Annotated in this window: 56 protein-coding genes (1 of these 56 only partly in view); 33 read left to right on the forward strand and 23 right to left on the reverse strand. The window is 64.7% G+C overall.

Annotated features, from left to right (window positions below):
• Positions 1–987, forward strand: a 987-nt coding sequence (locus VNW74_RS05700; protein WP_325675628.1) for a CoA transferase, incomplete at its 5' end; no start/stop codon positions are given.
• Here the strand turns inward: VNW74_RS05700 and VNW74_RS05705 are convergent.
• Positions 954–1,883 (reverse strand): LysR family transcriptional regulator, encoded by a 930-nt coding sequence (locus VNW74_RS05705; RefSeq protein WP_325675629.1) that lies wholly within the window; start codon positions 1,881–1,883, stop codon positions 954–956. The genes VNW74_RS05700 and VNW74_RS05705 overlap by 34 nt on opposite strands.
• A gap of 165 nt (positions 1,884–2,048) precedes the next feature.
• Between VNW74_RS05705 and VNW74_RS05710 the strand changes: the two genes are divergently transcribed.
• Positions 2,049–2,948 (forward strand): SDR family oxidoreductase, encoded by a 900-nt coding sequence (locus tag VNW74_RS05710; RefSeq protein ID WP_325675630.1) that lies wholly within the window; start codon positions 2,049–2,051, stop codon positions 2,946–2,948.
• An 82-nt stretch (positions 2,949–3,030) separates the two neighbouring features.
• Here VNW74_RS05710 and VNW74_RS05715 read toward each other — a convergent pair whose 3' ends face one another.
• The 3 genes from VNW74_RS05715 to VNW74_RS05725 form a co-directional block, all read right to left on the reverse strand.
• Positions 3,031–4,428 carry a DUF2252 domain-containing protein gene (locus VNW74_RS05715; RefSeq protein WP_325675631.1) on the reverse strand — a complete coding sequence of 466 codons (1,398 nt, stop codon included), beginning with the start codon at positions 4,426–4,428 and terminating at the stop codon, positions 3,031–3,033.
• A gap of 102 nt (positions 4,429–4,530) precedes the next feature.
• Positions 4,531–4,983: a TIGR03618 family F420-dependent PPOX class oxidoreductase gene (locus VNW74_RS05720; protein WP_325675632.1), complete on the reverse strand. Its 453-nt coding sequence runs from the start codon at positions 4,981–4,983 to the stop codon at positions 4,531–4,533.
• A 52-nt stretch (positions 4,984–5,035) separates the two neighbouring features.
• On the reverse strand, positions 5,036–6,046 hold the full coding sequence (locus tag VNW74_RS05725) for a ferredoxin--NADP reductase (protein WP_325675633.1): 1,011 nt from the start codon (positions 6,044–6,046) through the stop codon (positions 5,036–5,038).
• Between the two features lie 72 nt (positions 6,047–6,118).
• On the opposite strand from VNW74_RS05725, the gene VNW74_RS05730 reads away from it, so the two are divergent.
• The 7 genes from VNW74_RS05730 to VNW74_RS05760 all read left to right on the forward strand — a co-directional run bounded on the left by VNW74_RS05730 (position 6,119) and on the right by VNW74_RS05760 (position 12,807).
• Entirely contained in the window at positions 6,119–7,555 is a 1,437-nt protein-coding gene (locus tag VNW74_RS05730) for a class I adenylate-forming enzyme family protein (protein WP_414686605.1), read from the forward strand.
• Entirely contained in the window at positions 7,533–8,438 is a 906-nt protein-coding gene (locus tag VNW74_RS05735) for an acyl-CoA dehydrogenase family protein (RefSeq protein ID WP_325675634.1), read from the forward strand. Before VNW74_RS05730 ends, VNW74_RS05735 begins: the two co-directional genes overlap by 23 nt.
• A complete protein-coding gene (locus VNW74_RS05740; RefSeq protein ID WP_325675635.1) occupies positions 8,425–9,513 on the forward strand; it encodes an acyl-CoA dehydrogenase family protein in 1,089 nt (362 codons plus the stop codon). Before VNW74_RS05735 ends, VNW74_RS05740 begins: the two co-directional genes overlap by 14 nt.
• Position 9,514: 1 nt before the next feature.
• Positions 9,515–10,282, forward strand: a complete 768-nt coding sequence (locus VNW74_RS05745; protein ID WP_325675636.1) for an enoyl-CoA hydratase/isomerase family protein — start codon at positions 9,515–9,517, stop codon at positions 10,280–10,282.
• A gap of 331 nt (positions 10,283–10,613) precedes the next feature.
• Entirely contained in the window at positions 10,614–11,531 is a 918-nt protein-coding gene (gene meaB / locus VNW74_RS05750; RefSeq protein ID WP_325675637.1) for a methylmalonyl Co-A mutase-associated GTPase MeaB, read from the forward strand.
• The gene (locus VNW74_RS05755) at positions 11,509–12,366 is read left to right on the forward strand and encodes an SDR family oxidoreductase (protein WP_325675638.1); all 858 of its coding nucleotides are present in this window, start codon (positions 11,509–11,511) and stop codon (positions 12,364–12,366) included. The genes meaB and VNW74_RS05755 overlap by 23 nt, the downstream gene beginning before the upstream one ends.
• A gap of 66 nt (positions 12,367–12,432) precedes the next feature.
• The gene (locus VNW74_RS05760) at positions 12,433–12,807 is read left to right on the forward strand and encodes a nuclear transport factor 2 family protein (protein WP_325675639.1); all 375 of its coding nucleotides are present in this window, start codon (positions 12,433–12,435) and stop codon (positions 12,805–12,807) included.
• A gap of 8 nt (positions 12,808–12,815) precedes the next feature.
• Here the strand turns inward: VNW74_RS05760 and VNW74_RS05765 are convergent, their stop codons facing one another.
• Complete coding sequence (locus tag VNW74_RS05765) at positions 12,816–14,429, reverse strand: FAD-dependent oxidoreductase (protein WP_325675640.1); 1,614 nt, start codon at positions 14,427–14,429, stop codon at positions 12,816–12,818.
• 24 nt (positions 14,430–14,453) lie between these two features.
• Entirely contained in the window at positions 14,454–15,143 is a 690-nt protein-coding gene (locus VNW74_RS05770) for an IclR family transcriptional regulator (protein ID WP_325675641.1), read from the reverse strand.
• A 178-nt stretch (positions 15,144–15,321) separates the two neighbouring features.
• Between VNW74_RS05770 and VNW74_RS05775 the strand changes: the two genes are divergently transcribed.
• The 8 genes from VNW74_RS05775 to VNW74_RS05810 all read left to right on the forward strand — a co-directional run bounded on the left by VNW74_RS05775 (position 15,322) and on the right by VNW74_RS05810 (position 24,547).
• Positions 15,322–16,185, forward strand: a complete 864-nt coding sequence (locus VNW74_RS05775; RefSeq protein ID WP_325675642.1) for an alpha/beta hydrolase — start codon at positions 15,322–15,324, stop codon at positions 16,183–16,185.
• Complete coding sequence (locus VNW74_RS05780) at positions 16,182–17,882, forward strand: bifunctional 3-(3-hydroxy-phenyl)propionate/3-hydroxycinnamic acid hydroxylase (protein WP_414686606.1); 1,701 nt, start codon at positions 16,182–16,184, stop codon at positions 17,880–17,882. The genes VNW74_RS05775 and VNW74_RS05780 overlap by 4 nt, the downstream gene beginning before the upstream one ends.
• Positions 17,830–18,750: a 3-carboxyethylcatechol 2,3-dioxygenase gene (locus tag VNW74_RS05785; RefSeq protein ID WP_325675644.1), complete on the forward strand. Its 921-nt coding sequence runs from the start codon at positions 17,830–17,832 to the stop codon at positions 18,748–18,750. The genes VNW74_RS05780 and VNW74_RS05785 overlap by 53 nt, the downstream gene beginning before the upstream one ends.
• A gap of 99 nt (positions 18,751–18,849) precedes the next feature.
• Positions 18,850–20,571: an FAD-binding protein gene (locus VNW74_RS05790; RefSeq protein ID WP_325675645.1), complete on the forward strand. Its 1,722-nt coding sequence runs from the start codon at positions 18,850–18,852 to the stop codon at positions 20,569–20,571.
• A complete protein-coding gene (locus VNW74_RS05795) occupies positions 20,568–21,878 on the forward strand; it encodes an LLM class flavin-dependent oxidoreductase (protein ID WP_325675646.1) in 1,311 nt (436 codons plus the stop codon). The genes VNW74_RS05790 and VNW74_RS05795 overlap by 4 nt, the downstream gene beginning before the upstream one ends.
• 20 nt (positions 21,879–21,898) lie before the next feature.
• The gene (locus tag VNW74_RS05800; protein WP_325675647.1) at positions 21,899–22,729 is read left to right on the forward strand and encodes a coniferyl-alcohol dehydrogenase; all 831 of its coding nucleotides are present in this window, start codon (positions 21,899–21,901) and stop codon (positions 22,727–22,729) included.
• On the forward strand, positions 22,717–23,706 hold the full coding sequence (locus tag VNW74_RS05805; RefSeq protein ID WP_325675648.1) for a cyclase family protein: 990 nt from the start codon (positions 22,717–22,719) through the stop codon (positions 23,704–23,706). The genes VNW74_RS05800 and VNW74_RS05805 overlap by 13 nt, the downstream gene beginning before the upstream one ends.
• A gap of 7 nt (positions 23,707–23,713) precedes the next feature.
• Positions 23,714–24,547 carry an alpha/beta fold hydrolase gene (locus VNW74_RS05810; RefSeq protein ID WP_325675649.1) on the forward strand — a complete coding sequence of 278 codons (834 nt, stop codon included), beginning with the start codon at positions 23,714–23,716 and terminating at the stop codon, positions 24,545–24,547.
• A 10-nt stretch (positions 24,548–24,557) separates the two neighbouring features.
• Here the strand turns inward: VNW74_RS05810 and pstA are convergent, their stop codons facing one another.
• From pstA to pstS, 3 genes are read right to left on the reverse strand one after another with little or no spacing between them, the layout of a single operon-like run.
• Positions 24,558–25,463 (reverse strand): phosphate ABC transporter permease PstA, encoded by a 906-nt coding sequence (gene pstA, locus VNW74_RS05815; protein WP_325675650.1) that lies wholly within the window; start codon positions 25,461–25,463, stop codon positions 24,558–24,560.
• Positions 25,460–26,440, reverse strand: coding sequence for a phosphate ABC transporter permease subunit PstC (gene pstC, locus VNW74_RS05820; RefSeq protein WP_325675679.1), 981 nt, complete (start codon positions 26,438–26,440; stop codon positions 25,460–25,462). The genes pstA and pstC overlap by 4 nt, the downstream gene beginning before the upstream one ends.
• A complete protein-coding gene (pstS, locus tag VNW74_RS05825; protein WP_325675651.1) occupies positions 26,440–27,561 on the reverse strand; it encodes a phosphate ABC transporter substrate-binding protein PstS in 1,122 nt (373 codons plus the stop codon). The genes pstC and pstS overlap by 1 nt, the downstream gene beginning before the upstream one ends.
• 241 nt (positions 27,562–27,802) lie before the next feature.
• Between pstS and VNW74_RS05830 the strand changes: the two genes are divergently transcribed.
• From VNW74_RS05830 to VNW74_RS05865, 8 genes are all read left to right on the forward strand, one after another.
• Entirely contained in the window at positions 27,803–28,618 is an 816-nt protein-coding gene (locus VNW74_RS05830) for a glucose 1-dehydrogenase (protein WP_325675652.1), read from the forward strand.
• A 44-nt stretch (positions 28,619–28,662) separates the two neighbouring features.
• Positions 28,663–29,325, forward strand: a complete 663-nt coding sequence (locus VNW74_RS05835) for a TetR/AcrR family transcriptional regulator (protein WP_325675653.1) — start codon at positions 28,663–28,665, stop codon at positions 29,323–29,325.
• 22 nt (positions 29,326–29,347) lie between these two features.
• Positions 29,348–29,542 carry a ferredoxin gene (locus tag VNW74_RS05840; protein ID WP_325675654.1) on the forward strand — a complete coding sequence of 65 codons (195 nt, stop codon included), beginning with the start codon at positions 29,348–29,350 and terminating at the stop codon, positions 29,540–29,542.
• A gap of 3 nt (positions 29,543–29,545) precedes the next feature.
• Positions 29,546–30,799 carry a cytochrome P450 gene (locus tag VNW74_RS05845; protein WP_325675655.1) on the forward strand — a complete coding sequence of 418 codons (1,254 nt, stop codon included), beginning with the start codon at positions 29,546–29,548 and terminating at the stop codon, positions 30,797–30,799.
• 178 nt (positions 30,800–30,977) lie between these two features.
• The gene (locus tag VNW74_RS05850; protein ID WP_325675680.1) at positions 30,978–32,039 is read left to right on the forward strand and encodes an amidohydrolase family protein; all 1,062 of its coding nucleotides are present in this window, start codon (positions 30,978–30,980) and stop codon (positions 32,037–32,039) included.
• A 9-nt stretch (positions 32,040–32,048) separates the two neighbouring features.
• A complete protein-coding gene (locus tag VNW74_RS05855) occupies positions 32,049–33,293 on the forward strand; it encodes a Xaa-Pro peptidase family protein (RefSeq protein ID WP_325675656.1) in 1,245 nt (414 codons plus the stop codon).
• On the forward strand, positions 33,283–34,413 hold the full coding sequence (locus VNW74_RS05860; protein ID WP_325675657.1) for a M24 family metallopeptidase: 1,131 nt from the start codon (positions 33,283–33,285) through the stop codon (positions 34,411–34,413). Before VNW74_RS05855 ends, VNW74_RS05860 begins: the two co-directional genes overlap by 11 nt.
• Positions 34,414–34,415: 2 nt before the next feature.
• Positions 34,416–36,875 carry a CoA transferase gene (locus VNW74_RS05865; protein ID WP_325675658.1) on the forward strand — a complete coding sequence of 820 codons (2,460 nt, stop codon included), beginning with the start codon at positions 34,416–34,418 and terminating at the stop codon, positions 36,873–36,875.
• Between the two features lie 68 nt (positions 36,876–36,943).
• On the opposite strand, the gene VNW74_RS05870 is transcribed toward VNW74_RS05865, so the two are convergent.
• From VNW74_RS05870 to VNW74_RS05890, 5 genes are all read right to left on the reverse strand, one after another.
• The gene (locus VNW74_RS05870) at positions 36,944–37,792 is read right to left on the reverse strand and encodes an SDR family NAD(P)-dependent oxidoreductase (RefSeq protein WP_325675659.1); all 849 of its coding nucleotides are present in this window, start codon (positions 37,790–37,792) and stop codon (positions 36,944–36,946) included.
• 53 nt (positions 37,793–37,845) lie between these two features.
• Positions 37,846–38,694 (reverse strand): mycofactocin-coupled SDR family oxidoreductase, encoded by an 849-nt coding sequence (locus VNW74_RS05875; protein ID WP_325675660.1) that lies wholly within the window; start codon positions 38,692–38,694, stop codon positions 37,846–37,848.
• 30 nt (positions 38,695–38,724) lie between these two features.
• Complete coding sequence (locus VNW74_RS05880) at positions 38,725–39,927, reverse strand: cytochrome P450 (protein ID WP_325675661.1); 1,203 nt, start codon at positions 39,925–39,927, stop codon at positions 38,725–38,727.
• Positions 39,928–40,048: 121 nt separating this feature from the next.
• Complete coding sequence (locus VNW74_RS05885; protein ID WP_325675662.1) at positions 40,049–40,453, reverse strand: hypothetical protein; 405 nt, start codon at positions 40,451–40,453, stop codon at positions 40,049–40,051.
• Entirely contained in the window at positions 40,338–40,751 is a 414-nt protein-coding gene (locus VNW74_RS05890; protein WP_325675681.1) for an acyl-CoA thioesterase domain-containing protein, read from the reverse strand. The genes VNW74_RS05885 and VNW74_RS05890 overlap by 116 nt, the downstream gene beginning before the upstream one ends.
• Here VNW74_RS05890 and VNW74_RS05895 point away from each other — a divergent pair.
• The gene (locus VNW74_RS05895; RefSeq protein ID WP_325675684.1) at positions 40,638–40,871 is read left to right on the forward strand and encodes a hypothetical protein; all 234 of its coding nucleotides are present in this window, start codon (positions 40,638–40,640) and stop codon (positions 40,869–40,871) included. The genes VNW74_RS05890 and VNW74_RS05895 overlap by 114 nt on opposite strands.
• A gap of 76 nt (positions 40,872–40,947) precedes the next feature.
• Here VNW74_RS05895 and VNW74_RS05900 read toward each other — a convergent pair whose 3' ends face one another.
• From VNW74_RS05900 to VNW74_RS05935, 8 genes are all read right to left on the reverse strand, one after another.
• On the reverse strand, positions 40,948–41,601 hold the full coding sequence (locus tag VNW74_RS05900; RefSeq protein WP_325675663.1) for a TetR/AcrR family transcriptional regulator: 654 nt from the start codon (positions 41,599–41,601) through the stop codon (positions 40,948–40,950).
• Between the two features lie 310 nt (positions 41,602–41,911).
• Positions 41,912–42,655: an acyl-CoA dehydrogenase family protein gene (locus VNW74_RS05905; RefSeq protein ID WP_325675682.1), complete on the reverse strand. Its 744-nt coding sequence runs from the start codon at positions 42,653–42,655 to the stop codon at positions 41,912–41,914.
• 50 nt (positions 42,656–42,705) lie between these two features.
• Entirely contained in the window at positions 42,706–43,806 is a 1,101-nt protein-coding gene (locus tag VNW74_RS05910) for an acyl-CoA dehydrogenase family protein (RefSeq protein ID WP_325675664.1), read from the reverse strand.
• Positions 43,803–44,297, reverse strand: a complete 495-nt coding sequence (locus VNW74_RS05915) for a nuclear transport factor 2 family protein (RefSeq protein ID WP_325675665.1) — start codon at positions 44,295–44,297, stop codon at positions 43,803–43,805. The genes VNW74_RS05910 and VNW74_RS05915 overlap by 4 nt, the downstream gene beginning before the upstream one ends.
• Positions 44,281–45,495, reverse strand: coding sequence for an amidohydrolase family protein (locus VNW74_RS05920; RefSeq protein WP_325675666.1), 1,215 nt, complete (start codon positions 45,493–45,495; stop codon positions 44,281–44,283). Before VNW74_RS05920 ends, VNW74_RS05915 begins: the two co-directional genes overlap by 17 nt.
• 3 nt (positions 45,496–45,498) lie before the next feature.
• Positions 45,499–45,846: a hypothetical protein gene (locus VNW74_RS05925; protein WP_325675667.1), complete on the reverse strand. Its 348-nt coding sequence runs from the start codon at positions 45,844–45,846 to the stop codon at positions 45,499–45,501.
• On the reverse strand, positions 45,836–47,110 hold the full coding sequence (locus VNW74_RS05930) for an aromatic ring-hydroxylating dioxygenase subunit alpha (RefSeq protein ID WP_325675668.1): 1,275 nt from the start codon (positions 47,108–47,110) through the stop codon (positions 45,836–45,838). The genes VNW74_RS05925 and VNW74_RS05930 overlap by 11 nt, the downstream gene beginning before the upstream one ends.
• 4 nt (positions 47,111–47,114) lie before the next feature.
• Positions 47,115–47,663, reverse strand: a complete 549-nt coding sequence (locus tag VNW74_RS05935) for a carboxymuconolactone decarboxylase family protein (protein WP_325675669.1) — start codon at positions 47,661–47,663, stop codon at positions 47,115–47,117.
• A 251-nt stretch (positions 47,664–47,914) separates the two neighbouring features.
• On the opposite strand from VNW74_RS05935, the gene VNW74_RS05940 reads away from it, so the two are divergent.
• From VNW74_RS05940 to VNW74_RS05955, 4 genes are all read left to right on the forward strand, one after another.
• On the forward strand, positions 47,915–49,216 hold the full coding sequence (locus tag VNW74_RS05940) for an amidohydrolase family protein (RefSeq protein WP_325675670.1): 1,302 nt from the start codon (positions 47,915–47,917) through the stop codon (positions 49,214–49,216).
• A 72-nt stretch (positions 49,217–49,288) separates the two neighbouring features.
• Positions 49,289–50,455, forward strand: coding sequence for an acyl-CoA dehydrogenase family protein (locus VNW74_RS05945; protein WP_325675683.1), 1,167 nt, complete (start codon positions 49,289–49,291; stop codon positions 50,453–50,455).
• Positions 50,455–51,669, forward strand: coding sequence for a CaiB/BaiF CoA-transferase family protein (locus tag VNW74_RS05950; RefSeq protein WP_325675671.1), 1,215 nt, complete (start codon positions 50,455–50,457; stop codon positions 51,667–51,669). Before VNW74_RS05945 ends, VNW74_RS05950 begins: the two co-directional genes overlap by 1 nt.
• Positions 51,666–52,472 (forward strand): enoyl-CoA hydratase/isomerase family protein, encoded by an 807-nt coding sequence (locus tag VNW74_RS05955; protein ID WP_325675672.1) that lies wholly within the window; start codon positions 51,666–51,668, stop codon positions 52,470–52,472. Before VNW74_RS05950 ends, VNW74_RS05955 begins: the two co-directional genes overlap by 4 nt.
• A 39-nt stretch (positions 52,473–52,511) precedes the next feature.
• Here the strand turns inward: VNW74_RS05955 and VNW74_RS05960 are convergent, their stop codons facing one another.
• Complete coding sequence (locus VNW74_RS05960; protein WP_325675673.1) at positions 52,512–53,930, reverse strand: PE-PPE domain-containing protein; 1,419 nt, start codon at positions 53,928–53,930, stop codon at positions 52,512–52,514.
• Positions 53,931–54,119: 189 nt separating this feature from the next.
• Here VNW74_RS05960 and VNW74_RS05965 point away from each other — a divergent pair, with 189 nt between their 5' ends.
• The 3 genes from VNW74_RS05965 to VNW74_RS05975 form a co-directional block, all read left to right on the forward strand.
• Complete coding sequence (locus VNW74_RS05965) at positions 54,120–55,265, forward strand: thiolase family protein (protein ID WP_325675674.1); 1,146 nt, start codon at positions 54,120–54,122, stop codon at positions 55,263–55,265.
• Positions 55,266–55,276: 11 nt separating this feature from the next.
• Positions 55,277–56,425: an acyl-CoA dehydrogenase family protein gene (locus tag VNW74_RS05970; RefSeq protein ID WP_325675675.1), complete on the forward strand. Its 1,149-nt coding sequence runs from the start codon at positions 55,277–55,279 to the stop codon at positions 56,423–56,425.
• Between the two features lie 100 nt (positions 56,426–56,525).
• Positions 56,526–57,054, forward strand: partial view of a TetR/AcrR family transcriptional regulator gene (locus VNW74_RS05975; RefSeq protein ID WP_325675676.1) — the 5' portion only. Its footprint extends 77 nt past the window's final position; 529 of the gene's 606 nt are visible here — the first part of the coding sequence; the start codon lies at positions 56,526–56,528; its stop codon lies off the right edge, out of view.

Here is a 57,054-nt window from a genome sequence, read left to right on the forward strand (position 1 = left end):
ACCATGCTGGCCGGGCCATACGCCACCATGCTGCTTGCCGACCTCGGCGCCCAGGTCACCAAGATCGAGCCGCCCGGCGGCGAGATCTCGCGGCGGGTCTCCGACAGCTACTTCGCCAGCCTCAACCGCAACAAGGACAGCGTCTGCCTGGACCTGAACGCGGGCGAGGGTCAACGAGAGCTGGGGCGGCTTGTCGCGGAATCCCATGCGCTGCTGGTGAATTTGAAGCCGTCGGCGATCATCCGGCTGGGGCTGACCTACCAGTCGCTGCGACGGTGGAACGAGCGCATCGTCTGCGTGGCGATCACCGGCTTCGGGTTGGATAACGGCGATGACCCGGCCTTCGACTACGTCATCCAGGCCGCCACCGGGATAGCCGCCCTCACCGGCGAGCCGGACGGGCCGCCGACGCTGCCCGGCTATTCGTCGGCGGACAACTCCACCGGAATGGCGGCTGCACTCGGGCTGCTGGCCCAAATCACCTCGGGGCGCGGCGGGCAAGTCGATGTGTCGCTGCGGGACGTGATGCTGTCCCAGTTGAACTACCACGCATCCGCCTATCTCAACAGCGGCATCGAGCCCCGGCGCCGACCGTTCGGCGCCCACTCGTATTACGTCCCAGCGCAGATGTTCCCGACGAAATCTGGCTACCTGGCGTTGTTCATCACCCATGACGGCTTCTGGAAGTCCTTTGCCAATGAAGCGAACATCAACGGGTTCGAGACGATGGCCGAACGGGTGTCGCGTCGCGACGAGGTTCTCACCTCGGTGACGGCCGTGCTCGCGACCGACACCGCGGCCAATTGGGAAGCGCGCCTACGTCCGCTGGGGGTGCCCGCGGCGGCGGTTCGCACGCTCCCCGAGGCGTTGGCGGCCACACCGGAAATCGTGGTCACCGCAGGTGATTTCCGCCTGGTGGGCAACCCGATCCGGGTTGCCGGCTACCAGCCGGACTACCGCCCGCCGCCGAAGCTGACTGACGCCTGACGAGGGCCGGTGAGGTGGGCTTCGGCGAGTTTGCGGAACGCCGCCACCAATCGGCTGCGATCCGCGGTGCGGGTCGCCAAGACGACGTGGCTGGGCTCGACGCCTTCCAAAGGGACCGTGGTGATGTCGGGGCGCACGCTGTTGCCGTGGAAGCCGGCTGTGATGGCCACCGCCTGCCCGGAAGCTATGAGTTCGAACTTGTCCTCGAGCGCGTCGATGAGCGGACCGTCGGGTGCCCTGCGTCCGTCGGGACGAGGATCGATGCGCCAGAACGCACTCCACGCCGGATCGGAGTGCCGCACCCGCGGCATGGGCTCGTCGGCGATGTCGTCGAGGGTGACGGATTCCCTGCCCGCGAGGCGATGGTCGATGGGCACGGCCAGCACCCGGGGCTCGTCGTAGAGGACCGTCACGCGTAGCTGGTCGGTCGGGAACGGCAGGCGGGTCACCACCGCGTCCACTCGATGGCCGAGGAGCGCATCGCGCGCCTCGTCCCAGTCCAGGTGCGAGACTTGGACGTCGGCGTCCGGGTGCTCGCGGCGCAACTCGCGCACCGCCGGGGTGACGATCATGCCCGTCGTGTAGCCGATGATGACGCGGCTGGGCTGGGCCGCGGCCCGGGCCTGCGCCGCGGCTTGGGCCGCCGAACGCAACAGCGCCTTGGCCCGCGGCAGGAACACCTCGCCCGCCTCGGTCAGCCGGGTGCCTTGCGGTGTGCGGTCCAAAAGTCGGACGCCCAGCTGATGTTCCAGGCGGCGAATCTGCCGACTCAGCGACGGCTGCGCAACGCGCAATGCGCTGGCCGCGCGGCCGAAGTGCCGGTGCTCGGCCACCACAACGAAGTACCCGACCAGTCGCAGGTCGAGGTCCACCACCGGCGATGTCGAGTCAGTCATGCACCGATTGTAGTGGGCTGCTAAATACCAGATCCGTATATAGCCCTTATGAGCTGTGGTGATGCCTAAACTGCATCGCGTCATATGGAATAGATCTTGGACACTCGGCCAAGCCGCTCGTTGACTTGACGGCATCGAACGCCAATCAGAAGGGATCTGAAACCCATGCACGTTTTTGTTACCGGCGCGAGCGGACACATCGGTTCGGCCGTCGTCGACGAACTCCTCGAGGCCGGCCACCGGGTCACCGGCCTGGCCCGTTCGGACAGCTCCGCCGCGGCGCTGACGGCCAAGGGCGTTGAGGTGCACCGGGGCGACCTCGGCGATCTCGACGGCCTCCGGGCGGCCGCCGCGGCAGCCGACGGCGTCATTCACCTCGCCTATCGAGACGACTTCGACAACGACTTCGTGGGTGCCGCCGAGACTGACCTGCATGTCGTCAACGCAATGGGCGAGGTGCTCGCGGGTTCCGGCCGACCACTGGTGAACACCTCCGGCACCCTATTGCTCGCGGGAGTCGCGCAAGGACGGACCGCGACGGAAAACGATGTCGCCGAGGGCGGTCCGCGGATCGACTCGGAGAATGCGACCATCGCGATGGCCGAACGCGGCGTGCGATCGTCCGTCGTCCGGCTGTCGCCGCTGGTGCACAGCACACTCGATCACCACGGCTTCGCCCACCGGCTGATCGGCATCGCCCGTGAGAAAGGCGTCTCCGCCTACGTCGGCGACGGTTCCAACCGGTGGCCCGCCGTCCACACGCTCGATGCAGCGCGCCTGTACCGGCTTGCGGTCGAGGCGGCTCCCGCGGGGACCAGGTTGCATGGTGTCGCCGACGAAGGCGTGCCGTTCCGTGAGATCGCGGCCCTCATCGGCCGTCACCTGGATCTGCCGGTGGCGAGCATCTCCGCCGAAGAAGCCTATGAGCACTTCGGATTCCTTTCGGTCTTCGGATCCCTGGACAATCCGACATCAAGCGCCCTGACGCAGAAAGTGCTCGACTGGCATCCCGACGGTCCAGGCCTCATCGAGGATCTCGACGCGGGCCACTACTTCCAACAGTGACGGCTTGCCAATCGCTGGGGCCGGTGGGCGTTTGCCTGCCGGCCCCGTTCACCGCCGCGGCGGACGCATCGAGACCCAGCCGTTATTGAACGGGATCGTCGGCGACCTCGATGTCGCCGGCGGCGGCAGCGGCGCGCAGTTGATGAAAATCGTCAAGGGACTTGTCGGCGTACGTGTTGGACCACTCGGCGACGGCCTCGCATACCGTGTCGCTGGTGCCGACGTATCCGCGCAGTGTCGATGCATTTGCGCTCTGTGAGTGCGCCCGCGCCAGCAGAACCGCACAAGCGGTGACGTACTCAGTGAAGGTGGAAGGCGACATGCCTTCTGTTTCGATGGTGCCCTTCATGTCGTGGAATTGACGGACGTAGTAGTCGCGGCCGTCGTTGCATGTTGTCCCGAGGAACACATCCGACATTGCCTGCAGTATCAGCTGGCCGTCGACAACACGTACGCCCTGCCCCTTCATCGCGACAGCAGTTTTCAGCGTATCCGGCTGGCGCCAGCCACCGTACTCCTCGAGGACGGATCGATTGGCTTCCTTGATCTGTAGGACCAGCGGCGTGCCATTGGGGCCGACCAAGATGACCAAGTAACACCGGGTACCGACGCTGCCGACGCCAACCACCCGCAGCGCGGCATCGGTGACCCGAAAGTGCGACAGCAGCACCGCGATGTCGGTCGGGACTGCGGCCAGATACTCGCCGACTGAGTGGAGCAATCGGTCTTCGGTTTCGCCGGCAACGTGTTGGAGAATCGGCGGCGCTTCCCGCAGGCGCGGGGTCCCGTCCGGCCCGGTCTCCACGGTTTGTTTGAAGACACGCGCCGACGTTCGGGTGCGGGCCCGCGACGTCGTCCGCTTGAACGCCGCTTGCAAGCCCTTGGATACCTTTGCGGTGTAGTTCTCGGGTTCCGCGCGCAGGTAGTACCGGTCCAGAACGTCCATGTCGAGCATGGCGTGCAGACCCGAACGGTAACCCTCCAGCGACTCTCGCACACAGCGCCGGATGGCCTTGGCGGGATAACCCGCATGTCTGCCTCCGATGATCGCGCTGGTGATCAGGCGCTTGACGTCCCACTCGGCGGGCGCCACCGCAGCTTCGTCAAAATCGTTGAGGTCGAAGACAATTTCGCGATGCGGTGCGGCGTACAACCCGAAATTCGAGATGTGAGCGTCGCCGCAGCACATGACTTCGATCCCGCTCGACGGGCCTGACGCCAGATCGGCGGCCATCACCGCCGCCGAACCGCGATAGAAAGAAAAGGGATCGACAAGCATGCGCGCGAACCGCAGTGGGACAAGTTCGGGCAGCCGGTCGGTGTTTTGGGCGACCAAGATTTCGGTTGCCGATCGCCTGGCGGGATTCAACTGGGCAAGGGCCCGCCGTGGAACATTCTTCCGGAGTGCTCGACCGCGTGCCATGTCCTCGGGCGGGACTTCGAGCTCGATCAGACGTTCACGCAACACTTGTTGCGGCATCCGCCCAGCATACGGCGGCGGCCCGCAGCCGTAGTGGGCTTTCGACGACCCTAACCAGATGGTGTTGTGGTGCAAACGGATTAGCGGAGCACCACCGTTCGGCTAATCCGACGCGGGGTTGGCGTAAACGCGGGTGGGTGAGATCAGCACGGCGGTGCGACGTTGCTCGCGCATCACCCGATCGTAGGTGTCCCAGTCGTCGTGGGTTCCGCCTGCGGCCGTGAAGATTTCGCGGAGCAGGAGCCGCAACCGCTCCTCGTCCACCTCCGGGTGGGGGTCATCAGGACCGATCAGCTGGGCCGAACCTTCCACCGTGGCCCACTGCCAACCGGCGCGGGCTACGACGGTGGTCCGCGGGTCGGCGCGCAGGTTCGCCAGCTTGCGCGCGCCCCCGATGGCCACCAGTGCGACCACCGGCGCACTCGTCAGCGGGTGTGGCATGACCCCGGCGTTGACCACCGACGCCTGGGCACTGCCGTCGCGGCGCAAGGTGGTGAACACGATAAGCCCGTGATCGGCGGCGGCGAGATCAGCGAAGGCTGAAAGGTCGGTCATGATTGAAAGTCCGTTCCAGCCCGGTTATTCCTTACGCCGCTGCAGTGCGGGGCTACTCGTAAACCACGACAACCGACGTTGTGTCGGGCACCGCCTGACACGTCAAAATATAACCGTCGGCGAGCTCGTCTTCTTCCAGCACATCGTTGGTGCGCATGGTGGCGCTGCCCTCGGTGAGCCTGGCCATGCACGTCCCACAGTTGCCGGCCTCGCAACTGAACGGCGGCGACAGTCCGGCCCGCCGCGCCGTTTCCAGCAGCGTCTCGCCGGCGACCTGCGGCACCGACACCTTCTTGCGCTCGAGGTGGATCGTCACCGTGCCCCCAGCCTCGGCGCTGTCGGCGGCCACTTCGGATGCAGGCCCTTTGACCGGTGGTGATGCGTCGAAGTCCTCGACCAGGACTCGCGCCGCATCCGGCAGCGCGGAGCGCACCACGGCCATGAAGCCTTCGGGGCCGCACACATAGCATTCGGGATCGGTATCGCCGCCGACGAACCTCGTGACCGCATCGGGGTTCAACAGCCCGTGCTCAGCATCGATATGGCGGTCCACCGACAGCCGGTCGGGATAACGCTGGACGAGTTCGTCGATGGCCGCCTCGAAGATCACCGACGTCCGGTCGCGGTCGGCGCACAGGATCCGCACCGCCCGGTCCGTGGTCGCTAGCGCGCTCTTGGTCAGCGACAGGATCGGCGTGATGCCGCTGCCGCCGGCAAACGCCAGCAGCGGCACCGAGGTTGGACTCAAGACGAAGGTTCCCGCGGCTCTGGTCATGGTCAGCTCGTCGCCCTCGACCACGTTGTCGACGATCCAGTTGGATACCTTGCCGCCGGTGACCCGCTTGACCGTGGTCATCAGCTCACTGTCGGTCTCCGGTGCGCTCGACATCGAATACGACCGATACAGCTCCTCGCCGTCGACCGTCACCCGGAATGTGCAGAACTGGCCGGCGCGATAGCCAAACGGCTGCTCGTGTGGGGCGAGCACATAGCTGCGGGTGTCGGCCGTCTCCTTGATGATCCGAGTCACCGTGGCCTGCTGGAACACGTGGCGTTCCGTCATGCCCGCACCCTCCACACTTTGCGTTCTTCACTTCAGAGAATACTATTCTCTCAAAACGATAGGGTGTTCTCAATGTCCTTCATGTCGCAGCGCGGGTTGTCGCCGCCGCGTGGGCCGACTGCGCTCGTATTCGAAGACCGCCACTACAGCCTCGCGCAGCTCAAAGCGCTGGCTGACGGGCTGGCAGCGAGCCTGGGCGAACGTGGCGTGACGGCTGGTGCGCGGGTGGCGTTGATGGCCTCCAACCGCCCCGAGTTCATCGTCGCGTTGCACGCGATCTGGCGGCTGGCCGCGACCGTCGTGCTGATCAGCCCCGCCTGGAAGCGCGACGAAGTGGAGCACGCGCTGGCGTTGACGAATCCGTCGCACGCCGTCGGCGACCATGCGGTCTTGTCGGAACTGCTGCCGATGCTGCATCTCGACGAGCCGATCTCGCCAGGCGAAGCGTTGTTCGGCTCACCGCCGCCGGATGCTGACGCCGTGTTGGCGTTCAGCTCGGGCACGACCGGTCTGCCCAAGGCCGTCCGGCACACCCATGCGTCGTTGCACGCCGCGGTTCGCCATTGGCGTGACGCGCTGGGCTTGACCCCGCGCGACCGAATCCAGATCGCCACGCCGCCGTCGCACATCCTCGGCTTGCTGAACATCGTGACGGCACTGCAGACCGGCGTATGGATGCGGTTGCACCGCCGGTTCGACATCGACCGAATCCTGCAGCACATCCAAGCCGACCGAATCACCGTCGAGATGGCCGTCGCACCAATCGCTTTGGCCATCGCGTCGCACCCGCACCTGGAGTCCTACGACCTCTCGTCGCTGCGGTTCATCATGTGGGGCGCGACCCCGGTCAGCGAAAGCGTCGCCCAGACCGTCACAAAGCGCACCGGCGTCGGTTGGGTTCCCGCGTATGGCACCACCGAGCTGCCGGTCATCACCTGCAACCCGATTGACGGCGCCCGGCTCGATTCGGTTGGGCAACCATTGCCGGGCGTGCAGGTGCGGGTGGTGTCGCTGCAGACCGGCGAGCCGGTCGGCCCGGGTGAGGCCGGCGAGATCCAGGCGCGGTCGGACTCGCTGATGGCCGGCTATCTGCCTTGCGAGGCGACGCGGGATGCGTTGTGCGACGGCTGGTATCGCACCGGTGATGTCGGATCTTTAGACACCGGCGGTTGGCTGCGGATCACCGACCGGGCCAAGGAGATGATCAAGGTCCGGGGTTTCCAGGTCGCGCCCGCCGAGATCGAGGCCGTGCTGCACGCTCACCCTGCCGTCGAAGACTGCGCGGTGTTCGGAATCCCCGACGGCGTCGACGGGGAGTCGGTGGTCGCCGCCGTCGCCACGCGGGAACCGGTCGACGCCGCCGAACTCAGTGCCCGGGTGGGCGAGCGGCTCGCGTCGTACAAACGCCTGAGCCGTGTCGTGTTCGTGCCCGAAATACCTCGGCTGCCCTCGGGAAAGGTGCTGCGCCGAGTGCTGAAGGAGCAATATGGATGCACGTCTGACAGCTGAACAACAACAACTGCGCGACGCCGCGGCCAAACTCGCCGACGACCTCGGTCCGGGATCGGTCCAAGGTCTCGCCGACGAAGATCGAATTGCCAGGCTGAACAAGCAAATCGAGATCACCGGTTGGCGATCGCTGCGTTCTGACGGTGCCTCCGGCGTCGAAGTCGCCATCGTCGCCGAGGAATTCGGCCGCGGATTGGTGGACGCGCCGTTTCTCGGTCCGGTCCTGGCCGACGATCTGGCGCGGCATGTCGGCCACGACGGCTCCGGGTCGACGGTCGCGCTGGGTGCCCGCGGCATCGACGCACGGGGCTACCAGCGGGCGTTAGCGTTGGATGGGACCACGGTTCTTGTCGCCGAGCTGGGCGCCGCCCGCGACGCCGTCGACCTGACCCGGGCCACCGCCGATGTCGTCGGAACACCGGTGGCTGTCGGCGAAGTCGACTCCGATGTCGCCGACCAGTGGCTGGCACTCGCCCTGGCCGCTACATCGGCGGACCTGGTCGGAACGGCCCGAGGCGCACATACCCTGGCTTGTGACTACGCGAAAATCCGCGAGCAATACGGTCATTCGATCGGTTCGTATCAGGCCGTTGCGCACCTGCTCGCGGAAAGCCTGGCGCTGATCGAGGGCTCGGTGAGTGTGCTGCGTCATGCCGCCTGGGCGGTTGACGAGCTCGCCCCGGTCGAGGCGATTCGGGCCGCTCGGGTAGCGAAGATCTACTGCGCGCGCGCGGCGCGAACCGTGTGCGAGACCGCCATCCAGGTGCACGGCGGCATCGGCAATACCTGGGAGTGCCTGGCGCACGTCTATCTGCGGCGTGCGCTGACCGCGACCGAACTGTGGCCCGTCAAGCTGGAGGAGATCGACGTTGGACTATCGTGATTCGCCCGACGAAGCCGCCTTTCGGGAGCGGCTACGATCGTGGCTTTCGGTGCACGGCAAGGAATTTCCGAGCTCGGGCGACGAGTATTGGGCCCGCCAGGGTGAATGGCATCGTGCGCTGTATGTGGGCGGCTTCTTCGGGTTGTCCTGGCCGCGCGAGTACGGCGGGCAGGAACTGCCGCCGGTGTACGACGTCATTCTCGACGAAGAGCTGGCACGGGCCGGCTCCCCGCCCCGGCCCAGCCTCGGCTACCTCGTCTCCGGCCTGACCCGACACGGCAGCGAAGAGCTCTGCCGCCGGTTTCTGCCCGGCATGATCAACGGCACCGAACGGTGGTGCCAGGGCTTCAGCGAGCCCGGCTCCGGGTCCGATCTCGCGTCGCTGACAACCGCCGCCACCCGCGAGGGCGACAACTACGTCATCCAGGGACACAAGATTTGGACCAGTTACTCCGACGTCGCTGACTGGTGTCTGCTATTGGCCCGTACCGATCCGGACGCCAAACGCCACCGCGGCATTTCGGCGTTCATCATCTCGATGAAACAGCCTGGCGTGCAACAGCGTCCGCTGCGCATGATCAACGGTGTCACCACCGAATTCGGCCAGGTGTTCTTCGACGGTGCTTTGGCGCCGGCGGACCACATGGTTGGTGCCCCGGGCGAGGGGTGGGCACTTGCCATGACGGTGGTCGGCCACGAACGCGAACCCTCCACGCTGGGCTACGCGGCCCGCTACGGCAAGCTCGTTCGTGAGCTGGCCGCGCGCACCGACGGACCGGCGGGCGAGGAGCTCGCCTGGGCGGTTGTGCAGACCGAGATGCTGACCCATCACGTCCGGCGGCGATTGTCCGAACAGCTCGATGGTGTTACGCACACGTCGGACGGATCGCTGGACAAGCTGCTGATGACCTGGGTCGAGCAGTCGGTCGGCCACGCCGCGTTGGCTGTTGCCGGCATCGACGACCCCGGCCTGCTGAGCGCCTATCTGTACAGCCGCGCGCAAAGCGTGATGGGCGGAACATCTCAGATCCAGAAAAACATCATCGCCTCGCGAATCTTGGGATTAGGAGCCTGACATGTACGACATGCCGACCGAAATCGACGTGCAGGCCGAGGGGCCGCTGCGCATCATCACCCTGAACCGGCCCGATTCGCTGAACTCGGTCAACGACGACCTGCATCACGGGCTGGCAAAGTTGTGGCAGCGGTTGAGCGACGACCCCAGCGCCCGCGTCGCGGTGATTACCGGTGCGGGCCGGGCCTTTTCGGCCGGCGGTGACTTCGCGTACCTGGCCGAGTTGGCGGGCGACGCTGATCTGCGCGCCAAGACTATCGCCGACGGACGCGAGATCGTGCTGGGCATGGCCCGCTGCCGGATACCGGTGGTGGCCGCGGTCAACGGCCCGGCCGTCGGATTGGGCTGCAGCCTGGTCGCGCTGAGCGACATCGTCTACATCGCCGAAAACGCCTACCTGGCCGACCCGCACGTGCAGGTGGGATTGGTGGCCGCCGACGGCGGGCCACTGACCTGGCCGCTGCACATCAGTCTGCTGTTGGCCAAGGAGTATGCGCTGACCGGTGCCCGGATCTCTGCCCAGCGGGCGGTCGAGCTGGGCCTGGCCAATCACGCGGTGGAAGACCCGGTCGCCGAGGCAATGAAGGCCGCGAAAAAGATCCTGGAACTGCCGCAGCAGGCGGTCGAGAGCACCAAACGCGTGCTAAACGTGCATCTCGAGCGCGCGGTGCTGGCCACGATCGACTACGCGCTCAGCGCCGAGAACCAGTCCTTCCAGACCGAGGACTTCCGCTCGATCGTCGCCAAGTTCAACGCCGGTAAGAATTGACGACGAGGGTCAAGCTCCGCCAATCAGATCGATAGTGTTCACGGCTGCCATACGTGTCTCCGACTGACGCGACGCCCGTTGTGCCCGCCTTCGCGCGACAACCGGTGCTCGGGCCGCTAAGCGATGATGCCAGCCGACATGACGTCTGGCTGTCCGCAGCGACAATCGATGTGCCCGCCTCTTAGCGATTTGCATCGGTGTTCCCCCTCTTGCAATTCTTACTCTCGATTCAAGAGAATAGTATTCTCGTCTGGCCGCGGGCGACTCGGGTCCCGCTTGCCGAATTGGAGAGAAACCGCGATGTGCGAGGTTCCGGCTGCATGATCATCAGATGACCATCGCTGATCTGATCGAGGCCGCGCGTGGCGGTTCGCCGCGTGCCGCGGGCCGGCTGCTGAGCCTGGTCGAGGGTGAGCAGCGTGACGAGGTGCTGGCGAACCTCGGTCCGTCGTCGATTCTGGTCGTCGGGATCACCGGGCCGCCGGGCGCGGGTAAATCGACGACGATCGCGGCGTTGGTGGGGGCTTATCGGCAGCGGGAGTTGCGGGTGGCGGTGCTTGCCGTTGATCCGTCATCGCCGTTCAGCGGGGGTGCGCTGCTCGGCGACCGAATCCGGATGGCGGCGCACATCAACGACCCCGACGTGCTGATCCGCTCGGTGGCCACCCGGGGACATCTGGGCGGGCTCGCCGCGGCTGTGCCGGCGGCCATCCGGCTGCTTGGGGCATTGGGTTACGACGTGATCCTGCTGGAAACGGTTGGCGTAGGGCAGTCCGAAATCGAGATCGCCGCGGTCGCCGACCCGACCGTGGTGATCCTCAATCCCGGTGCCGGCGACGCGGTCCAGGCTGCGAAGGCGGGACTGCTCGAGGTCGCCGACATCGTGGCGGTCAACAAAGCCGACCGGGACGGCGCCGAGCAGACCGTCCGCGACCTTCGCGGCGAGACCAACGCCCCGATCATCAGCCTGATCGCCGCGAAAGGCGAAGGGCTGTGGGACTTGATGCAGGCGATCGACGCGCACCACCGCTCCGACAGCGCCGCGCGCCGGTCCGCTCGCGCGCGCGCCCAGATCCTGTCGTTGGCGCAAACCCTGCTGCGCACGCACCCTGATCTGGATCGGCTCGCGGAGTCGGTGGCCGATGGCCGCGACGATCCCTACACCGCGGCCGAACAGCTGCTAGCCCCCGCACCCCAACCGCACTGTGCCGAAGAGGAGAAGACGCATGACAACGCGATCGACGGCTAACGAGGTTCTGGTCATCATCGGTGCCGGCGGGATGGGGCTGTCGATCGCCCGCCGCGTCGGAGCAGGGCGGACCATCGTGCTGGCCGACGTGAACGCGGCAGGCCTGAATGCCGCCGCCGATGCGCTCACCACTGACGGGCATCGGGTGCTGACGCGAGAAGTCGACGTCGCCTCGCGGCGTTCGGTGGCCGCCGTTGCGGAGATGGCACGCGAGGCCGGCCGTGTGACGGCTGTTGTTCATACCGCGGGACTTTCGCCGCAGCAGGCATCCGCTGAAGCGGTTCTGGCGGTCGACCTGCTGGGGGTCGCGCTCAGCATCGACGAGTTCGGCCGCGTGATCGAGCCTGGTGGCGCCGCGATCGTCATCGCCAGCATGGCCGGCCACATGCAACCGGCGCTTGATCCGGCAGTTGAGCGGCAGCTGGCGAGCGTGCCGAGTGACGAGCTGCTCGGCCTCGAAGCGTGTTCGAAGATCACCGACAGCCGGATGGCGTATCCATTCGCCAAGCGGGCCAACCAAATCCGGGTTGCCGCGGCGGCCGGATCCTGGGGTGAGCGCGGCGCGCGGATCAATTCCATCAGCCCAGGTGTTATCGCCACGGCGATGGGTCGCTTGGAGCTGAGCAGTGAATCCGGTGCGCTGATGCAAGCCATGGTCGACAACTCCGGCCTGCGACGACTTGGGACGCCCGAGGACATTGCCGCCGCCACCGAGTTTCTGCTCGGCCCGTCAGCCGCATTCATCACCGGCACCGACCTGTTGGTCGATGGCGGCGTCGTCGCCGCGATCCGAACCGGGACAATCGATCTCGCCCAAGCACTCGCCGAACGCTGACCCGCGTCTTTGCAGACGGCGCGTAGCGGTCTTGATTTATTGTCTGGCAACGTGTTTCATAAAGTAATGACTCGTTCCGCTGATGAGCTGGTAACCGAATTCTGTAAGCTGTGGTCGTCCCCCGACCCGGAAGAATTGGCCGGGTACTTCACCGAAGACGCCGTCTATCACAACATCCCCATGGAGCCGGTGCGGGGTCGCGAGGCGATCAAGCAATTCATCGCGGGATTCGTCGCCGCGGTTGACGGCATCGACTTCAACGTTCAACGGCAGGTCAGCGATGGCACGGTGGTGATGAACGAACGCACCGATGTGATGCATCGCAAGGACGGCGGCGAGGTGCCGCTACCGGTGATGGGTGTCTTCGAGGTACACGACGACAAGATCGCAGCCTGGCGTGACTACTTCGACATGGCAGCCGTCACGAAGGCCTTTACCTAGTCCGTCAGCTAGTCAACCGACTTGCTCGTTGCCGCGGTATAGCCGGCGCGGAATCCGAAAACCATTGCCGGGCCGATGGTCCCGCCGGCGCCGCCGTACGCCCGCCCGGTCACGCCGCCCATCGCATTGCCAGCCGCGAACAGACCCGGTATCGGCGCGCCATTGACGTGCAAGACCCGTCCGTCGCGGTCGGTACGCGGCCCGCCCTTGGTTCCCATCGCACCGACGGAGACCGGCACCGCGTAGTAGGGGGCGGTATCGACGGGGCCAAGCGTCTTGCCGGCCAGCGTCGTCGCGCGGTCATCGCCCCAGTAGCCGTCGTATGCGCTTGAGCCACGGCCGAACTCGGGATCCGATCCCTCGCCGACATTGTGGTTCCAGTCCTCGATCGTGCGGGTGAGTCCGTCGAGTGCGATGCCGGTCTTGGCGGCCAACTCGGCCAGATCGGCTGACGCGCAGAACCAATCCGGGACCGGCTCATCCGGCTCGACACCCAGGAAGCCGTAGCGCTTGAGGTGCAATGAATCGAACACGATCCACGCCCGATCGTTGATATAGCCGTCGCGTGGGTCCAGGTAGTGAAACGCGCCGGCCATCGAGTTGTAATCGCAGGCCTCGTTCACGAATCGCTTCCCGGTCCGATTGACGATGATGCTGCGTGGGCGAGTTCGTTCCAGGCGTACGCTGCGGCTGCGCTGCTTGCCGTCGATCGTGTCGCCCGGGATCTGGACGATCGGCACCCACCACGCTTCGCCCATATTGGCCAGATCGGCACCGTGCGCCATCGCCATGCGCAACCCGTCGCCGGTGTTGTTGGGCGGCGAGACGGCGCCGTGCATCGGTCCGCGCAGGAAGGCGTTGACCAATGACGGATCCCATTCGAATCCGCCGGTGCCCAGGATGACGCCGTGACGGGCGCGCACCCTCAGTTGCTCTCCGGCGCGGCTGATCCGGACCCCGACAATCCCGCCGCCTTCGGCGTAAAGCTCCTCGGCCCGGGCATTCGTGACGGGCGTGACACCGGAGTCCAGTAATCCCTTGAGCAGACCGGCAATCAGCGCGGTCCCCGCCACACACAGATCCGTTGTGCTCTCATCGATAGCCGCGTGCAGCCTCGCCCGGGTTTCGGCGTCGAAACCGACGTTGGACCAATCAGCCGGGAACGAGGTGATCCGATCCCGCCATTCGCCCAGTCTGGCGAGATCGAAGGGAGCTGCGGTCAGCGATCGTCCCCCGGTCGGCCGGCCGCCGGGCAACTCCGGTTTGTAATCCGGGAAACCATCGGCGATCTCGAAGTGCAATCCGCTGTGCGCCTCGACGAAGTCGAGCATCGCCGGACCGGTTCGCACAAACGTCTCGACCAGCGCCTGGTCCATCGAGCCGAACGACTGCGCGTCGAGATACTTCAGCGCATCATCTACCGTCAATTCGCCGTCGGTCGCTCGCTTATGCGCGGGGATCCACACCACGCCACCCGAAACCGCTGTCGTGCCACCGACAGTCGCGGCCTTCTCGTAGACCGCAACCGAAGCGCCGTTGGCCGCCGCGGTGAGTGCGGCGGTCAGAGCGGCCCCGCCGCTGCCCAGTACGACGACATCGGCTTCGTGGTCCCAAGACGGCATTAGCTCGTTTCCTTTCAGCTCAGGTCAGCTAAGTAGCGCCGATAATTCCTTGGCTGCCTTGATGACTGCGCCCTGGCCGCGCATCACCACGTCCTCCCGGTGCGAAATCAGGTTGATGCAAGTCGGCGGCGACGGTGCTGGACGCCGCACCGGGACGGCCAGGCCGTAGGTGTTCGGCTCGATCTCGCCGTGGGTAATCACCCAGCCCTGCTCGCGGGCGCGGGCGACGAGGTCGCGTTCGTCCGGGCGGGCGGGCATGCTCGCCAACAACGCGATGCCCGCGGCCCCCCGGTCCAGCGGGTAGCGGCTGCCCTCGTGGAAGGCCAGCTGGTAGGCGACTTGGGTGGGGACGATCACCGCGATGGCCACCTGCTGGTCGCCCTCCGCGACGAGCAACGACACCGTGGTACCCAGAGCGTCGGCGAGCGCGCGCAGGGTCGGCAGACTCAATTGGCGCACATTGCGGTCGAACGACGCGCCGAGAATCGCCAGACCCGCGGCCGGCCGATAGCGTCCGTCCTCACCCTTGGCGACGAATCGAAATTGGGAAAGCGTGGCGAGCAGGCGATAGGCGATCGTCCGATGCACGCCGACGCCATCGGCGACCTGCTGCACGGTCAGCCCCGCCGGGGCATCGGCTACCAGCTGCAGCGCAGTGAGCCCCCGGGCCAGGGTTTGCGAACCGGGCGCGGTGGTGGTCCGCGTCTCCGCCATGTCAGCGCTCCGGGGTGGGGGCGGCCAACGCGACCTGCGCTTCCCTTGACAGACAACCGGCGGAGAGTGATGCTCTATACATAGTGCACATCAATGTGCGATTTTAGCACAGGGTGTTGGCGTTCAACGAGAACAAAATTTCCGTTAGGGGCCGCGCGCCATAACAAGAGAGGAACCGGTGGCCGAGCACGAAAGCGTGTGGAGCGATCTGCAGGGCGTCCCTTTCGAGCAGGGCTACCTCGATGCCGGCGGCGTGCGAACCCGCTACCTGCGATCGGGCGATTCGGCCAAGCCGGTGCTGGTGCTGTTGCACGGATCGGGTGGCCATGCCGAGGCGTATGTCCGCAATCTAGAAGCGCACGCCGAGCATTTCTGGACCTGGTCGATCGACATGCTGGGGCACGGCTACACCGACAAACCCGGCCACCCGCTGGAGGTCGCCCACTATGTCGAACACCTGATGGCGGTCGTCGACGCCATCGGCACCGAGCACGCCAACCTGTCCGGCGAATCACTCGGCGGCTGGGTGGCGGCCCGCGCTGCCGTCGACCATCCCGACCGGGTTGACCGGCTGGTCCTCAACACCGCCGGCGGTTCGCAGGCTGACCCCGAGGTGATGAAGCGAATCATCACCCTGTCGATGGCGGCTGCGGAAAACCCGACCTGGGAAACCGTGCAAGCGCGAATCAAGTGGCTGATGGCCGACAAGTCCAAGGACTACGACGACTTGGTCGCCAGTCGGCAGCGGGTATATCGCCAGCCGGGCTTCGTCGCGGCGATGCGCGACATCATGGCCTTGCAGGATCCAGAGATTCGGGCGCGCAACCTGCTCGGCCCGGCCGAGTATGGGGCGATCACCGCACCCACCCTGGTGTTGTGGACCAGCGATGACCCGACCGCCGATGTCACTGAGGGCCGCCGAATCGCGTCGATGATCCCCGGCGCGCGGTTTGAGCTGATGCCCGGTTGTGGTCACTGGCCGCAGTACGAGGACGCCAAGACCTTTAACCGCCTGCATCTCGACTTCCTGCTGGGGCGCTGACTGTGGGTCATGACCAAGAGGTCCACCAGGTCGACGTCGTCGTCGTCGGCGCGGGCCCGGTCGGCCTGACCCTGGCCAATATCCTTGGCCTGCAGGGCGTACGCACACTGGTGGTCGACGAACGCGCGACGCTGATCGATTATCCCCGCGGTGTGGGTCTTGACGACGAGTCGCTGCGGACCTTTCAGGCGATCGGTCTGGTCGATCGCATTCTGCCTCACACGGTGCCCAACCAGATCCTGCGATTCGTCGACGCCAAGCGTCGAGTGCTGGCCGAAATGGCGCCGCCGGACGCGCGGTTCGGCTGGCCCAAACGCAACGGCTTCGTGCAACCGTTGGTCGACGCCGAGTTGCTCAGCGGGTTAGACAGATTCGAGCACGTTGACGTGTGGTGGGGCCACCCCATGACCTCATGCGCAGAAACCGACGGTGCGGTAACGGTCGAACTCGACGGGGAGGCTGGGCGGAAGAATCTGCGGGCACGTTACGTGGTCGGCTGTGACGGCGGGCGGAGCACCACTCGGCGGCTGATGGGGGTGTCTTTCGACGGCACCACCTCGCCGACACGCTGGTTGGTCGTCGACGTCGCCAACGATCCGCTCGGACATCCCAACAGCGAGGTCGGCGCCGACCCGCGGCGCCCCTACGCCTCGATCTCGATCGCACACGGGATTCGCCGCTTCGAGTTCATGATTCACGCCAACGAGACCGACGAGCAGGCGGAGGATCCGGCCTTCCTCTCGCGAATGCTCGCTTCATTCGTCCCGCATCCCGACCGAGTCGACGTGATCCGGCACCGGGTTTACACCCATCATTCGCGCATCGCCGGGGCGTTTCGTCGTGGGCGTCTCCTGCTCGCAGGAGACGCCGCCCACCTGATGCCGGTGTGGCAGGGACAGGGCTACAACAGCGGTATCCGGGACGCGACGAATCTGGGCTGGAAGCTTGCGGCGGTGGTGACCGGGTACGCCGAGGATGCGTTGCTCGACAGCTATGACGCGGAGCGCCGCAAGCACGCCCGGGCGATGATCGACCTGTCGACGATGGTGGGGCGCGTCATCTCCCCGACCAACCCGCGAGTCGCCGCGGCTCGCGATCTTCTGGTGCGGTCCGCGTCAATTGTGCCCTCGCTCAAGAGGTATGTGCTGGAGATGCGGTTCAAGCCGATGCCGCGATACGAGCAGGGGGCGGTCGTGCATTCCGAGCCGCGTCGCGCCGACTCGCCGGTCGGCACCTTGTTCGTGCAACCTCGGGTGGACACCCGCGAACACCAGAATGTCCTGCTCGACGACGTCCTGGGCGGAGGGTTCGCCGTACTGTGCTGGAACAACAATCCGCGCGAAATCCTCCGCGCCACAGCGTTTGCGAACTGGAAGGCGCTGGGCGCAAAGTTCGTGGCAGCGCGGCCGCTGTGCCAGCTGCACTGGACCGGCCACGACGATCCGGACGTCGTGGTCGTCGGGGACCGCGGCGGTCATCTCAAAGCCTGGTTCGACACCCAACAAGAATCGGTGCTGTTCCTGCGCCCCGATCGTTGCATCGCGGGCGCCTGCATCGCTCAACTCGCACCCGACCTCAGTGCCTCACTCCTCGACGTCCTCGCCCTGATACCGGGAGGAAACCATGCCGCTAGCCCTGTGCTGTATGTCCCACAGCCCGCTACTGAATCTGCCCGGGCCGTCGCGGGACCTCCTTGACGACATTGACACGGCACTGGCGCAGGCACGGGAATTCGTCGAGACCTTCAACCCGGAGCTCGTCGTCATATTCGCCCCCGATCACTACAACGGCTTCTTCTACAAGCTGATGCCACCGTTCTGCATCGGCACCGAAGCCCAGGGAGTCGGCGATTACGGCACCCACAAAGGGCCGCTGGATGTTCCGGAAGCCACCGCGGTTGCCTGCGCAAAGGCGGTCCTGTCCGCGGGCGTCGACATCGCCATATCGGCGGACATGGACGTGGATCACGGCACCGTTCAACCGCTGGAGAAATTGTTCGGTGCGGTCACGGCGCATCCGGTGATACCGATCTTCATCAACTCGGTCGCCACCCCGCTCGGGCCGTTGCATCGCTGCCGCACGCTCGGCACCGCTGTCGGCAGCTTTCTGGCCACCCTGAACAAGCGGGTCCTGGTGGTGGGATCCGGTGGGCTGTCACACGATCCGCCGGTCCCGACGCTGGCAACGGCGACTCCGGCAGTCGTGGAAAGAATCGTGCAGGGCCGACCAATGACGCCTGAGCAGCGCCTCGCGCGCCAGGCAGCGGTGATGGAAGCGGCCAAGGCCTTCGCGGACGGAGGCAGCGAACTGCAGCCCCTCAATCCCGAGTGGGATCGCCAATTCCTCGAGATCCTCGACGGCGGACAACTCGACGACTTGGATAGGTGGTCGAACTCGTTCATCGCTGCAGAGGGCGGCAACTCCGCACACGAGATCCGCACCTGGGTGGCCGCTTTCGCGGCACTCGCGGCGGCCGGTCCGTACCAGACGGGAGTGCGTTACTACAAGCCGGCCCCCGATCTGATCGCCGGCTTTGCGGTGAGAACGGCGGTGCCGGCGACATGACGCGCGCCGGCGACGATGCAGAGCGAAGCGATGAGGAGGAGCGGCGCAAATGAGCCGCGCCCGCGACGATGCAGAGCGACGCGATGAGGAGCGGCGCCGATGACACACGAAGTCGACGTACTGGTGATCGGTTCTGGAGGCGGCGGCATGACGGCGGCGCTGGCTGCCCACGCTTCTGGTCTGGAGACGCTGGTCGTCGAAAAGTCCAGCCAATTCGGCGGTTCCACCGCGCTTTCCGGCGGTGGCATCTGGGTACCGGGAGCGCCGGCGCAACGCCGGGCGGGCTACTCGCCGTCGCCGGACGGTGTCGTCGACTACCTGCGGCGGATCACCGATGGCCTGGTCGGCGATGCGCGGATCCGGCAATACGTCGACTCGGCGCCGGAAATGATGGAGTTCCTCGAACACCTCAGCCCGTGGTTCGAGTTCGTCTGGAAGCCTGGCTATGCCGACTACTACCCGGAATTGCCGGGTGCTTCCGAGCTCGGCAGCACGATCAACGTCCCCCCGATCGACTTGCGCACGTTGGCGGAGGAAGAACAACATCTGTTACAGCCGTTAGCGCTGGCGCCCAGGGGAATCTGGCTGGGGCCCAAAGAGCTTCGGTCGTTCTACCGGGTGCGCCAGTCATGGGCGGGCAAGGGCGTCCTGGTGAAGCTGGTGTGGCGCATGGTCCGGGCCCGTGTCTTCGGGGATCGAATCGCCGCGATCGGCCAGTCGCTGGCCGCGCGGCTGCGGCTGGCGATGAAGGACCGCGGTATCCCGCTGTGGCTGGACTCACCGATGACGGAATTACTCACCGACGACGACGGATCGGTGACCGGCGCGATCATCATGAAAGATGGTACACCGCTGAGGATCTGCGCCAGGCGAGGGGTTATCCTGGCGACCGGCGGATTCGACCACGACCTCGCATGGCGAAAAGAGCACCAGCCGATCGTGGAACAGGATTGGAGTTTCGGCAACCCCGCCGCCACCGGCGACGGCATTCGGGCTGGCCAGCGGGTCGGTGCCGCCGCCGACCTGCTCGACGAAGCCTGGTGGTTTCCGGCCATCCAATGGCCCGATGGTCGAATGCAATTCATGCTCAACGAGCGAATGATGCCGTCGCAGTTCATCGTCAACGGCGCGGGGAAGCGATTCATCAACGAGGCGGCGCCCTACATGGACTTCGGTCACGCGATGATCGACGGTCAGAAATCCGGTGTCACCCACATCCCCTGTTGGCTTATCACCGACCATCGGTCGTGGAATCGCTACGTCGTCGCCGGACATCTTCCGCTGCCGAAGATCCCGGGCGCGCCCGTCCCCACCGGGCGAAAGATTCCGGCTGCCTGGCTGCAGTCGGGTGTGGTCAAAGCGGCGAAGAGCTGGGACGAACTCGCGGCCAAGATCGGGGTGCCGGCCGGCCAACTCGGCGAGACCGCCGCGCGCTACAACGAACTAGCCCAGCGCGGCCACGACGACGACTTCAGCAGAGGTGACAGCGTTTACGATAATTACTACGGCGACCCGACCCTGCCTAATCCGAACTTGTATCCGCTCGGCAAGCCGCCCTACTACGCCTTTCAGGTCGTTCTCGGCGACCTCGGCACATCCGGTGGTCTGCGCACGGATGAATACGCCCGGGTGCTACGCGGCGACGACACCGTCGTACCCGGCCTGTACGCCGTGGGCAACACATCGGCGGCGGTGATGGGACGCAGCTACGCCGGTGCTGGCGCGACCATCGGTCCGGCAATGACTTTCGGCTACGTCGCGGCCAAGCACCTTGTCAACACGAGCTCAACTCACTCGATTGTTCCGGGAGGTACCAATTGAAAATCTCATTGTTCTACGAATTCGCCCTGCCCCGCCCATGGCAGCCGGACGACGAGCATGAGCTGCTAAAGGACTGCCTCGACGAGGTCGAGGCGGCCGACAAGGCCGGTTTCTCCACGGTGTGGCTGACCGAGCACCACTTCCTCGAGGAATACTGTCACTCCACCGCTCCGGAGATGTTTCTGGCCGCGGCCAGCCAGCGGACCAAAAACATCCGGCTGGGATTCGGCATCATGCACCTCCCGCCGGCCGTCAACCATCCCGCCCGGGTCGCCGAACGTATCGCCACCCTCGATCTGATCTCTGACGGCCGAGTCGAGTTCGGCACCGGCGAATCTTCCTCGATCGGCGAGTTGGGGGGCTTCGGCATCGACCCCGCTGACAAGCGTGCCCAATGGGAAGAGGCGCTGGAGGTGGCGATCCGCTGCATGATCGAGGAGCCCTTCACCGGGTTCAAGGGTGAGCACATCGAAATGCCGGCTCGCAACGTCATCCCCAAACCGCTGCAGAAGCCGCACCCGCCGGTTTGGGTCGCCTGCACCAGGCCGGCGTCGGTGCAGATGGCCGCCCAGAAATGCATCGGCGCGCTGAGTTTCGCTTACACCGGTCCCGGTCCGCTCACCGAGCGGGTGAACGGCTACTACAAAGAACTCGAGGAAAGCGGCGTCCCGATCACCCCGCAGATCAACCCGAACATCCTCGCCATCGGAGGTGACCTGTCGATGATGGTCGCTAAGACTGACGAGCAGGCAGTCAAGCGCCTCGGGATGGGTGGCGGATTTTTCTCGTTCGGGATCATGCACTACTACATGACCGGTATCCACACGCCTGGGCGGACTGGAGTGTGGAAGCGCTATCTCGAAGAATGCGAGAAGGATCCGACGCTGGCGTACGGCCCCGGTCGCGGGGCCATCGGGTCGCCGGCCACCGTCCGGGAGTTCCTGCGCGGTTATGAGGACAGCGGCGTCGACGAGATCATCTTGCTGCTCAACCCGCGCAGCCACGAAGGCACCATGGAATCCATCGAGCTGATGGGTAGAGAAGTGCTGCCGGAATTCATCGAGCGCGATGCAAAGGCGGTGGCCGACAAGGCCAAGCGGTTAGCGCCGGTCGTCGAGAAGATCGAGGCGCGTCGTCGGGAGTCGACCGCCCCGCAGTTTGACGAGGGCTACTCGTTCGGCGGCCTGCCCACCGGCCGGGGAGGAAAGTTCACCGCGAGCGAGATCCCCGAGGCCATGGCCGAAATCAACGAAGGTCGCGTCCAGGCTGCGCAGCGTCTCAAAGAGCAGAAAGATCAGCAGTCGTGAAACCGGAAGTGGTCTGACAGTTGGGACAGATCGACGAGCTGTGGCGTTACGACGGTCGCCGTGCCGTGGTGACCGGGTGTGCGTCGGGGATCGGGGCCCACGTCGTCAGGCAGCTCACCGAGCTTGGGGCCGACGTCGTCGGGTTGGATCAGCATCCACCTACGTCCGACATCGCCGAATTCCACGCCCTCGACCTGAGTGACCCGGCGTCCATCGACCGTGCCGTCGCGTCGATAGGCCGGCACGTCGATGCGCTGTTCAACATCGCCGGCGTCTCGTCCGGAATCGGCGACCCGTTGCGCGTCGTCACGATCAACTTCCTCGGCTTACGGCAGGTCACCGAGGCGATCTCGGAGAAAATGCCGGCTGGATCGTCCATCGTGAGTGTGTCCTCGCTGGTGGCGGCCGCCTACCGGGAGCATCAGCAGGTCGTCGGCGGACTGCTGAACACCCGCACGATGCCCGAGGGAATCGAGTGGTGTCACCGCCATCCGGACGCGCTGGCCGGCGGGGGCTACCGGTTGTCGAAGGAAGCGATCATCCTTTACACCATGAGAAATACCGCCGCGCTCGGTGCTCGAGGTATTCGGATCAACTGCACTGGACCGGGCGTAACCGAGACCCCGATTCTCGACCAGCTGCGCACTGCCTACGGCCAGCGGTACCTCGATGACATCCCCAAACCCCTTGGCCGGGTCGCCGAGCCGGCCGAGCAGGCCGCTGTGCTTGTATTCTTGAATAGCCAAGCGGCCAGCTATATTTCGGGACAAGTCCTGTGGGTCGACGGCGGCAATATAGGCGCGGCCATCGCGCGTGAACTTGAGGAAGGGCGCGCGCTGTGGCCAGCCTGACCGACTTTCGCCGGGTCGCACGCGATGTCTGCAACTGGGGACGCTGGGGAGATGCCGACGAGCTTGGCACACTCAACTTCATCACCGCGGACAAGGTTGCGCAAGCAGCTAGTCTGGTCAAGCACGGCAAGGTGTTTCCCCTCGGTGTGGACTTCGGCTCGTCGGGCCCGCAGGGCGCCTTCAAGTTCCGGCACAACCCGATCCATGTGATGACGGTGGACGGTGGCGATGTGAACACGTTGGCCCGCTACGGGCCGGAGTGGGCCCGCAACCCTGGGGCGGCGGAGCTCGGGAAATACTTCCAGGACAATCCTTTCCGCTTCAACGACGACATGATCATCATGCCGCTGCAGGCGGCAACCCAGTGGGATGCGCTCTCCCACGTCTACTACGACGATCAGCTCTACAACGGCTTTCCGGCGAGTTCGGTGACGAGCCTCGGTGCATTCCACTGCGGCATCGAGAAAGTTGACGTCAAGGGCATCACCTCGCGTGGCGTGCTACTGGACCTCGTTCGCCATCGCGGTGTGGAGACTTTTCTGGAGCTCGGCAATCCGATCACCGCGGCCGAACTCGACGACGTCGCCCGGTCGCAGGGCGTTACCGTCGGGCGCGGCGACATCGTACTGATCCGAACCGGCTGGTGGGCAAGGTTTCTGGATACCGGCAATGGGGCCGAGCCTGGCTCCGGGCTGGACTGGCGTTGCGCCTCTTGGCTCCATGACCACGACATCGCGGCGGTGGCCGCCGATAATCTCATGGTCGAAGACCCGGTATCCGGGGTCGAGGGAACGTTTCTGCCCATGCACATGCTGTGCCTGCGCGACATGGGCCTGGTGCTCGGCGAGTACTGGGATCTCACCGCACTGGCGGCGGACTGTGCGGCCGACGGTGTGTACGAGTTTCAGCTCATCGCCCCCCCGTTGAGAGTCGTTGGTGCGGTTGGCTCGCCCGTGAACCCCATCGCGATCAAGTAAGGGTCTCATGGACATTGGACGCAGAACGGTCGTGGTCGACGGGCTGATCACTAGCTACCTGGAGGCGGGGGACGGCGAACCGGTGATTCTGCTGCACGGTGGCGAGTTCGGCGTCAGCGCCGAGATCGGCTGGGAGCGAACGATACCTGCACTCGTCGAGCGGTATCGAGTGCTGGCGCCCGACATGTTGGGCTTCGGCCAGTCGGCCAAAGTCATCGACTTCAACGACGGGCGCGGTATGCGGATACGACACATCGCGCAATTCTGCAACGAGCTCGGGGTCGACTCCGCGCATTTCGTCGGCAATTCGATGGGCGCCATCAACTTGCTCACCGACGCGACGTCGGACTGCCCGGTGCTACCGATGCAGAGCTTAGTGGCCATCTGCGGCGGCGGCGAAATCCAACGCAACCAGCACATGGACGCGCTTTATGATTACGACGCGACCGTGCCGGCCATGCGCCGGATCGTCGAGGCGCTGTTTCATGACCCGTGCTATCCGGCGGACGACGAATATGTGCGGCGCCGTCACGAATCCAGCACCGCTCCCGGTGCGTGGGAGGCACTCGCCGCGGCCCGTTTTCGCCGGCCGGGAGCGCCGCCACCACCGACCCCGTCGAGCACACGGGCCTACGAACGTGTCTCGGTTCCGACACTTGTCCTCGAGGGCGCGTGCGACAAGCTTCTTCCGCCGGGCTGGGCAAAAGAGATCGCAGACCAGATTTCCGGGGCCCGGTCAGCCGTGGTCGAGGCGGCCGGCCACTGTCCGCAGATTGAACAAGCGGCGATCGTCAACGAGCTGCTGCTGGAGTTTCTGGCGGATGCCGACGGAGCTGCCTGAGCCGCGTGCTTCAGCGTCTGCGGATTGTGATCACGCGATTGGCTGCCGCGGCCACCAGATAGATGGCCGCCACCACGAGGATCAATGTCAGAGCGGCGCCCCAAACCCGCAGGAAGCCGGCGTGTTCGGGATTGTTGAGTTCGGTGTAGATCAACAGCGGCAGCGATGCCATGTTGCCGTTGAAGATGTCGAAGTTGATGGAACGGCTATAGCCGACCAGGACCAGCACCGGCGCGGTTTCGCCCATAACCCGCGCGATCGACAGCAAAACGCCGGAAATGATGCCCGGCATCGCGATCGGGACCACGACCCGCATGATGGTTTTCCATTTCGGAATACCCAAGGCGTAGCTGGCTTCTCGCAGATCGTCGGGCACCAACTTGAGCATCTCCTCGCATGACCGCACCACGACCGGCAACATCAGCAAGACCAACGAGAGTGATACCGCAAACGCGCTCTGCTGGAATCCCAGGGTGGCGATCCACAGGCTGAAGATGAACAGGGCCGCGACGATCGAGGGCAGCCCGGCCAGCACGTCAACCATGAAGCTGGTGAACCGCGCCAGGCGACTGGAACGGTATTCGGCCAAGTACACCGCGGTCATGAATCCCAGTGGTATGGCCAGGATAGCCGCCACCCCGGCTTGCACCAGGGTCCCATAGATGGCGTGATAAACCCCGCCGGAAAACTGTTCCGGTAGCACTCCGCGCAGTGAGTGGCTCCACCATCCGGGCTGCGTGATGGCGTACCAGCCGCGCTGGATGACAACCCACAGCAGCCAGACCAGCGGTACCAACGCGCTGACAAAGGAAACGACGAAAAGCACGGTCGCGATGTTGTTTTTGATCCGCCGCCCGATACTGACCGGCTGAACCGCCCCATCTTTGACGGGCAGGTTGAGGGTGGAGACGCTCATTGCTTGACCGCCCGGCCAACGATTGTGCGGGCGATTGCGTTGACGATGAACGTGAGGACGAACAGCACGAATCCAGCCGAGATGTAGGCACCTGTCGGCAGTGGATCACTGAATTCGTTCGCCGCAGACGCAATTTTGGAGGCGAATGTGTAGCCACCGTCGAAAAGCGACCAAATCCCGGCACGGGCCGAGGCGCGCAAGATGATCAACACGGCCACGGTTTCGCCCAGAGCGCGGCCCAATCCGAGCATGGATGCAGCGACGGCACCGCTACGACCGAACGGCAGCACGGTCATCCGCACCACCTCCCACTTTGTCGCGCCCAATGCTTGCGCCGCTTCGATGTGAGTATTCGGGGTCTGCCGGAACACTTCTCGCGATACCGAGGTGATGATGGGCAGGATCATCACGGCAAGCACGACGCCGGCGGTGAAGATATTGCCGCCCCCGGCCAATGAGACGTTGCCGCCCTTGAACAGAAAGAACCATCCCAGCTCGCGGTTGAGAAATGCTTCGACCGGCTCGAGTTGGGGTGCCAGCACGAAAATCCCCCACAACCCGAAGACGATCGACGGCACCGCAGCGAGCAGGTCGACTAACGCGCCGAAAGGGCGGGAAAGTCTTGCCGGCGCATATTGCGTCAGGAACACGGCGATCCCGATCGAAATCGGTACCGCTAAGGCCAGGGCCCATAGTGAGCTCAGCACCGTCACCATGAAGAGGTCACGGATGCCAAAGGCCAGGGCGTTGCTGTGGGTGGTGTCGAATTGGGCACTGGTGAAGAAATTCGCGTGGTTGGCGCGCAATGATGGGATGGCGTGGACCAGCAGGAAGATCGCGATCAGAGCGATCGCGAGCATGATCGTCGAGCCGGCGAGGGCGGCGACCGACTCGAACAGCCGGTCGCCGCGCCGTGCCTTATTTCCGTCGCTAGCCGTCAGCGCAGGCGTCGTGCGGTCGACACGATGGCTCTGGATCACGCGATGGCGTTGACCGCGGCCGACAACCTCGACTTGAATGCGTCGGGAATGGGAATATATCCGTTGTCCGCCAACCCATTTTGACCGGGACCGATGGTGGCCTGAAGGAACGCCTTCACGGCCGTGCCGACCTGGCTGTCCGGATATTTGGAGCAGACAATCTCATACGTAGCCAACACGATCGGATAGGCGCCCGGCTGTGTCGGCTTGTAGAACGAGACAGTGTCAAGGGTCAGGTCGTTGCCCTGCCCTTTCACCTTTGCGCCGGCGATCGTCTTGCCGACCGAATCGGCGCTGATCGTCACCGGGTCGGGGCCGGCCGAAGTGACGATCCTGGCCACGTTCAGCTTCTGCGCCTGGGCGAACGACCATTCGTTGTAGGTGACTGAGCCCGGGGTGTTCTTGATGGCCGCCGAGGTGCCATCGTTGCCCTTGGCGCCTTCGCCGACGCCGCCGTTGAACGACTTTCCGTGGCCCTTGCCCCATGCACCGTCCGATGCGGCATCGAGGTATTGCTGGAAGTTGTCCGTCGTGCCGGACTGGTCACTGCGGAAGACGACGTGTATCGGGAGTGCGGGCAGGTTAGCGCCGGCGTTGAGCGCCGCGATGGCCGGATCGTTCCAGGCCTTGATGGTGCCGTTGAAGATTCTCGCCGCGGTCTGCCCGTCCAGATTCAGTGAGGTCAGGCCGTCGACGTTGTAGGTCACCGCGATCGGGCCGAACACCGCCGGCAGGTCCCACGCCGGCGAGCCGCACCGCTGCTGTGCTCTGGTGTGTTCGTCGTCCTTCAGTGCGACGTCCGAGCCGCCGAAATCGGTCTGGTTACCCAAAAACTCGTTTATCCCGGCCCCTGAGCCATTAGCCGTGTAGTTCAAGGTTTGGCCTGAACATGCCTGTTCGAAGGCGTTGACGAACCGGGCCATCGCGTTCGCCTGGGCGGTGGATCCACTGGCTTTCAGCGTCTGCTTCCCGCCACAACTCACATTGGCCGCTGACGAACCGGCCGAGCCAGACGTGGCACCGCCTTCATTTGTCGTGTTGTTGTTTCCACACGCGGACAGCATCAGCGCACCGGTGGCCAGCACACTTAGCGCGACGCCAAATCGGTTGATTTTCAAATCGTTTCCTTTGAACGATCGGGGGTGACGACGGCTTTCACCGTGCCACCCGCTCAGGCCGGACCACGGAACCCTGCCGACACTACGAAACCGTGGCTGTTCTAGGCCAACGCCAAGAAAATTCGAAGCAAACAAATAGCCTCGCCGAGCGGAACGTAGCACCAGGCCGTGGCGGGCTGCGGAGCCGTTGGGTAAATCAATCGCTTGACTTAACCGGTGTCGCGCCGATTAACTCGTCGACATGGTCAACGAACTGGCCGGCAAGGTCGCGATCGTCACGGGCGGCGCTTCGGGCATCGGTGCCGGCATCGTCGAGAAGTTTTTGGCGGAAGGCGCGCGGGTGGTCATCGCCGACGTCGAGCGCGATCGCGGCGAAGAGCTCGCCGCCACCCTGGGCGCCGACGCGGCCTTTCGATTGACCGATGTGTCCGACCCCGATCAGGTCGGTGCGCTGGTCACTGGTGCGGTCGAGACGTTCGGTGGGCTGGACGTGATGGTGAACAACGCCGGAATCTCCAGCAAGATGCACCGCAGTTTCCTCGACGATGACCTCGCCGATTTCCACCGCGTCATGTCAGTCAACGTGCTGGGCGTGATGGCCGGTACCCGCGACGCGGCCCGGCAGATGGCGACCAGCGGCGGCGGCTCGATCATCAACATGTCATCGATCGGCGGGATTCAAGCCGGCGGTGGTGTGATGACGTACCGCGCGTCCAAGGCGGCGGTCATCATGTTCACCAAGTCTGCCGCAATCGAGTTGGCGCACTACGAAGTCCGGGTCAACGCGATCGCGCCGGGCAACATACCGACGCCGCTGCTGGCCACTACGACCACGGGGAAGTCGCCAGAAGAGCTGGCGCGTTTCGAGCATGCGATCCGGGAACAGATGCGAGCCGACCGGCCGCTGAAGCGGGAGGGCACCACCGCAGACATCGCGGAGGCCGCGTTGTACTTGGCCGGCGACCGGTCCAGGTATGTCACTGGAACCGTGTTGCCGGTGGACGGCGGCACGGTCGCGGGAAAGGTGACCCGGCGCCGTAGCGACCGCAGCGATTAAATCAATCGCTTGACTTAATCGGTGTCAGGGCGTTGACTGGCCAGGTGACCACCGCTAGGGCTGCGCGCGGCGACCGCGCCAGCACGACCCAGGAGGCGATCCTGACCGCGGCCGAGCGACTATTCGCTGAGCATGGAGTCTTCGCGGTCTCTAATCGACAGGTCAGCGAGGCTGCCGGTCAGGGCAACAATGCCGCAGTCGGCTACCACTTCGGCACCAAAACCGATTTGGTGCGGGCCATCGAGCAGCGGCATCGGGTGGCCATCGAGCAGCTGCGCGAAAGCATGGTCGCCGAGACGCTGCGATCGGGGGCCGGCGACGATATGCGGAGTTGGGTGGCGTGTCTGGTACGTCCATTGACCGACCACCTCGCAGCGCTCGGCAACCCGACCTGGTACGCGCGCTTCGCCGCGCAAGTGATGACCGATCCGGCCTACTACAACATCGTGGTGAAAGATGCGCTCACATCTGAATCGCTGGTCCAGGTGATCGACGGCATCAACCGGTGTCTTCCCGAGCTGCCAATCGAGGTTCGGGTGGAACGCAATCTGATGGCCCGGAACCTGCTGATGCACACCTGTGCCGAGCGTGAGAGGGCAATGGCCGCAGGCGCATCCGTGCCGGGTTCGTCGTGGCAGGCCGCCGGTTCCGGTCTGATCGACGCGGTCGTGGGACTCTGGCTGGCACCGGTCACCCCGCACGATTAGAGGAAGCTGGCTGTAGAAAGCTATGAAAGTGACTGTGGACCAAGACAAATGCGCTTCGTCAGGCAACTGCGTGATGCACGCTCCCGAACTTTTCGACCAGCGCGACGATGACGGAGTCGTCGTTCTGCTGAACCAGAACCCGCCCGACGAACAGGCCGGCAACGCGCGCAAAGCCGCCGCGGGTTGCCCCGCACTGGCCATCGACATCGAGGAGTGAGAAGTGTCCGACACCCTCACCGGCACCGTAACCCAGGCGGTTCCTGACGCCCCGGTATATCCGATGGGAAGGGCAGCCGGCTGCCCGTTCGCCCCCCCGCCCGAGGTGATGGAACTCGGAGCGGCGCGACCGCTGTCCAGAGTCAGGATCTGGGATGGCAGCACACCATGGCTCATCACCGGATACGACGAAGTCCGGACGCTGTTCTCTGACTCTCGCGTCAGCGTCGATGACCGGCGGCCCGGCTTTCCGCACTGGAACGAGGGCATGTTGGCGACGGTGCACAAGCGCCCCAGGTCGGTCTTCACCGCTGACGCCGAAGAGCACACGCGGTTTCGGCGAATGCTGTCGAAGCCGTTCACCTTCAAGCGGGTCGAAGGCCTGCGGCCGGTGATCCAGCAGGTCACCGACGAGCACATCGACGCAATGCTGGCCGGACCGCAGCCGGGCGACATCGTCACGGCGCTGGCGCTGCCGGTGCCGTCCCTGGTGATCAGCCAGTTGCTGGGCGTGCCCTATGAGGACGCCGAGATGTTTCAGCACCACGCCAATATCGGGCTTGCGCGCTACGCGACCGGTGAGGACACCGTCAAAGGTGCGATGAGTCTGCACAAATATCTTGCCCAGCTGGTCGAGGCCAAGGTGGAGACTCCGCTGGAAGATTCGGCAGATGCGGTGTCGGACTTGGCCGAAAGGGTCAAGGCCGGAGAGCTCAGCGTCAAGGAGGCCGCGCAGCTGGGTACCGGGCTGCTGATCGCCGGGCACGAAACCACGGCCAACATGATCGGCCTCGGCGTGCTGGCGTTGCTGCAATACCCGGATCAGGCGGCCGTGCTGCGTGACACCGACGACCCGAAAGTCGTCGCCAACGCGGTGGAGGAGCTACTGCGTTACCTGTCCATCATTCAGAACGGGCAGCGCCGCGTCGCCGCTGAGGATATTGAAATCGCCGGCGAGGTGATCCGCGCCGGTGAAGGGATCATCATCGACCTGGCGCCGGCGAACTGGGATGCCAACGCATTTCCCGAACCCGAGCGGCTGTACCTTCATCGCTCGGGCGCCGGCCAGCACGTCGCATTCGGCTACGGCAGGCATCAATGCGTCGGTCAGCAGCTGGCTCGGGCCGAACTGCAGATCGTCTTTCACACGCTGCTTCGCCGCATCCCTACGCTGGAACTGGCCGTGCCAATCGAAGACATTCCGTTCAAGCACGACCGGCTCGCATATGGCGTCTATGAACTACCGGTGACCTGGTGAATCCGTTCACCAGGGGATCCGAAATGACTACTGTCGAAAACGTGTGGATCCGATTGGAGTGTCAATGATGTCGACTCAAACAAGCGCCGTCTCGCTCTACCCGCCCGGAGGATTCGGCGCACCCAAGGATCGGCACGGCCACGCCAACGGCACGAACGTGGGCCTGCCGGAAGGAACGGTGGTTTTCTCTGCGGATAACCACATTTCGCTGGCCGACGACATTTTCTATCAGCGTTTTCCAGAGGCCCTCAAGGACAAGGCGCCGCGAATCTGGTACGAGGACGGCGCCTACCAAGTCGGACGCAAAGGACAGTCGTTCTTGCCGGGCGACTTCAGCGCGGTGTTGATGCAGTACGACGACCTGCCCGGGGCGGCTAGTACCAACATCGAGGCCCGCATTCAGGAGCTGCGCGAGGACGGTGTGGAGAAGGAACTGGCGTTCCCCAATGCCATCCTGGCGCTGTTCCACTACCCGGACAAGGAACTTCGCGAGCTCGCGTTCCGCATCTACAACGAGTACATCGCCGAGTTGCAGGAGCGTTCAAACGGCCACTTCTACGGCGCGGGCTTGATCAACTGGTGGGATCCACAAGGCACTCGCCGGACGCTCGCGGAGCTGAAATCGTTGGGGCTCAAGACCTTTCTGCTACCGCTCAACCCGGGCAAGGACGACGAAGGCATTCCGATCGACTACGGCAGCACCGGGATGAAGCCGGTATGGGACGAGATCGAAGACGCCGGCGTCCCGGTGGCCCACCACATCGGCGAGACCCCGCCGAAGAGCCCATGTCAGTTCAACAGCGTCGTCGTCGGCATGATGATCAATATCGATGGATTCCGCGAACAGTTCGCCAAGTACATCTTCTCCGGGATTCTCGACGATCACCCAAGGCTGCGGATCGGCTGGTTCGAGGGCGGGATCGCATGGGTGCCATGGGCTTTGCAGGACGCCGAGCACCTGGTGGCGTCGTATCAGCACATGTTCAATCGCCCGCTGGAGCATGACGTTCGCTACTACTGGGACAACCACATGAGCGCATCGTTCATGGTCGACCCGCTCGGACTGAAGTTGATCGACCAGATCGGCGTCGACAAGGTGATGTGGTCTAGCGATTATCCGCACAACGAAAGCACCTTTGGCTATTCCGAGAAGTCGTTGGCGGCGGTTGTCGAGTCGGTCGGCGCTGAGGCGGCGGCGCGGATCGTGAGCGGCAATATCACCGAATTCCTGGGTGTTTAAGGCTGCTAGATGACTTCGATCACTTCGTTCTCGGCCGCACCAACGTCAACGCTCGATATCCCGGACACACCGGATCTCGATCGGATGCGGCGCGAGACCGGCGTGCGGCTGCGCTCGGCGATGGCCGATCGCGGCGTGGATGCCTTGATCCTGCTCGGAAACAACAGCGTCGTCTACGCCACCGGGGTGAGCTGGCCGTTGGGTGACGCCGGATTGTCTTATGTCGAACGTCCGGTTGCGGTAGTGCTCGCCGACGACCCGTATCCGCACCTGTTTCTGCCGTTCCGTGAAGGGGCCGCATCGGAATCGGGGCTGCCGGCCGACCACCTGCACGGCCCGGTTTATCTCGAGTTCGACGAAGGTGTGGAGACTTTCGCGCGGGTGGTAGAGGACCTGGTCCCGGTCGGGGCGGTGCTCGCCGTGGACGAACTCACCGGCGCGATGCGGCGCGCGCAGTCGCGACTTTTCCCGTCCGGGCGACCCGCTGACGCCGCGCAGATTGTCGGTGCCGCCAAGCTCATCAAGACTCCCGACGAGCTGTCCTGTATGCGTACCGCGTGCCGGATCACCGACGAAGCGATGGTCGACGTACAGGCCGCGTTGGCACCCGGAATTCGCCAGATCGACTTGTCCGCCGGTTTCCTGCGCCGCGCCTTCGAGCTGGGCGCGATGGCCAGCATGCTGGAACCGATCTGGCAGGTGATGCCGCAATCCAAGGCAGACGGGGTCTGGACCACCCATGGTGATCTGGCATTGCCGCTGTTGACAACCGAGCGCGAGCTGGTCGCCGGTGACGTGCTGTGGACCGATGTCAGCATCACCTACGCGGGCTATTGCTCTGATTTCGGCCGCACCTGGTTGGTCGGCGCTGAACCGACAGCCCGCCAGCAAGCGCAATTCGCCAAGTGGCGGGAAATCATGGATGCGGTGCTCGACGTGACCCGCGCGGGTGCCACCGCCGCCGAGCTGGGCAGAACGGCCACCAAAGCCAACGGCGGCACCCGGCCATGGTTGCCGCACTTCTATCTGGGACATGGCATCGGTGTCAACGCCGCCGAAACACCCATGATCGGAACCGACCTCGGTGACGAGTTCGATGAGAACTTCGTCTTCGAGCCGGGGATGGTGTTAGTCCTGGAACCGGTGGTGTGGGAGGACGGCACCGGCGGCTATCGCAGCGAAGAGATCATCGTCATCACCGAGGAAGGCTGGATCCCGTTGACCGACTATCCCTATCACCCGTATGGCGACTGAGGTTCTGCCGGACGGCCGCGCGCTGCGCGCAGGTCGTCGGGAGCGGGCACTGGCCCAGATGGAACAGCACGACCTCGACGTGCTGGTGCTGGGTCGGCAGGCCAACGTGCGCTACGTCTCCGGTGCGCCGCAGCTGTGGGTGGCAGGCACCCGCCCGTTCGGACCCACCTGCGTGCTCGTCCGTCGGAGCGAGGCGATCCATCTGCTCAGCACCTGGGACGAAGGAGTCCCGGACGACATCCCGCACGAGAATCTTTACGGCATTACCTGGAACCCGATGAACACGATTTCGGTGCTCAAGCGTATCGAGGGCGCAGCGACCGCCAAACGTGTTGGCACCGACGCGCTTTCGCCGGGGTTTGCGCAGCTGCTGCCGGTGGCATTCCCTAACGCCGAGCTGGTCGACGGTGAGCTGGCCATGCGGGCCGCCCGGCGGATCAAGATCGCCGAGGAGGTGAGCGCGCTTCGCGAGGCCATCCGGGTTGCTGAAGTCGGGTTGGCCGCGGCAGTCGCCGAGCTGCGACCGGGGGTCGGCGAGAAGACGCTGGCCGGCGTCCTGCTGGAGGCCATGGCGGCGGGAGGCGTGAGCACCCCGTCGACCCAAGATGCTGCGTGGGTGACCTCACGCGATCACCCGTGGCGACGGGCGAGTGAGGACGGACGGGTTGAGCCCGGCGACTTAGTGGCGTTCTCGGCGGGCGTGCTGGACAACGGGTACACCGGCGAGGTCGGACGCACCTGGCCTGTTGGCGAACCCAGCGGTGCTGCCGATCTGTATCGGCGTTGGGATGCATTGTGGCACAGGCTGTATGACGCATGCCGTCCGGGCGCGCCGGGTACCGACCTGGTGGCCGCCTACCAGGCGGCGGGGGAGCAGCTGCCGCCGATGCCGATCGCCCGAGGCCTAGGTCTGGGATTCGACCCCCCGGTCGTTTCGCAGCACTTGCCGGCGACAGCTGCCGGGGAACGGCTGGAAGCGGGGATGGTGCTCGCTGTTACCGGCTATGTCTGGCAAGAAGGTGTTGGCGCGGTGTTCGGCCGCGAGGCGGTGTTGATCACGACCGGCGGCCCGGAAATCCTGACGTCGAGCCCGTCGGCCAACGTCGCTGTCGGCGCTTGAAAATGGCGGAGGACGAGCGGCCGTCGCAGCCGGAGGCTGGCCCGCTGGACGGCTACACCGTCGTCGAACTCTCCACCGGCATCGCCGGGGCCTACTGCACCAAGCTGTTGGCCGACGGCGGTGCGCAGGTGATCAAAGTCGAGTCGCCCCTGGGTGATCCGCTGCGCAGCTGGTCGGCCTCCGGGGCGCGCGTCGAACCCGCCGGTGACGGCGCCTTGTTCGGTTTCCTGGCGTGTTCCAAGCATAGTGTCGTCGCCGATCCGGGCATCGACGGCGACGTCGCGTTCGTGAGTGACCTATTGGCCTCTGCCGACGCGGTGGTGTGGTCGCGCGGTTCGACGGTGGCCGAGTGCGACACATTCATGCCCGCCGCCCTGCGTCGTTCCCATCCGCACCTGATCGTCACGTCCATTACCCCGTTCGGGCTCGAAGGCCCGTGGCGGGATCGCCCGGCGACCGAATTCACCCTGCAGGCGTGGTCGGGCGGGATCGTCGGGCTTGGCCGCGGCTCACCCGACCGCGCACCGACATTCGTCGGTGGGCAGGTCGGTGAGTATCTCGCCGGCGCTTATGCCAGCGCGGCGACGTTGGCATCGCGGTTACGGCAGATTGATTGCGGTGCGGGTGAGCTCATCGATCTGTCCATGCTCGAAGCGCAGATCTTGGGGCTTACCTATTACCCGGTCACCTATTTCCAGATGCTCGGGCGGCCGTGGCGCGATGCCCGCAAGGTCACCGTTCCGGGGATTGCCCGGGCCAGGGATGGGCTGGTGGACGTGGGATGTGGAACCGCCCAGCAATGGTTCGACCTGTGCGCAATGATCGGACGCCAGGACTGGATCGACGAGGACCGACCGGTATCGATCACCGAGCAGGCCAACGAAAAGGCCGAGGAGATCTATGCGTGGTTTGCCGGCCAGACCGTTGATGAGATCCTCGACCTAGCCACCGGTTTCCGGATTCCCAACGCACCGGTGGCGAACGGCGCCAACATCGCCGAGTTCGAACACTTCCGGGGGCGACGGTCATTCGTCGCCAACCCCCGCGACGGGTTCCGTCAGCCCGACCATCCCTATCGGATGCGGCCCGCGCTACTTCGACGGCCCCGACCCGCCCCGCGCCTCGGTGAGCACACCGCACAGCACCGCCGGGCCGGTCGGCCGGCGCGGAAAGCGTCGACGCTGCCGGGCACTGCAGATCGGCTGCCGTTCCAGAGCTTACGTGTGCTGGATATGACGACCTTTTGGGCCGGTCCGAGCTGCACGCATTTTCTCGCCATGCTCGGGGCCGAGGTAATCCATGTCGAGTCCACTCGCAAACCGGACGGCACCCGCTTGATCGCCGGAGTACCGGTTACCGAAGACCGATGGTGGGAAAGGTCGCCGATCTTTTCGGCTCTCAACACGAATAAAAAAGGATTGACCCTCGACCTGCAGACCTCAGCGGGGCGGGACGTGTTGCGCCGCTTTATCGCAACCTCTGATGTCGTCGTGGAGAGCTTCACGCCTCGGGTGCTGAACCAGATCGGCCTGGACTTCGCGGCCGTTCAGGCGCTCTCGCCCGACGTGATCCTGCTGCGGATGCCCGGGTTCGGACTGGACGGGCCGTGGCGAGACAACCCGGCATTCGCCTACGTCATCGAGGCCGCGTCGGGAGTGAGCTGGCTGACCGGCTATCCGGACCGAAACCCCTACGAGCCGTACTCGGTTGGCGACCCGAACGCCGGCGTGCATGCGGTCAACGCGCTGCTGCTGGCGCTCGAGCACCGGCGCCGCACCGGGCAAGGAGCTTTGATCGAGGCCGCGATGATCGATGCTGCACTCAACATTGCCGCCGAGCAGGTCATCGAATACTCGGCGTACGGGGCATTGCTACAGCGGGCAGGCAATCGAGGGCCGACCTCGGCGCCCCAAAGCCTTTACCGCACAGACGATGTCGATGAATTCGGTCGTCTGGACAGCTGGGTCGCGGTCGCCGTGGCGAACGATGAGCAGTGGGCGGGGTTGTGTGAGGCGCTGGGCCGGCCCTCGTGGGCAATGGATTCCGGGCTGTTCGATGCAGCCGGCCGGCGAGAACGGCACGACCTGATCGACGAGCATCTCGGCGCCTGGTGTCAGGATCGCAGCGGCGACGAGATCGTCCGGCGCCTGTGGGATGCCGGCGTCCCCGTGGCCAAAGTACTGCAGCCGCATCGCCAGACCGACATTCCGCAACTCCAGTTCCGCGGCTTCTTCGAGGACGTCGGTCACCCGGTCAATGCCCGAGTCGCCCACAGCACAGTGCCGGTGCGGTTTTCCGCCGGACCCGATCGATTCCATCTGCAGCCGGCACCTCTGCTGGGCCAGCATAACCACGAGCTGCTCGCAGAAATCGGGCTGAGCGAACCCGAGATCGCCGAGTTGGAATCCGAGGGTGTCATCGGCCGGGCGCCCGGCAGCGCGAGAACGGCTGTCGGACGGTGACAATCAAGCCGTCCGACATCCTGCTCGACGACGGGGTCGCGGAGGTGACCGGCGGCGGCATGGCCGTTTCACTGGGTCCAGCCGTCGGCGGCCTGAACGTCGAACGTGTGGTCAATACGCTCGAACCTGCGGCGGACGGACGCACGAGCCGCCGCGTGGGGCAGCACGTACAAGCGGTTGGCCGCAATCGCATCTGCGGTGAGACGGGCCACCTCATCGACACCGAGGGCGTCCTCCTGGGACGGAGCCGGCACCGGCCCCTCCGTCACGACCGCCGTTGATGCCAGCCCGTTATCCGCGCCGCGGAGTCGTTCCGAATTGGAGAGCAGTTTGGTTTCGATGTTCATTGGGCAGAGCACCGACACACCGATGCCGTGTTCCTTGACCTCTCGGGCCAGCGTCTCGGCCAGGCCGACCACGCCGTATTTGGCGACGCTGTACGCCCCGAGGCCGACGTTGGGTACCAGGCCGGCAAACGATGCGGTGAAGGCGATATTGCCGCCCGCACCTTGCTCGAGCAGCCTTGGCAAGAACGCCTCGACCGCATGGATGGAGCCCCACAGATCGATGTCGATCACCCAGTGCCAGTCGTCGTGCGTCATCTGTGCGATCGGACCTGCGACCACAATGCCCGCATTGCTGAAGACAATGTCGACCTGGCCGAGAAGGCGAAATGACTCGTCGGCCAGGTGAACCATGTCATCGAGTTTCCGGACGTCGCACATCACGGGGTGCGCGTCGAACCCCTCGGCATGCAACCGCGCCACCGCCTGTTCCAGCGCGGGCTTGTCGACGTCGGCGAGCACGACGCGTGCTCCACGGCGAGCGAACTCGGTGGCAGTCGCGAACCCGATACCATTCGCACCGCCGGTGATAACGGCAGCTTTTCCTTTGAACCGACCTTCGAAACCGTCCATGCCGCCCGACGTTAACCGATGGTCTGGAGTGCTCGGCGACGGCCCCTTGCCGGCTACTTCAGGCAGCTACCGGCGTCGACAGGAAGCGTGACACCCGTGACGTAGCGCGCCTCGTCGGATGCGAAGAACAGCACCGCATTGCTGACGTCGGCAGGCTCTACCCACGGGATCGGCAGCGTGTGGAACATCTGACAGATCGGCGCCATGTCGTCCGGGCCCGGATTTTCCAGATCCGGACGAAACATCTTGAAGGTGCCCTCGTTGTGCAGCATCGGTGTCTTCACGTGCGTCGGGTGCACCGAGTTGACGCGAATCATATGCTGCCCCAGCTCAACTGCGAAGGCCCGCATGAGCCCGACAACCCCGTGCTTGGCGGCGACGTAGTGGCCGGTATGCGGGTAGGCCTTGAGCCCGCCGACCGAGCTGGTCAGGATGATCGAACCGCCGTGGCCACCGGCGAGTAGGTGCGGCACACCGGCTTTTACGGTCTTCCACACCCCGGCCAGGTTGATGTCGATCATCTCTGTCCAGTCTTCTTCGCTGGTTTTGTCCAGCGTGTCGCCGCCATTGCCGATACCCGCGTTGGCCACGATGATGTCCAGCCGGCCGAGTTGCTCGACGCCACTGTCCAGCGCCGCCTTCAGTGCGTTGTAGTCACGCACATCGACTTCGGCGGTGAAGATTCTCCGGTTGTGCCCCTTGACGAGGTCGGCGGTCTCGGCCAGATCCTCCGGTGTCGATGCTGGGATCGCCGTGTCCGTCACGCCCTCGCGGATCGGCTTGCAGATGTCGACCGCAATGATGTCGGCGCCCTCCTGGGCCAACCGCACCGCGTGCGAGCGGCCCTGCCCACGGGCCGCTCCGGTGACAAACGCGACCTTACCTTCGACTCGACCCGCCATCGTTACCTCATTTCCTGATTTGTGTTTGGCTCAACCGAGAACTGCCGGCATTGCCTCCCAACCACGCACGGTCGATGTCGGAGACAGCGCGGCGCAGCTGAGGTCGACCTCCCATTCGGGGAAGCGTTTCAAGATCTCTTCGAGAGCGATCCGGCCCTCCAGCCTCGCGAGCGCCGAGCCGAGGCAGTAGTGGGTGCCGACGCTGAAGGCCAGATGCTGGCGCGTTTCTCGGTGAATGTCGAAAACGTCGCCGTCCGGCGGGAATTGACGGTGATCGCGGTTAGCCGCGCCGATGAGCATCATCATCGCGCTGCCTTCCGGCACCGTCTGCCCGTAATACGCGACGTCACGGGTCACGTACCGTGCCACGTGCGGAGCCGGCGGTTCGAAGCGCAGCAACTCTTCAATGGCCTGGGGAATGAGCGCGGGGTTTTCGGCCAGTTCCCGCCGCTGGGCGGGATATTCAGCCAGCACCTTGCCGGCCCAGCCGATCAGCCGGGTGGTGGTCTCATTGCCCGCGCCGGAGACCACGCTGATATAGGTGAGTAGCTCCTCGCGGGACAACCGCCGGGTTATCCCTTTCTCGTCGGTGAACTCGACGTTCAGCAGTTCGGTCATTATGTCGTCGGAGGGATGCTCGGCGCGCCAGTCGATGAATTCGGCGAAGAACTCACCGGTGTTCATGCCGTCGGCAGCCAGCTTCATCGGTTCGCCGGCCTTGGTGCGCATCTGCGCGTTGGTCAAATCGCGCGCGGCTTCTTGGTATTCCTCGGGTACCCCGAGCAGCATGCCGATCACCCGCATCGGCATCTGTGCACCGAGGTCGGCGACGAAGTCGAACCGGTCGGTGCCGATCAGCGGATCCAAACTGCGAGCACAGAATTCCCGGATCTTGGGTTCCAGATCGTTGATCTTGCGTGGCGTGAACATGCGGGCCAGTAATTTGCGGTGCACGTCGTGGATCGGTGGATCCTCGAAAATGATCACACCGGGCGGTATATCGATGTTGGCCTTGATCAGCTCGATGATCGCGCCGCGGGCCGAGCTGAAGGTTTCGTGATCGACGATCGCGCGGTCGACATCGGCGAAGCGGCTCAACGCATAGAAATCGTGCTGCTCGTTGTAATACAGCGGTGCTTCTTCACGCAGCCCCCGAAACGCCAAGTAAGGGTCGACATTGATCTGCACGTCGTACGGGTCGTAATAGACGCCGTCGGGAGCAGTGACTGTCACAGGGCCTTACCTTTCGCAGCCGTTCGCAGCAACCGCATTGGTAGCTCTCAGCGTCTGCGGCAACTCTGTCATCAGGCCCCACGGGTGTCAACGTGGAATCCGTTTACGCTAGCTATCATTCTTATCCGAAGAGAATTAGATTCTCAACAGCCACCTGATGTGCGATATGCGAACGCTTTTGCCGGGTCAAGCCTCGACTTGAGCGCCGGCCTCGCGAAAGCGCAGCAATGCCTCTTGCGCATAGGACGCGACCAGCGAGCCATCCTCGGAGAGAACGTCGCCGCGGCCGAAGCAGCGGCCGTGCGCCAGCACCGGAACTGTGCTGACGAAGCAGTAGCCAGCGATCGGCGCGGAATAGCCGATGGAACCAGATGGTGTGGGAGGTAACGGCCGAGGTGAACGCGGTTCCGTTACCGCGATGGTTGAAACCTTCGAGGTGACGTAGCGCCGTTCCGATGAGTGTGAGGTCGGTGGCGTAGGCGGTCAGCGCGGGCGCGAGATCGCCGTCGACGGCTGGTGTTCGCATCCACATTTCGAATCGTGCTGAGGTGCAGTTCGACCCGATGCTTTTCATCCAACAGCCCCGGAACGGGCTCTAGGCTCTGGCGCTCGGGGCCGTCTTCGGCCGTGTGCATGCACACCGAGCCAGTCGCCAATACACCTCGTGGTTGGTGGGCGGTGATCGTCAGGGCCGCGAATGACCGACCCTGGTGGTGGCGCGTGGCCTGGTAGTGGACCGGGTCGTCGGCTCGGCCTTCTCTCGCGAAGACCGCGTGCAGCGATTTGACGGTCTTGTCCGGGCACGTCAGGCATGCGGCGCGGATGAACTGCCCAAGGAGTTGGCCACCGAACAACCGGTGGTAATTCAGCTGTTGGTTAACGCCCTCGAACACCAAGACGTCTGGCGCGTCGTGCCGCTCGCCGTCTCGGGTGCGCAGCCGTAGACAACCGAGCAGATCGGTCCAGGGGTCGGGCACCCGACTAGTTAAATTCTCGTCGACGGATAACGCGCTTCTCGCGCTAGTCGCCGACGAATCCGCGCGAGCAGAAGTCCCACACTTCGTCGGCGGTGATGGGATGCACGGTGGCGTCATCGGAGCCGCCGCTGGACTGCGCGATAAACATGACCGTCTGCATGGTCATCGCGGCCATCCGCCGTGGATTGATGCTGGCACGCAGCTCCCCGGCGGCGCTGGCGGCTTCCATCAGCTCGGTGAGCAAAGCGAGAAGCGGTGCGTGGGCCACCTTGACCTCGGCTGGATGCGAAACCAGCAACCTCGGCGCGAAGTCGGTGAACAGCGGCCTTCTCGCCGTCGGATCGGGCCGGGAAGCTTCGTACAGCAGTTCGACGGCGACCTGCAACCGCTCGATCGGGTCGGCGTGGTTCGCCGTCGCGGCGCGGATCTGGTCGGCCGACCGGCTCAACGCGTCTTCGAACAGGGCGAGCAGCAGTTCATGCTTGCCATCGAACTGCAGGTAGAAGCTCCGCAACGACTGCCGCGAGCGGTCGACAACCTCCTGAACGGTGAAGTCCGTGCTGCCCTTTTCAATGATGATGGCCTGCGCTGCGTCCAGGAAGCGTTGGACACGCTGCGCCGCGCGCAGTTTCGCCGTCTTGATCGACCGCTCGACAGCGCGCTGCTTCCAGGCGGGCTCTTCGCTTGGGCTGGTCACCGCAGGCTCAGGTGATTGCCGCGAGGGGAGAACATGATTGGACTGTACCGGAGAACGCCGTGTCATTGTGGGCGAGACCCCCTCACGGGACGACGTGTCTGAGATCGTAACTTTCTTGCCACGAGAATACTATTCTCTTGTTGCTCTCCATGGAAGCGGAACGCAAAAGGCAGCGCGGTGGCCGAACCGATGGTGCTAGGCACCGGTGCGTGGCAATCACATTTGCCACGTGCGCTGTTGTGCAGGGGGCAAATCATGGATTCCTTTTCCGGGGAGACGTGTGCGGCTGATGCGGCGGCTCTCAAGCCGCTCAGAGTTGCGCCAGTCGCGGCGCAAATCGCTTGGCGCGCAGCGTCGCTCCAGCCTCCCGGGTCAGTTCGCGGGAACTACCGAGCATTCCATCCAAGACCAACGAACGCTTCACATGGCGGTGCAGCTCGTGCTCTTCGGTGAAGCCGATACCGCCCAGGATCTGCTGACAATGACGCGCGGCGATCGACGCCGCCTGGCCGGCGGCGGCCTTGCCGAGCAGAAAGCCGAAGTCGTCCGGCTCGGCGGCGGCGGCAACCAGGGTGGCCTCCGCGCCTTCGACGGCGACCAAAGTCTCGGCCAGTCGATGCCGAATTGCCTGGAACGAGGCGACGGGCCTGCCGAATTGGACACGGTCCAACGCATGCTGGCGGGCCAGTGCCAGCATGGTGCGGCTTGTGCCCACCAGCCACCAGCCCAGCGCGTGCCGCCCGGCGGCCAGAGGTACCGGATCTCCCTGGGGCACACGCTGTATCGGCAGGTCGCCGCCCAGCGCTGAGCCGGCCCGGTCGGTGCGTTCCCAGACGACCCAGCAGCCGCCCGCGAACGGCAGCGGCACGGTACCTCCACCGTCGCGTTGGGCGGCGCGTAGCACGACGTCGTTCAGCACGGGCGCGTGGGCGCCCGTCTCCCCGAGTAGCCGGAATACCAACGGAATTGCGAATTCCGGCATTTCGTCGAGCATCTCGAGCCAACCCAAGCCGGCCAACGCCTCATCGAGTTCGCGACCCGAGGCCGCCGTCATGGTCTTTCGCAGTGCGTCTTCCAGCAGGTGCAAGGACTCGGTATCCACGCTCACTCCTTGCCCAAATCCAACAGCCGGCGAGCGATGATATTGCGCTGAATTTCGGCACTGCCCCCATAGATGGTCGCGGCACGCGAATACAGATACTCGGACCGCCAGGGCGTGTCGTCCAGCTCGAGCACGCCGGGCAGCAGGTCGCGCACGGTGTCGTACAGCCGCTGCTCGGCGGTGGCCAGCAAGACCTTGTCGATAGAGGTCTGTGGCCCGAGAGGCTCCCCGTCGGCCAACCGGTGCTGGGTGGCACGAGACCGGCAGCGCAACGTGTGTAGCGCCAAATACGCCGATCCCACGTCTGAGTCTGTGCTGGCATCGTCGGGATCGACTGCTTGGGTGATGAGTTCGTCGAATCGCGCGTAGAGGTAGGCGATCCGCTGCCAAAAACAGGTTGAGCGCTCATAGGGCAGCAGGTCCATCGCAAGCCGCCAGCCGTCCCCGGGCCGGCCGAGCATCCGTGCTGCCGGCACCGCCACGTCGTCGAAGTAGACCTCACAAAATTCGTCGACTCCGTGCATCGTGCGCAGCGGTCGAATGGTGATGCCCGGCGTGTCCAGGTCGACGAAGAACGCGGTGATTCCCTCGTGGCCGGGTGCGGTGCGGGTGAGCAGCACGCACCGCGTCGAGTACTGCGCGTAGCTGGTCCAGACCTTCTGCCCGTTGACGATCCAGTTGTCGCCGTCCGGGGCGGCACGGGTGGACAGCGACGCCAGGTCGCTGCCGGAGCCCGGTTCGGAAAAACCCTGACACCATTGCTCGCGACCACTGAGCAACCGCGGCACCATCTCGGCTGCGAGTTCGGCGGGCGCGTAGTCGATCATGGTGGGTGCGAGCACCTCGACCATCGAGTACGGGCCCGGCTCGGCAAGGCGCCGCCCGACCACCTCCTCGCCGACGATCGCGCGCAGCATCGCGGGCCCGCCCAATCCGCCGACGCGCTCGGGCCAGCCGTAGCGCATCCAGCCCGCGTCATAGAGCGCGGCATGCACTCGGGCGAGCTGCTTGATGTGGCCTTCCAGCGAGTGGTCCGAACCTGGGGTCAGGTCATGTTCGTCGAGCCAGGCCCGCAGGTCCCTCCGGAACTGGTCGATCTTCATGCTTGGCCTGATGGCCCGACTCTCCCCCGCGAGCGGGAGGTGCCCCCACCGCCGGCCTCGGCCGGCATCGTCGTCGGGCGCGGGCGTCCTATCGCGTGTGGCCGACCCGAGTCGTGCGCGCCACTGCGCCGAATAAACGTCATGGCACGGGTTTTCAGCCGCCAACCGTCGGCCGTCCGCACATAGGTGTCGTTGTAATAGCCGATCCGCATGTCATGGCTGGCGTGGTCGATGAAGCACAGCGGTTGTGTTCCGGTGGCGCTGTCGCCGTTCAGTTCGATCACCGGAGTGGCCGTCATGAACAGCCCCTTGGGCGCGGCGTCGACAAGCACGGGAAACCGGTCCAGCGAATAGGTTTCGCCGAACGCGCTGTAGGTGCCATCAGGCGTGAAGACGTTGACCAGCCCGTCGATGTCCTGTTGCGTGATGGTCACCGCGTAGCGCGCCAACAGCTGCTGGATCTCGACCAGGTCGTCAGTTCGTGTTGGCATAAACTTTGCCGCCTTTCATCACGAAACTCACCTTCTGGGTAACGCCGATGTCGGACAACGGGTCTCCGGGCACTGCGATGATGTCCGCGAGCAGGCCCTCGGCCAGGCGGCCGCGGTCGGTGGCGTTGATCAACTCGGCGGCCGTCGTCGTCGCGGCCCGCAGTACCGCCAACGGGGGCAGGCCCCAATCGACCAGGGTGACAAGCTCATCGGCGTTTCTGCCGTGGGGGATCGCCGGCGCGTCGGTGCCCACCGCGATCTTCACCCCGGCTTTATAGGCGGCCAGGATTGATGTCCGCGACTTCGGGAACATCTCGGCGGCCTTGGCTTGCAGCTCGGGCGGGGCGTGCGAGACGTCCATTCCCTCGGCCAAGCGCCGAGTCGACACCAGGAAGGTGCCGTGCTCGACCATCATGGCGATCGCCTCGTCGTCGACCAGGAAGCCGTGCTCGATGCAGTCGATACCGGCTGCCACCGCATGTTTCACCGCGTCGGCGCCATGCGTGTGCGCGGCGACTCTTAGCCCACGCCGGTGCGCCTCGTCGACGACCGCCCGCAGCTCCTCATCCGAATAGTGTTGCGCACCGGGTGGACCCGTCAGTGACATCACTCCGCCCGAGCAGCAGACCTTGATCAGCTCGGCCCCGTGCTTGATCTGATACCGAACCGCCTTGCGGATCTCGTCGACTCCGTTGGCGATGCCCTCTTCGACCGTCAGGTCCAGCACATGCGGTGCGAACGCGGCGAACATGGTCGGATCCAGATGCCCGCCCGTCGGGGTGATCGCATGCCCGGCGGGCACCACCCGTGGGCCGTCGATCCAGCCTGCGTCGATCGCCTTGCCGAGCGCGACGTCGAGCAGATAGCCCCCGGTCTTGACGAACAGGCCGAGGTTGCGCACCGTGGTGAAGCCCGCGCGCAGCGTCCGGCGGGCGTTGCCGACCGCACGCAACATTCGGGTCGGCGGGTCGTCCTGCACCTGGGACAGTCCGGGTTTCTCCCCGCGCCCGCCCATCAACAGGTTGACCTCCATGTCCATCAACCCGGGCAGCAGGATCGAGTCCCCGAGGTCGATCAGGTCACCCTCGGGTTCGCCGCCGACACCGACGATGCGGTCGCCGTCGATCCGCAGGATTCCCGGTCGTACGATCTCGCCCGCGTCGACGTCGAGCAGCCCAGCGGCCTTGAGCGTCAGCACCTCTTAAATCACCGGCTCCCGGATCAGCTCGACCCAGGCCGCACCGCTGTCGGGCACGCGCGGTTGCTTCCACGCTTCGATCGGAAACGACACCATGATCAGCGACTGCATCAGGTGCATGAGCGTCTGTGCATCCTCGGGCAGATCATCCAGCGGGTACTTGTCGCAGTAGTCGATCACGTCGTTCAGGCGAGGGAACGCCACGTCGTAGAAAGCCTGCATCTCGGCCATCGACGAGGCCAGCCGCTTGGCGTACCGCTCGGGTTCAGTGGCCAGATCCCACTCCAGATACGGCTCCAGCTCTGCGAATTCGGCGGGCAGCTTAGTTGCCGTGGCCTTGTTAATGGCCATTGTGGCTGTACTCCTTTACGTAGTCACCGGTCACTTTGTGCAGATGCCGGAGCAGGATTTCCTGATCGCACAGCAGAAAGTCTTTGACGACCTTGCTGCCGATCATCGTCTGGGTCGCTTCGAGGGTGTTGGAATCCTGCAGCGCATACTCCTTGAACGTCACCGCGGCCAACTCGTGGGCAAGGCGTTCCCGCGCGTTTCTCGGTGGAACGAAATACAGCGTGCACTCGAAGATGTGCTTGTCGACGGCGGTCGGCCAGTAGTGGTAGGTCAGGAACCAGCCGGGCTCCCAGATCAGCAGCATGAAGTTCGGGAAGAAGTGCCACGAGTCAATTCCCCACTGCGGTATCCGCTTTGGGTTGACGCCCGGAGGCAGCTCGGCAAGCTTCTCGATGACCTCCGGCTTGTCCCAGGGACCGAACAGCCCGCTGCGCAGCACCTGGTCCATCGGCTTGACCATCGACATGTCCGCGGGCGGCGCCTGGCCGCCCCAGGTGGAGATCATCCCGTGCGGGCTGGCCAGCTCGTAGTGCAGCGCCTCGAAGCCGTACTTCATGATCTTGGCGGCTTCTTCTTTGGTGTACTGCCCCTGGTGCAGCACCGGCGCGTGGTAGAACTCGGCGAACGCGTCGATGAACAGCTTCCAGTTGCTACCGACCTCCGCGCGGTACGAGTAGTACTCCGTCATCTCGCCGAACGGGTAGCCCTCGATGCCCTTGGCCAGCGGGCCCAGGTAGTCGGCGAGCGGCTTGGCGTTCTGGTCGAGGTTGATGAAGATGAAACCCTCCCACACCTCGCAGCGGACGCCGACCAGACCGTACTGGCTCTTGTCGACGTCGAAGAACTCGTCCTCCTGCTGGATGAAGGTCAGATCGCCGTCGAGGCTGTAGCGCCAGGCGTGGTACTTGCAAGTGAACTGCCGACAGGTGCCCGAGGTCTCCTCGTGTGGAAAATCGTTCCACACCAACTTGTTTCCGCGGTGGCGGCAGACGTTGTGGTAGGCCTTGATGGACCCGTCCTTGGTCTTGACGATGATCACCGACATGCCAGGGCCCGCCGACGGTAGCTCTTTGGTGAAGTAACTGCCGGTGCGCGGCAACCGCTCCACCCGACCGACGTTAAGCCACGTCCGCTTGAAGATCGCGTCGCGCTCGGCCTCGAAGAACGCCGGATCGATCGAGTCCGTGTAATCGACTGGTGCGGTGCCCAGTTCTGGGTAGTTTTCGGTCCAGCTACCGGCAGCCGGCTTGGCGAAATGTGGCAATGTTCTACCTCTCTGTCCGGGCTGTTTGGTCGTGTTCGACCTCGACGCCAAAAGTGTTCAGGGCCATCGCAAGTGCGATATAGCCACCGGTCGTGAAGATCAAATCCATCCGCTGCCGCTCGTCGAGCCGGTCACCGAGAGCTGTCCAGGTCTGGTCCGAGAGGTTGGTCTTCTCATCGAGCTCATCGACGGCGGCCAGTACCGCGCGATCGAACTCATCGCTCGGATTGCCCGATTGCACCGCCTCGACGTCGGCGTCGGACAGCCCCACGTCCTTGCCGATGTCCACATGGTGCGACCACTCGTAGGCGCAACCGCGCCGGTGTGCGACCCGCAGGATGACTTGCTCGCGGATGCGTGGCGGCAGTGTCGACCCGTAGAGCAGGTAGCTGCTGAAACGGAGATACGCACGCGTCAACTTCGGATGGCGTACCAGGGTCGACAGCACGTTGCCGGCGTCGCGAGGATTGCGCCGCTCCTCCGGCAGCATGCCGGAGACCGCATGCCGGGCAGCGTCGTCCCACTGGTCCGCCGGCAACGGGGACAGACGCATACGGCCTCCTCAGTTAGGAGAATCATATTCTCATATTTGACCAATAGGTTTCCACGAACTCGCGGATTGGTCAATGTTTCGGATTCGACCAGCGGAAACGTCATCCTCACGTGTGGGGCGCGTTAGTGCGCCGACCGGACCCCGGTCGCCGTCGGAGTACCTTGAAGATGTTGATTCTCGCGATCAGAGAAGATAATTTTCATACTTGAGAGAACGGGCCGCCGAACGACCCCCGACGAGAGGAACGGCCAGTGAACAAAGACGACATGATTTTGATCAGCGTCGACGACCACACCGTCGAGCCACCGGACATGTTCAAGAACCACCTGGCTAAGAAGTACGCCGACGACGCGCCGCGGCTGGTGCACAACGCCGACGGCTCCGACTGCTGGCAGTTCCGCGACACCGTGATTCCCAACGTCGCGCTCAACGCGGTGGCCGGACGCCCGAAAGAGGAATACGGACTGGAACCGCAGGGCTTGGACGAGATCCGGCCGGGCTGTTACAACGTTGACGAGCGGATCAAGGACATGAACGCCGGAGGCATTCTGGCCTCGATCTGTTTCCCGTCGTTCCCGGGGTTCGCCGGACGCCTGTTCGCCACCGAGGATCCAGAGTTCTCGGTGGCGCTGGTGCAGGCCTACAACGACTGGCACATTGACGAGTGGTGTGGTGCCTACCCGGCACGGTTCATCCCGATGGCGATACCGGTGATCTGGGATGCCGAGGAGTGCGCCAAAGAGGTGCGACGGGTGGCCAAGAAGGGCGTGCACGCACTGACCTTCACCGAGAACCCGGCTGCGATGGGCTACCCGAGTTTCCACAACGAATACTGGAATCCGCTGTGGAAGGCGTTGTGTGACACCAACACCGTGATGAACGTGCACATCGGGTCCTCGGGCAGGCTGGCGATCACGGCACCCGATGCGCCGATGGACGTGATGATTACCCTGCAGCCGATGAACATCGTGCAGGCCGCCGCGGATCTGCTGTGGTCGCGGCCGATCAAGGAGTATCCGGACCTCAAAGTCGCGCTGTCGGAGGGCGGTACCGGGTGGATCCCCTACTTCCTGGAGCGGGCGGACCGGACCTACGAGATGCACTCGACCTGGACGCACCAGAACTTCGGCGGCGGCAAGCTGCCCAGCGATGTCTTCCGCGAGCACTTCCTCACCTGTTTCATCAGCGACAAGGTGGGTGTGGCGCTGCGCAACATGATCGGCATCGACAACATCTGCTGGGAAGCCGACTATCCGCACAGCGACTCGATGTGGCCGGGTGCGCCCGAGGAATTATGGGAAGTCCTCTCCGCCAACAACGTACCGGACGACGAGATCAACAAGATGGCCTACCAGAACGCCATGCGCTGGTACTCCTTCGACCCGTTCAGCCACATCACGGAGGCGCAGGCCAGCGTCGGCGCGCTGCGCAAAGCCGCTGAGGGCCACGACGTCTCGATCCGCGCCCTGAGCCATCACAAGGACGCCAGGTCGGGTTCGTCGTTCGCGGAGTTTGCGGCCAGTGCGAAAAATCTGACCGGCAACAAGGACTGAATCGCTACCGGGGATGCAACTTCGCTGGTGCCTGAACTGATCGAAGGAGATTGAGCAGTGCCCGGCGGTGGGATGAACTTCGAGCTGACCGACGACCAGCAGCTGATCCGCAAGTCGGTCGCGGAGCTGGCGTCGAAGTTCGACGACCACTACTGGATGGAAAAAGACCAGGCACACGAGTTTCCGCACGACTTCTATCAAGCGATCGCTGGCGGCGGCTGGCTGGGGATGACGATCCCGGAGGAGTACGGGGGTCATGGCCTCGGTATCACCGAAGCCACGCTGCTCGCCGAAGAAGTGGCCAGATCGGGCGGCGGGATGAACGCCGCCAGCTCCATTCACCTGTCGATCTTCGGCATGCACCCGGTGGTGGTGCACGGCTCCGACGAGCTCAAGGCGCGCACGTTGCCGCGGGTTGCGACCGGCGAACTGCACGTGTGCTTCGGAGTCACCGAACCCGGTGCGGGCCTGGATACCTCACGCATCACGACGTTCGCCAAGCGCGACGGAGACCACTATGTCGTCAACGGCCGAAAAGTATGGATCTCCAAAGCGCTCGAGTCGCAGAAAATCCTGCTCCTCACTCGTACGCAGCGCTACGACGACGTCACCAAGAAGACTGACGGGATGACGTTGTTCCTTACCGACCTGGACCGTAGCCGGGTGGACGTCCGGCCGATCCGCAAGATGGGGCGCAACGCGGTCAGCTCCAACGAGTTGTTCATCGACGACCTGCATGTTCCGGTCGAAGATCGAGTTGGCGAGGAGGGCAAGGGCTTTCAATACATCCTCGACGGCCTCAACCCGGAACGAATGCTGATCGCCGCCGAGGCATTGGGCATCGGCCGGGTTGCGCTGGACAAGGCGGTGAAATACGGCAACGAACGGCATGTGTTCGACCGGCCGATCGGGATGAATCAGGGTATTCAGTTCCCGCTGGCCGACTCGCTTGCCCGACTTGACGCCGCCGAGTTGATGCTGCGCAAAGCCACCTGGCTCTACGACAACGGCAAACCGTGCGGACGCGAGGCCAACACCGCGAAATACCTGTGCGCCGACGCCGGTTTCACCGCCGCCGACCGTGCGCTGCAAACACACGGCGGCATGGGCTATTCCGAGGAGTACCACGTGTCACGGTACTTCCGGGAAGCCAGGCTGATGAAGATCGCGCCGGTCAGCCAGGAGATGATCCTGAACTTCCTTGGCTCGCACGTGCTCAAATTGCCGAAGAGTTACTGATGATCAACGCGGGGCCGCTGACGGGAATCACCGTGGTGGCCTTGGAGCAGGCGGTCTCCGCTCCGATGTGCACGCGGGTGCTAGCCGACTTCGGTGCACGCATCATCAAAGTGGAGAACCCCAACGGGGGAGACTTTGCCCGGCATTACGACGATGTCGTCAACGGGCTTGCTGCGCACTTTGTTTGGGCTAACCGGGGCAAGGAATCGGTGACGCTCAACCTGAAAACCGAAGCCGGGCTCGATATTCTGCGTCGGCTTCTCGACCGTGCCGATGTGCTGGTCTCCAACCTCGCCCCGGGGTCGACCGCCCGGCTGGGCATCGCGGCGGCGGACCTGGCCGAACGCCACCCGGACGTCATCGCTGTCGAAATCGACGGGTACGGCCCTGGTGGGCCGCTCTCCCACAAGAGGGCCTACGACCTGCTTGCTCAGGCGGAATCCGGCGCATGCGCCGTGACCGGGAGTCCCGGCGCACCGGCCAAACCCGGCCCACCGATGGCAGACATCAGCACCGGGTTGTATTCGGCGCTATCGATATTGGCTCTGCTGTATTCCCGTGACGTCGGGTCGGCCCCTGGCCGGCACGGAAACACAGTCGCGGTCAGCTTGTTCGACACCATGACCGATCTGATGGGTTACCCGCTCACCTATACCCAGCATTCCGGTGTCGACCAGCAGCCGTTGGGAATGAGCTCGCCGGCGGTGGCGCCGTATGGCGCCTACCGCACCGCGGACGGCCAGACCGTCGTGCTTGGTACGACAAATGACGCTGAATGGCAACGACTTTCGCGGCAAATCCTGGAGCGTGACGACCTTGCCGACGATCCGAGGTTCGCCAACAACGCCGGTCGCTGCAATCACCGGGACATTCTGAACGACGCCATTGGTGCCTGGTGCGCGGTGCACGACTTGGCCCATGTACAGAAGACGGCGGATGCCGCGGGGATCGGGAATGCGCGGTACAACCTGCCGAGCGAGGTCCTGGTGCACCCGCAGCTGACGGCCCGGGACCGGTGGCGGCAGGTCGACACGCCGGCCGGCCCGATTCCGGCCTTGTTGCCGCCGCCGGTGATCTCCGGCTACCAGCCCGCCATGGGCGCGGTGCCAGGTCTCGGGCAGCACACCGACTCGGTGCTCGCCGAGCTCGGCGTCGCGCCCGACGACATTGCCGCGTTGCGCGCGCAACGCGCCATCGGGCCCGCCTACCCGTGACGTCCGAGAAATCCCTGCTGTGCTGTGACCGCGACGGTGTGCGAACGCTGACGCTGAACCGACCGCATCGCAAGAATGCGATCAATCGCGACTTGTGGATCGCGTTGGCCGAGGCGCTCGCCGCCGCCGGCAAAGACAGCGGGGTACGCGCGGTGGTGATCACCGGCGCCGGCGACGCGTTTTCTTCCGGTGCCGACATCTCGACGCCCGACGACAGTCATCCAGTGCACAAGTTGCAACGGCTGACCGACGTGGCGCTGGCGCTGCATGAGCTGCCGAAGCCGACCATCGCCAAAGTGACCGGTGTGGCCGTCGGCGCCGGATGGAACCTGGCGCTGGGGTGCGACCTGGTCGCGGCCACACCGGAATCAACGTTCTCACAGATCTTCGCCAGGCGTGGATTGTCGGTGGATCTCGGCGGCTCTTGGTTACTGCCGAAAATCGTTGGCCTGCAACAGGCCAAGCGACTGGTGCTGCTGGCCGAGACCATCGACGCCGCCGAGGCGTTGGCGCTGAACCTGGTGACCTGGGTGGTATCCGCCACGGAGATCGACGATTTCGTCACCGACATCGCCGACCGGCTGGCCGCCGGTCCGACGATTGCGTTGGCACAAAGCAAGGCGTTGCTGAACGAGGGCGCCGACCGGACCCTGCGTGATGCGCTCGCGGGCGAAGCCCGCGCGCAGGTCGTCAATTTCGGCACGGCCGATTCACGGGAGGCGTACGCCGCGTTCGCCGAGCGGCGAGAGCCGTCGTTTACCGGCCGATGGGCGGTAACGAGATTGGAGCACAAAGACGCCTGAACGGTCACCGTCGAAGCAGCGGCGCTCTGAGCGTCACGGTCAAAGCAGTGCTCCTAATAGCGCCAGAGGCAATATTCCGATGTCGGCGGCGATCGGGATGCCGATAGCGTCAGCGAGGTTTCCGTCCGCAAGTTCGGACGTGAAGACGTTGTAGTCGATTTCGGGAAGGCTGACCAACAACGCGGTGGCTACGTCCAACGGCGGGAAGCCGGTGTGGGGCGGGAAGGTATCGAAAAGATCCTGCAGGGTCGTGGGTACCGGTGAGAGGACTGAAAGCTGGGTACCGGGCAGAGCTTCCGCGAACGTCACAAGTTCGTCGACCCAAGAGGGCAACGAGTACACGTAGTTGCTCGGATCGATCAGATCATTGAAAGCGGCGGACACCCCTTGCTCGAAGCCGTTGATCAAAGCTTGCGGGACCTGCTCTAGCACACTGGAGCTAGGGAGAAATCCCAAGGTTGTGGGCACATCCGCATCGCCCTGGCTCCAGCCACCCGAGTAGTTGTCGGCGACGTCGCCGTAGCCCAGGTTCACCAGAACCGACAAGTCCGGTTCGAGTAGATCGACCAGCGGCTGGCCGATGAAGGGGATCAGTTGTAACGGATCCAGCAGCGGCAGAGTGTCATCCGGGATCATGTAGTAGTTGGTCAGGGTGTCGGCCGCCGACGTTGGTAGTTGAATGGCGTCCTGGATCTGCTCGGACGTGAGGCCGAGGTAAGTGGTGTGCTGGAGGGCGATACCCAACAACGCGTTGATATCAGACAGTGGGTCGATCGGGTACTGGGGGAAGTCGGCGAAACCGTCATATTCCTGCGTGTAAACGTCGGTCGGGTAGAGATCAGACGATGTTGCGCCGCTGAAGGTGATGCCCATGCTGGGGATGCTCGGCTGCGTATCGGCGGGCAGGTCGAAGCGTTCCAGCAGGCCGCCGTTGGGCGCGTTTACATCACCGACTAGGACGAAGTGCACGTCGTCGCTGGGTACATTTTGGCTCGCAAGTTCCGGCATGATCAGCGACTCGATCCCCGCGCTTTGGGAGTAGCCGAAGACGTCGACAGGGTTCGCGGCGTCCACGTTTCCTCCGGCGATCTGGCTCAAGATCGCGGCGTCCAGGATCTGTTGTCCCTGAGCCTCCGAGTCGTCCAACGTCTCTGTGAAGGGACCCAAAAACGGGTACAGAGCTTCCGGAGTGGTCACGATCTGCGTCGTGCCGGTGAAGTCGCGCGGCGCCAGATAGTCGGTGTCGACGACATCTGCATACGGTTGACCGGGCGTCGCGAGGCCGCTGCCACCCAGGATTAGCGCCGTGCCATCCCCGAGCGGGGAATCTGCGGTGTCACCGCTGATGAGCTGCACCGCGCGGACTTGGACGGCGGGCATCGGCATCACCATCTGGGGGATCGCGATCAGGCCGGCGCCCGCAATGGTGACACCGAAGAGGCTGTGCAGACGACGCATTGAGGCTCTCCCCTTGATTCCACCGCGGTGCGGAACAGTGATCAAAATAGCAACATGTCGATCGATCTGAAACAGTGCTAAGGGCGGCCACCGAGGTGCTGCGTGGCCGCCAACGCACCCGGATCGTTCGTCGAGCGGCCAGAGTCGTCGTTTACTGTCGATGGGCAGTATCGAGATCGGAGCAGAAAGATGCGTGAAACAGTCATCGTCGAAGCGGTGCGGACACCGGTCGGCAAGCGCAACGGCGGGCTGTCGAGCATGCACGCCGCCGACCTGTCGGCTCTGGTGCTCAACGAGTTGCTGCAGCGCACCGGCATCGCCCCGGAGATCGTCGACGACGTCGTGTGGGGCTGCGTGTCGCAGGTCGGGGACCAATCCAGCAATATCGGTCGTTACGCGGTGCTTGCCGCGGGCTGGCCCGAGAGCATCCCGGGCACAACGATCAACCGCGCGTGTGGTTCCAGCCAGCAGGCCCTCGACTTCGCGGCGCAGGCGGTGATGTCCGGCCAGCAGGATGTCGTGGTGGCCGGCGGTGTGGAGGTGATGAGCCGGGTGCCGCTCGGTGCAGCGAGGGCCACCGGAATGCCCTACGGGCCCAAAGTCCTTGCCCGCTATGGAGATTTCTCCTTCAACCAAGGGCTCTCGGCCGAGATGATCGCCAAGAAGTGGGGGTTTTCCCGCACCAGGCTCGACGAATACTCCGCGCTGTCTCACGAACGGGCTGCCGCGGCTCAGGACAACGGTGCGTTTGACGAGCAGATCGTCCCGGTCTTCGTCGACGACACCGCGGTCACTGCCGACGAGGGTGTGCGGCGGGGGACCACCGTCGAGAAACTGGCCGGGCTCAAGCCGGCGTTCGTCGACGACGGGGTCATTCACGCCGGGAACTCTTCGCAGATTTCCGATGGCGCGGCGGCGTTGTTGGTGACGACGCCGCAAACCGCGCTCGAGCTCGGGTTGACCCCGCTGGTGCGGTACCGGGCTGGGGCGGTAACCGGGGCGGACCCGGTGCTGATGCTCACCGGTCCCATTCCTGCCACCGAGAAGGTGCTGACCAAGGCCGGTGTCTCGCTGGCCGAGGTCGGTGTGTTCGAGGTCAACGAGGCGTTCGCACCGGTGCCGCTTGCCTGGCTTGCCGAAACCGGCGCCGACCCGGACCGGGTCAATCCGCTGGGCGGAGCCATCGCTCTTGGTCACCCGCTTGGCGCGTCGGGCGCGGTCTTGATGACCCGGATGGCACATCACATGCGGGACAACGGGATTCGCTACGGATTGCAGACCATGTGCGAAGGCGGCGGCACGGCCAACGCCACACTTGTAGAACTGGTTGCCTGACAGGGGAGTTCATGCGTCGAGATTTGTTCACCGAAGATCACGAGGCATTCCGGGAGCTGGCGCGCGACTTCATCGAGAAGGAGGTAGTGCCCGCCTATCCAGAGTGGGAGAAGGCCGGGCGGATGCCGCGTGACGTCTTCACGCGTATGGGTGCGCTCGGGATGCTCGGGATGGCGATCCCCGAGGAGTACGGCGGCGCCGGCATGCCCGACTACCGCTACAACGTCGTGCTGCAGGAGGAGGCCGCGCGGGCACTGGTGACGCTGTCGACGGTCCGCACCCAACTCGAGGTGATCCTGCCGTACTTCCTGCACTACGCGAACGAAGAACAGCGCAAGCGCTGGTTCCCCGGCCTGGCCGACGGGACGTTGCTCACAGCCGTCGCAATGACCGAACCGGGAACCGGGTCGGACCTCGCGGGTGTGCGCACGACGGCGGTGCGTGACGGTGACCATTGGATAGTCAACGGCGCCAAGACATTCATCACCGGCGGCATTCAGGCCGACCTCGTGATCGTCGTCGCCCGCACGTCCACCGACCCCGAGAACCGGCGCAAGGGTCTGACGCTCCTCGTCGTCGAGGACGGGATGGAGGGTTTCACCCGCGGCCGCGAACTGGAGAAGATGGGCTGCAAGGTCCAGGACACCGCCGAACTGTCGTTCGTCGACGTCCGTGTCCCCGTCGAGAACGTTCTCGGCAAAGAGGGCGAGGCTTTCGGCTACCTCGGCCACAACCTGCCGCAGGAACGTCTGACGGTGGCGGTCGGATCGGTGGCGCAGGCGCGCTCGGCGATAGCCGCGGCGATCGACTACACCAAGAACCGCAAGGCTTTCGGGACTCCGGTGGCTTCGTTCCAGAACACCAAGTTCGAGCTGGCCGCGTGCTCGACGGAGGTGGAGGCCGGCCAGGCAATGCTGGACCGTGCGGTGGCGCTACACGTCGCCGGCGAGCTGTCGGCCCCCGACGCCGCACGCGTCAAGCTCTTCTGCACCGAGATGCAGGCTCGCGTCGTGGACCGTTGCCTGCAGCTGTTCGGCGGCTACGGCTACATGATGGAATATCCGATCGCCCGGCTGTACACCGATGCGCGGGTGGCGCGCATCTACGCGGGAACCAGCGAAGTGATGAAGGTGATCATCGCCAAGTCGCTGGGTTTGTGAGGTCGCGTAGGGGCGGCAAACACCATCGGATGAGACCCTTGTCACAGTCGCTCAACCAACCTACTGTGTGTTCAGTTGGTTGGTTGGACGAAGGAGTCCGGTGCCCGAGACACGGCCGTACGACTCGCTGCGCGCCAAGGGCGAGGACCGCAAACAGCGGATCCTGGCCGTCGCGCAGCGGCTGCTGACTCGCAACGGGTGGCGCAACACGACCCTTGCCCAGATCGCCGGCGATGCGGGCGTCAGCCCCGCCGGCCTGCTGCACCACTTCGAATCCAAAGAACAACTGCTGCACGCGGTGCTCGACGTCCGCGACGCCGACGACGACGCGCATGCGGACCGGGCCGGCGACCTGATCTCGGAAATCGCCGCGGTCGCCGAGCGGTTTCACCGGTCACCCGAACTCATCGGCACCTTTTCGGTGCTGATGGCGGAGAACGTCGACCCGAACGCCCCGTTGCATGACCGTCTGGTTGGGCGGTACGAGGGTGCGGTCGACATCATCACAGAGCTCATCCGGCGCGGTCAGCGGTCCGGCCAGTTTCGGATGGATATGGATATCACGGTCAAGGCGGTCCAAATCCTCGCCTTCATCACCGGAATGGAGACCACATGGTTGCTCAATCCTT

It is taken from the genome of Mycobacterium sp. (assembly GCF_035570115.1).
Classification (GTDB): domain Bacteria; phylum Actinomycetota; class Actinomycetes; order Mycobacteriales; family Mycobacteriaceae; genus Mycobacterium.

What these genes read in the sequence shown, in the direction of transcription:
- VNW74_RS05945 (WP_325675683.1), top strand. Translation starts at nt 49,289, where the DNA reads ATGAACTTCGAGCTGACCGACGACCAGCAGCTGATCCGCAAGTCGGTC.
- VNW74_RS05915 (WP_325675665.1), bottom strand. Translation starts at nt 44,297, where the DNA reads ATGCCAACACGAACTGACGACCTGGTCGAGATCCAGCAGCTGTTGGCG.
- VNW74_RS05810 (WP_325675649.1), top strand. Translation starts at nt 23,714, where the DNA reads ATGGACATTGGACGCAGAACGGTCGTGGTCGACGGGCTGATCACTAGC.
- VNW74_RS05870 (WP_325675659.1), bottom strand. Translation starts at nt 37,792, where the DNA reads ATGGACGGTTTCGAAGGTCGGTTCAAAGGAAAAGCTGCCGTTATCACC.
- VNW74_RS05910 (WP_325675664.1), bottom strand. Translation starts at nt 43,806, where the DNA reads ATGAAGATCGACCAGTTCCGGAGGGACCTGCGGGCCTGGCTCGACGAA.
- VNW74_RS05785 (WP_325675644.1), top strand. Translation starts at nt 17,830, where the DNA reads ATGTCCCACAGCCCGCTACTGAATCTGCCCGGGCCGTCGCGGGACCTC.
- VNW74_RS05875 (WP_325675660.1), bottom strand. Translation starts at nt 38,694, where the DNA reads ATGGCGGGTCGAGTCGAAGGTAAGGTCGCGTTTGTCACCGGAGCGGCC.
- VNW74_RS05830 (WP_325675652.1), top strand. Translation starts at nt 27,803, where the DNA reads ATGGTCAACGAACTGGCCGGCAAGGTCGCGATCGTCACGGGCGGCGCT.
- VNW74_RS05735 (WP_325675634.1), top strand. Translation starts at nt 7,533, where the DNA reads ATGGATGCACGTCTGACAGCTGAACAACAACAACTGCGCGACGCCGCG.
- VNW74_RS05790 (WP_325675645.1), top strand. Translation starts at nt 18,850, where the DNA reads ATGACACACGAAGTCGACGTACTGGTGATCGGTTCTGGAGGCGGCGGC.
- VNW74_RS05970 (WP_325675675.1), top strand. Translation starts at nt 55,277, where the DNA reads ATGCGTCGAGATTTGTTCACCGAAGATCACGAGGCATTCCGGGAGCTG.
- VNW74_RS05710 (WP_325675630.1), top strand. Translation starts at nt 2,049, where the DNA reads ATGCACGTTTTTGTTACCGGCGCGAGCGGACACATCGGTTCGGCCGTC.
- meaB (WP_325675637.1), top strand. Translation starts at nt 10,614, where the DNA reads ATGACCATCGCTGATCTGATCGAGGCCGCGCGTGGCGGTTCGCCGCGT.
- VNW74_RS05765 (WP_325675640.1), bottom strand. Translation starts at nt 14,429, where the DNA reads ATGCCGTCTTGGGACCACGAAGCCGATGTCGTCGTACTGGGCAGCGGC.
- VNW74_RS05925 (WP_325675667.1), bottom strand. Translation starts at nt 45,846, where the DNA reads ATGGCCATTAACAAGGCCACGGCAACTAAGCTGCCCGCCGAATTCGCA.
- VNW74_RS05730 (WP_414686605.1), top strand. Translation starts at nt 6,119, where the DNA reads ATGTCCTTCATGTCGCAGCGCGGGTTGTCGCCGCCGCGTGGGCCGACT.
- VNW74_RS05760 (WP_325675639.1), top strand. Translation starts at nt 12,433, where the DNA reads ATGACTCGTTCCGCTGATGAGCTGGTAACCGAATTCTGTAAGCTGTGG.
- pstA (WP_325675650.1), bottom strand. Translation starts at nt 25,463, where the DNA reads ATGAGCGTCTCCACCCTCAACCTGCCCGTCAAAGATGGGGCGGTTCAG.
- VNW74_RS05855 (WP_325675656.1), top strand. Translation starts at nt 32,049, where the DNA reads ATGACTTCGATCACTTCGTTCTCGGCCGCACCAACGTCAACGCTCGAT.
- VNW74_RS05950 (WP_325675671.1), top strand. Translation starts at nt 50,455, where the DNA reads ATGATCAACGCGGGGCCGCTGACGGGAATCACCGTGGTGGCCTTGGAG.
- VNW74_RS05905 (WP_325675682.1), bottom strand. Translation starts at nt 42,655, where the DNA reads ATGACGGCGGCCTCGGGTCGCGAACTCGATGAGGCGTTGGCCGGCTTG.
- VNW74_RS05840 (WP_325675654.1), top strand. Translation starts at nt 29,348, where the DNA reads ATGAAAGTGACTGTGGACCAAGACAAATGCGCTTCGTCAGGCAACTGC.
- VNW74_RS05745 (WP_325675636.1), top strand. Translation starts at nt 9,515, where the DNA reads ATGTACGACATGCCGACCGAAATCGACGTGCAGGCCGAGGGGCCGCTG.
- VNW74_RS05720 (WP_325675632.1), bottom strand. Translation starts at nt 4,983, where the DNA reads ATGACCGACCTTTCAGCCTTCGCTGATCTCGCCGCCGCCGATCACGGG.
- VNW74_RS05715 (WP_325675631.1), bottom strand. Translation starts at nt 4,428, where the DNA reads ATGCCGCAACAAGTGTTGCGTGAACGTCTGATCGAGCTCGAAGTCCCG.
- VNW74_RS05885 (WP_325675662.1), bottom strand. Translation starts at nt 40,453, where the DNA reads ATGCGAACACCAGCCGTCGACGGCGATCTCGCGCCCGCGCTGACCGCC.
- VNW74_RS05860 (WP_325675657.1), top strand. Translation starts at nt 33,283, where the DNA reads ATGGCGACTGAGGTTCTGCCGGACGGCCGCGCGCTGCGCGCAGGTCGT.
- VNW74_RS05935 (WP_325675669.1), bottom strand. Translation starts at nt 47,663, where the DNA reads ATGCGTCTGTCCCCGTTGCCGGCGGACCAGTGGGACGACGCTGCCCGG.
- VNW74_RS05705 (WP_325675629.1), bottom strand. Translation starts at nt 1,883, where the DNA reads ATGACTGACTCGACATCGCCGGTGGTGGACCTCGACCTGCGACTGGTC.
- VNW74_RS05725 (WP_325675633.1), bottom strand. Translation starts at nt 6,046, where the DNA reads ATGACGGAACGCCACGTGTTCCAGCAGGCCACGGTGACTCGGATCATC.
- VNW74_RS05965 (WP_325675674.1), top strand. Translation starts at nt 54,120, where the DNA reads ATGCGTGAAACAGTCATCGTCGAAGCGGTGCGGACACCGGTCGGCAAG.
- VNW74_RS05865 (WP_325675658.1), top strand. Translation starts at nt 34,416, where the DNA reads ATGGCGGAGGACGAGCGGCCGTCGCAGCCGGAGGCTGGCCCGCTGGAC.
- VNW74_RS05960 (WP_325675673.1), bottom strand. Translation starts at nt 53,930, where the DNA reads ATGCGTCGTCTGCACAGCCTCTTCGGTGTCACCATTGCGGGCGCCGGC.
- VNW74_RS05755 (WP_325675638.1), top strand. Translation starts at nt 11,509, where the DNA reads ATGACAACGCGATCGACGGCTAACGAGGTTCTGGTCATCATCGGTGCC.
- VNW74_RS05770 (WP_325675641.1), bottom strand. Translation starts at nt 15,143, where the DNA reads ATGGCGGAGACGCGGACCACCACCGCGCCCGGTTCGCAAACCCTGGCC.